Annotated in this window: 64 protein-coding genes, 1 tRNA gene and 3 pseudogenes (2 of these 68 running past the window's edge); 28 read left to right on the top strand and 40 right to left on the bottom strand. The window is 68.1% G+C overall.

Annotation, left to right across the window (positions count from 1 at the left end; translation table 11 throughout):
- Together ABZU76_RS38640 and ABZU76_RS38635 are read right to left on the bottom strand one after the other, a co-directional pair.
- Positions 1 to 6 (bottom strand) — tRNA-Met (locus ABZU76_RS38640); it reaches 68 nt to the left of the window's first position.
- A gap of 267 nt (positions 7 to 273) precedes the next feature.
- A complete protein-coding gene (locus tag ABZU76_RS38635; RefSeq protein WP_354879172.1) occupies positions 274 to 825 on the bottom strand; it encodes a hypothetical protein in 552 nt (183 codons plus the stop codon).
- Between the two features lie 458 nt (positions 826 to 1,283).
- Here ABZU76_RS38635 and ABZU76_RS38630 point away from each other — a divergent pair, with 458 nt between their 5' ends.
- Positions 1,284 to 2,336 (top strand): hypothetical protein, encoded by a 1,053-nt coding sequence (locus tag ABZU76_RS38630; RefSeq protein WP_354879169.1) that lies wholly within the window; start codon positions 1,284 to 1,286, stop codon positions 2,334 to 2,336.
- A gap of 376 nt (positions 2,337 to 2,712) precedes the next feature.
- Entirely contained in the window at positions 2,713 to 3,342 is a 630-nt protein-coding gene (locus ABZU76_RS38625; protein ID WP_354879166.1) for a hypothetical protein, read from the top strand.
- Between the two features lie 697 nt (positions 3,343 to 4,039).
- Here ABZU76_RS38625 and ABZU76_RS38620 read toward each other — a convergent pair.
- Entirely contained in the window at positions 4,040 to 4,228 is a 189-nt protein-coding gene (locus ABZU76_RS38620) for a hypothetical protein (protein ID WP_354879163.1), read from the bottom strand.
- A gap of 614 nt (positions 4,229 to 4,842) precedes the next feature.
- Between ABZU76_RS38620 and ABZU76_RS38615 the strand changes: the two genes are divergently transcribed.
- Complete coding sequence (locus tag ABZU76_RS38615; RefSeq protein ID WP_354879160.1) at positions 4,843 to 5,865, top strand: hypothetical protein; 1,023 nt, start codon at positions 4,843 to 4,845, stop codon at positions 5,863 to 5,865.
- Between the two features lie 207 nt (positions 5,866 to 6,072).
- Here ABZU76_RS38615 and ABZU76_RS38610 read toward each other — a convergent pair whose 3' ends face one another.
- Positions 6,073 to 6,234, bottom strand: coding sequence for a hypothetical protein (locus ABZU76_RS38610; RefSeq protein ID WP_354879157.1), 162 nt, complete (start codon positions 6,232 to 6,234; stop codon positions 6,073 to 6,075).
- Between the two features lie 246 nt (positions 6,235 to 6,480).
- Here ABZU76_RS38610 and ABZU76_RS38605 point away from each other — a divergent pair, with 246 nt between their 5' ends.
- Positions 6,481 to 6,651, top strand: coding sequence for a hypothetical protein (locus ABZU76_RS38605; RefSeq protein WP_354879154.1), 171 nt, complete (start codon positions 6,481 to 6,483; stop codon positions 6,649 to 6,651).
- Between the two features lie 56 nt (positions 6,652 to 6,707).
- Here the strand turns inward: ABZU76_RS38605 and ABZU76_RS38600 are convergent, their stop codons facing one another.
- The 3 genes from ABZU76_RS38600 to ABZU76_RS38590 form a co-directional block, all read right to left on the bottom strand.
- The gene (locus ABZU76_RS38600) at positions 6,708 to 6,893 is read right to left on the bottom strand and encodes a hypothetical protein (RefSeq protein WP_285967388.1); all 186 of its coding nucleotides are present in this window, start codon (positions 6,891 to 6,893) and stop codon (positions 6,708 to 6,710) included.
- Positions 6,894 to 7,071: 178 nt separating this feature from the next.
- The gene (locus ABZU76_RS38595; protein WP_354879151.1) at positions 7,072 to 7,386 is read right to left on the bottom strand and encodes a hypothetical protein; all 315 of its coding nucleotides are present in this window, start codon (positions 7,384 to 7,386) and stop codon (positions 7,072 to 7,074) included.
- Positions 7,387 to 7,472: 86 nt separating this feature from the next.
- Positions 7,473 to 7,880 carry a hypothetical protein gene (locus tag ABZU76_RS38590; RefSeq protein WP_354879148.1) on the bottom strand — a complete coding sequence of 136 codons (408 nt, stop codon included), beginning with the start codon at positions 7,878 to 7,880 and terminating at the stop codon, positions 7,473 to 7,475.
- A 652-nt stretch (positions 7,881 to 8,532) separates the two neighbouring features.
- Here ABZU76_RS38590 and ABZU76_RS38585 point away from each other — a divergent pair.
- The 4 genes from ABZU76_RS38585 (at position 8,533) to ABZU76_RS38570 (ending at position 11,039) form a co-directional block, all read left to right on the top strand.
- Positions 8,533 to 9,435 (top strand): site-specific integrase, encoded by a 903-nt coding sequence (locus ABZU76_RS38585; protein WP_354879145.1) that lies wholly within the window; start codon positions 8,533 to 8,535, stop codon positions 9,433 to 9,435.
- Entirely contained in the window at positions 9,341 to 9,817 is a 477-nt protein-coding gene (locus ABZU76_RS38580; protein WP_354879250.1) for a phosphotransferase, read from the top strand. The genes ABZU76_RS38585 and ABZU76_RS38580 overlap by 95 nt, the downstream gene beginning before the upstream one ends.
- Before the next feature lie 393 nt (positions 9,818 to 10,210).
- Positions 10,211 to 10,453 carry a lasso peptide biosynthesis B2 protein gene (locus tag ABZU76_RS38575; protein ID WP_354879247.1) on the top strand — a complete coding sequence of 81 codons (243 nt, stop codon included), beginning with the start codon at positions 10,211 to 10,213 and terminating at the stop codon, positions 10,451 to 10,453.
- A 19-nt stretch (positions 10,454 to 10,472) separates the two neighbouring features.
- Complete coding sequence (locus ABZU76_RS38570) at positions 10,473 to 11,039, top strand: GNAT family protein (protein ID WP_354879142.1); 567 nt, start codon at positions 10,473 to 10,475, stop codon at positions 11,037 to 11,039.
- A gap of 263 nt (positions 11,040 to 11,302) precedes the next feature.
- Here ABZU76_RS38570 and ABZU76_RS38565 read toward each other — a convergent pair whose 3' ends face one another.
- The 3 genes from ABZU76_RS38565 to ABZU76_RS38555 all read right to left on the bottom strand — a co-directional run bounded on the left by ABZU76_RS38565 (position 11,303) and on the right by ABZU76_RS38555 (position 12,774).
- The gene (locus ABZU76_RS38565) at positions 11,303 to 11,452 is read right to left on the bottom strand and encodes a hypothetical protein (protein WP_354879139.1); all 150 of its coding nucleotides are present in this window, start codon (positions 11,450 to 11,452) and stop codon (positions 11,303 to 11,305) included.
- A 117-nt stretch (positions 11,453 to 11,569) separates the two neighbouring features.
- On the bottom strand, positions 11,570 to 12,502 hold the full coding sequence (locus tag ABZU76_RS38560; RefSeq protein ID WP_354879136.1) for a hypothetical protein: 933 nt from the start codon (positions 12,500 to 12,502) through the stop codon (positions 11,570 to 11,572).
- A complete protein-coding gene (locus tag ABZU76_RS38555) occupies positions 12,499 to 12,774 on the bottom strand; it encodes a hypothetical protein (RefSeq protein WP_354879133.1) in 276 nt (91 codons plus the stop codon). Before ABZU76_RS38555 ends, ABZU76_RS38560 begins: the two co-directional genes overlap by 4 nt.
- 257 nt (positions 12,775 to 13,031) lie before the next feature.
- Here ABZU76_RS38555 and ABZU76_RS38550 point away from each other — a divergent pair.
- A protein-coding gene (locus ABZU76_RS38550; protein WP_354879130.1) for an IS3 family transposase occupies positions 13,032 to 14,266 on the top strand; the annotation gives its coding sequence in 2 pieces (ribosomal slippage) (positions 13,032 to 13,311 and positions 13,311 to 14,266; 1,236 coding nt in all).
- A gap of 170 nt (positions 14,267 to 14,436) precedes the next feature.
- Here ABZU76_RS38550 and ABZU76_RS38545 read toward each other — a convergent pair.
- The 5 genes and pseudogenes from ABZU76_RS38545 to ABZU76_RS38525 all read right to left on the bottom strand — a co-directional run bounded on the left by ABZU76_RS38545 (position 14,437) and on the right by ABZU76_RS38525 (position 19,375).
- A complete protein-coding gene (locus tag ABZU76_RS38545; RefSeq protein WP_354879127.1) occupies positions 14,437 to 15,759 on the bottom strand; it encodes a hypothetical protein in 1,323 nt (440 codons plus the stop codon).
- Positions 15,760 to 15,785: 26 nt separating this feature from the next.
- Complete coding sequence (locus tag ABZU76_RS38540; protein WP_354879124.1) at positions 15,786 to 16,100, bottom strand: hypothetical protein; 315 nt, start codon at positions 16,098 to 16,100, stop codon at positions 15,786 to 15,788.
- A gap of 336 nt (positions 16,101 to 16,436) precedes the next feature.
- Positions 16,437 to 17,950, bottom strand: a pseudogene (ligD, locus tag ABZU76_RS38535) (non-homologous end-joining DNA ligase).
- A 13-nt stretch (positions 17,951 to 17,963) separates the two neighbouring features.
- Positions 17,964 to 18,359: pseudogene (locus tag ABZU76_RS38530) on the bottom strand (DNA ligase); the annotation flags it as partial.
- A gap of 350 nt (positions 18,360 to 18,709) precedes the next feature.
- Positions 18,710 to 19,375 (bottom strand): TetR/AcrR family transcriptional regulator, encoded by a 666-nt coding sequence (locus ABZU76_RS38525; protein WP_354879121.1) that lies wholly within the window; start codon positions 19,373 to 19,375, stop codon positions 18,710 to 18,712.
- A gap of 125 nt (positions 19,376 to 19,500) precedes the next feature.
- Here ABZU76_RS38525 and ABZU76_RS38520 point away from each other — a divergent pair, with 125 nt between their 5' ends.
- Together ABZU76_RS38520 and ABZU76_RS38515 are read left to right on the top strand one after the other, a co-directional pair.
- Positions 19,501 to 19,845, top strand: coding sequence for an EthD domain-containing protein (locus ABZU76_RS38520; RefSeq protein ID WP_354879118.1), 345 nt, complete (start codon positions 19,501 to 19,503; stop codon positions 19,843 to 19,845).
- A 69-nt stretch (positions 19,846 to 19,914) separates the two neighbouring features.
- A complete protein-coding gene (locus tag ABZU76_RS38515; RefSeq protein ID WP_354879115.1) occupies positions 19,915 to 20,784 on the top strand; it encodes an MBL fold metallo-hydrolase in 870 nt (289 codons plus the stop codon).
- Between the two features lie 215 nt (positions 20,785 to 20,999).
- On the opposite strand, the gene ABZU76_RS38510 is transcribed toward ABZU76_RS38515, so the two are convergent.
- From ABZU76_RS38510 to ABZU76_RS38480, 7 genes are all read right to left on the bottom strand, one after another.
- On the bottom strand, positions 21,000 to 21,557 hold the full coding sequence (locus ABZU76_RS38510) for an AAA family ATPase (protein ID WP_354879112.1): 558 nt from the start codon (positions 21,555 to 21,557) through the stop codon (positions 21,000 to 21,002).
- A gap of 287 nt (positions 21,558 to 21,844) precedes the next feature.
- A complete protein-coding gene (locus ABZU76_RS38505) occupies positions 21,845 to 22,330 on the bottom strand; it encodes a hypothetical protein (protein WP_354879109.1) in 486 nt (161 codons plus the stop codon).
- A 436-nt stretch (positions 22,331 to 22,766) separates the two neighbouring features.
- Entirely contained in the window at positions 22,767 to 23,213 is a 447-nt protein-coding gene (locus ABZU76_RS38500; protein WP_354879106.1) for an RICIN domain-containing protein, read from the bottom strand.
- Between the two features lie 234 nt (positions 23,214 to 23,447).
- The gene (locus ABZU76_RS38495) at positions 23,448 to 23,636 is read right to left on the bottom strand and encodes a hypothetical protein (RefSeq protein ID WP_354879104.1); all 189 of its coding nucleotides are present in this window, start codon (positions 23,634 to 23,636) and stop codon (positions 23,448 to 23,450) included.
- Positions 23,637 to 23,718: 82 nt separating this feature from the next.
- A complete protein-coding gene (locus ABZU76_RS38490; protein ID WP_354879101.1) occupies positions 23,719 to 23,967 on the bottom strand; it encodes a leucine zipper domain-containing protein in 249 nt (82 codons plus the stop codon).
- 103 nt (positions 23,968 to 24,070) lie between these two features.
- Complete coding sequence (locus ABZU76_RS38485) at positions 24,071 to 25,693, bottom strand: alpha/beta fold hydrolase (protein WP_354879098.1); 1,623 nt, start codon at positions 25,691 to 25,693, stop codon at positions 24,071 to 24,073.
- A 283-nt stretch (positions 25,694 to 25,976) separates the two neighbouring features.
- A complete protein-coding gene (locus ABZU76_RS38480) occupies positions 25,977 to 26,939 on the bottom strand; it encodes a TNT domain-containing protein (protein WP_354879095.1) in 963 nt (320 codons plus the stop codon).
- A 251-nt stretch (positions 26,940 to 27,190) separates the two neighbouring features.
- Here ABZU76_RS38480 and ABZU76_RS38475 point away from each other — a divergent pair, with 251 nt between their 5' ends.
- Positions 27,191 to 27,373 (top strand): hypothetical protein, encoded by a 183-nt coding sequence (locus ABZU76_RS38475; RefSeq protein WP_354879093.1) that lies wholly within the window; start codon positions 27,191 to 27,193, stop codon positions 27,371 to 27,373.
- Between the two features lie 136 nt (positions 27,374 to 27,509).
- Positions 27,510 to 27,665, top strand: a complete 156-nt coding sequence (locus ABZU76_RS38470) for a hypothetical protein (protein WP_354879090.1) — start codon at positions 27,510 to 27,512, stop codon at positions 27,663 to 27,665.
- 154 nt (positions 27,666 to 27,819) lie between these two features.
- Here ABZU76_RS38470 and ABZU76_RS38465 read toward each other — a convergent pair whose 3' ends face one another.
- Both ABZU76_RS38465 and ABZU76_RS38460 read right to left on the bottom strand, forming a co-directional pair.
- Positions 27,820 to 28,488: a hypothetical protein gene (locus ABZU76_RS38465; RefSeq protein ID WP_354879087.1), complete on the bottom strand. Its 669-nt coding sequence runs from the start codon at positions 28,486 to 28,488 to the stop codon at positions 27,820 to 27,822.
- A 124-nt stretch (positions 28,489 to 28,612) separates the two neighbouring features.
- A complete protein-coding gene (locus ABZU76_RS38460) occupies positions 28,613 to 28,792 on the bottom strand; it encodes a hypothetical protein (protein WP_354879267.1) in 180 nt (59 codons plus the stop codon).
- Between the two features lie 327 nt (positions 28,793 to 29,119).
- Here ABZU76_RS38460 and ABZU76_RS38455 point away from each other — a divergent pair, with 327 nt between their 5' ends.
- Complete coding sequence (locus ABZU76_RS38455) at positions 29,120 to 29,488, top strand: metalloregulator ArsR/SmtB family transcription factor (protein ID WP_354879244.1); 369 nt, start codon at positions 29,120 to 29,122, stop codon at positions 29,486 to 29,488.
- 227 nt (positions 29,489 to 29,715) lie between these two features.
- Here the strand turns inward: ABZU76_RS38455 and ABZU76_RS38450 are convergent, their stop codons facing one another.
- Together ABZU76_RS38450 and ABZU76_RS38445 are read right to left on the bottom strand one after the other, a co-directional pair.
- Complete coding sequence (locus ABZU76_RS38450) at positions 29,716 to 29,901, bottom strand: hypothetical protein (protein WP_354879084.1); 186 nt, start codon at positions 29,899 to 29,901, stop codon at positions 29,716 to 29,718.
- Between the two features lie 1,031 nt (positions 29,902 to 30,932).
- Positions 30,933 to 31,559: a hypothetical protein gene (locus tag ABZU76_RS38445; protein WP_354879081.1), complete on the bottom strand. Its 627-nt coding sequence runs from the start codon at positions 31,557 to 31,559 to the stop codon at positions 30,933 to 30,935.
- A gap of 483 nt (positions 31,560 to 32,042) precedes the next feature.
- Between ABZU76_RS38445 and ABZU76_RS38440 the strand changes: the two genes are divergently transcribed.
- The 3 genes from ABZU76_RS38440 to ABZU76_RS38430 are packed head-to-tail and all read left to right on the top strand — an operon-like array spanning position 32,043 to position 33,297.
- Positions 32,043 to 32,231, top strand: coding sequence for a hypothetical protein (locus ABZU76_RS38440; protein WP_354879078.1), 189 nt, complete (start codon positions 32,043 to 32,045; stop codon positions 32,229 to 32,231).
- Positions 32,228 to 32,797 (top strand): sigma-70 family RNA polymerase sigma factor, encoded by a 570-nt coding sequence (locus ABZU76_RS38435; RefSeq protein WP_354879075.1) that lies wholly within the window; start codon positions 32,228 to 32,230, stop codon positions 32,795 to 32,797. The genes ABZU76_RS38440 and ABZU76_RS38435 overlap by 4 nt, the downstream gene beginning before the upstream one ends.
- Entirely contained in the window at positions 32,794 to 33,297 is a 504-nt protein-coding gene (locus tag ABZU76_RS38430) for a hypothetical protein (protein ID WP_354879072.1), read from the top strand. Before ABZU76_RS38435 ends, ABZU76_RS38430 begins: the two co-directional genes overlap by 4 nt.
- A gap of 466 nt (positions 33,298 to 33,763) precedes the next feature.
- On the opposite strand, the gene ABZU76_RS38425 is transcribed toward ABZU76_RS38430, so the two are convergent.
- Positions 33,764 to 33,943: a hypothetical protein gene (locus ABZU76_RS38425; protein ID WP_354879069.1), complete on the bottom strand. Its 180-nt coding sequence runs from the start codon at positions 33,941 to 33,943 to the stop codon at positions 33,764 to 33,766.
- Between the two features lie 731 nt (positions 33,944 to 34,674).
- Between ABZU76_RS38425 and ABZU76_RS38420 the strand changes: the two genes are divergently transcribed.
- Together ABZU76_RS38420 and ABZU76_RS38415 are read left to right on the top strand one after the other, a co-directional pair.
- On the top strand, positions 34,675 to 35,658 hold the full coding sequence (locus ABZU76_RS38420) for a LuxR C-terminal-related transcriptional regulator (RefSeq protein WP_354879066.1): 984 nt from the start codon (positions 34,675 to 34,677) through the stop codon (positions 35,656 to 35,658).
- Between the two features lie 95 nt (positions 35,659 to 35,753).
- Entirely contained in the window at positions 35,754 to 36,179 is a 426-nt protein-coding gene (locus tag ABZU76_RS38415) for a hypothetical protein (protein WP_354879063.1), read from the top strand.
- 616 nt (positions 36,180 to 36,795) lie between these two features.
- Here ABZU76_RS38415 and ABZU76_RS38410 read toward each other — a convergent pair.
- Together ABZU76_RS38410 and ABZU76_RS38405 are read right to left on the bottom strand one after the other, a co-directional pair.
- Positions 36,796 to 37,230 (bottom strand): hypothetical protein, encoded by a 435-nt coding sequence (locus ABZU76_RS38410; protein WP_354879060.1) that lies wholly within the window; start codon positions 37,228 to 37,230, stop codon positions 36,796 to 36,798.
- Positions 37,231 to 37,346: 116 nt separating this feature from the next.
- Entirely contained in the window at positions 37,347 to 37,820 is a 474-nt protein-coding gene (locus tag ABZU76_RS38405) for a nitroreductase family deazaflavin-dependent oxidoreductase (protein WP_354879057.1), read from the bottom strand.
- A 73-nt stretch (positions 37,821 to 37,893) separates the two neighbouring features.
- On the opposite strand from ABZU76_RS38405, the gene ABZU76_RS38400 reads away from it, so the two are divergent.
- The 4 genes from ABZU76_RS38400 (at position 37,894) to ABZU76_RS38385 (ending at position 42,012) form a co-directional block, all read left to right on the top strand.
- Positions 37,894 to 38,514, top strand: a complete 621-nt coding sequence (locus tag ABZU76_RS38400; protein WP_354879054.1) for a GNAT family N-acetyltransferase — start codon at positions 37,894 to 37,896, stop codon at positions 38,512 to 38,514.
- Positions 38,515 to 38,639: 125 nt separating this feature from the next.
- Entirely contained in the window at positions 38,640 to 39,947 is a 1,308-nt protein-coding gene (locus ABZU76_RS38395) for an MFS transporter (protein ID WP_354879051.1), read from the top strand.
- A gap of 14 nt (positions 39,948 to 39,961) precedes the next feature.
- Complete coding sequence (locus ABZU76_RS38390; RefSeq protein ID WP_354879048.1) at positions 39,962 to 40,804, top strand: fumarylacetoacetate hydrolase family protein; 843 nt, start codon at positions 39,962 to 39,964, stop codon at positions 40,802 to 40,804.
- Positions 40,801 to 42,012, top strand: a complete 1,212-nt coding sequence (locus tag ABZU76_RS38385) for an alpha-hydroxy acid oxidase (RefSeq protein ID WP_354879045.1) — start codon at positions 40,801 to 40,803, stop codon at positions 42,010 to 42,012. Before ABZU76_RS38390 ends, ABZU76_RS38385 begins: the two co-directional genes overlap by 4 nt.
- Before the next feature lie 64 nt (positions 42,013 to 42,076).
- Here ABZU76_RS38385 and ABZU76_RS38380 read toward each other — a convergent pair whose 3' ends face one another.
- The 8 genes and pseudogenes from ABZU76_RS38380 to ABZU76_RS38345 form a co-directional block, all read right to left on the bottom strand.
- A complete protein-coding gene (locus ABZU76_RS38380) occupies positions 42,077 to 42,760 on the bottom strand; it encodes a GntR family transcriptional regulator (protein WP_354879042.1) in 684 nt (227 codons plus the stop codon).
- Between the two features lie 36 nt (positions 42,761 to 42,796).
- A complete protein-coding gene (locus ABZU76_RS38375) occupies positions 42,797 to 43,507 on the bottom strand; it encodes an SDR family oxidoreductase (protein WP_354879039.1) in 711 nt (236 codons plus the stop codon).
- 12 nt (positions 43,508 to 43,519) lie between these two features.
- On the bottom strand, positions 43,520 to 44,245 hold the full coding sequence (locus ABZU76_RS38370) for an SDR family NAD(P)-dependent oxidoreductase (protein WP_354879036.1): 726 nt from the start codon (positions 44,243 to 44,245) through the stop codon (positions 43,520 to 43,522).
- Complete coding sequence (locus ABZU76_RS38365; protein WP_354879033.1) at positions 44,242 to 45,006, bottom strand: acetoacetate decarboxylase family protein; 765 nt, start codon at positions 45,004 to 45,006, stop codon at positions 44,242 to 44,244. The genes ABZU76_RS38370 and ABZU76_RS38365 overlap by 4 nt, the downstream gene beginning before the upstream one ends.
- Positions 45,007 to 45,143: 137 nt before the next feature.
- Entirely contained in the window at positions 45,144 to 45,326 is a 183-nt protein-coding gene (locus ABZU76_RS38360) for a hypothetical protein (protein WP_354879264.1), read from the bottom strand.
- A gap of 1 nt (position 45,327) precedes the next feature.
- A pseudogene (locus tag ABZU76_RS38355) lies at positions 45,328 to 45,671 on the bottom strand (transposase); the annotation flags it as partial.
- A complete protein-coding gene (locus ABZU76_RS38350; RefSeq protein ID WP_354879261.1) occupies positions 45,656 to 45,802 on the bottom strand; it encodes a hypothetical protein in 147 nt (48 codons plus the stop codon). The gene ABZU76_RS38350 and the pseudogene ABZU76_RS38355, both read right to left, overlap by 16 nt.
- Positions 45,803 to 47,041: 1,239 nt before the next feature.
- On the bottom strand, positions 47,042 to 47,620 hold the full coding sequence (locus ABZU76_RS38345; protein ID WP_354879030.1) for a YceI family protein: 579 nt from the start codon (positions 47,618 to 47,620) through the stop codon (positions 47,042 to 47,044).
- A gap of 903 nt (positions 47,621 to 48,523) precedes the next feature.
- Between ABZU76_RS38345 and ABZU76_RS38340 the strand changes: the two genes are divergently transcribed.
- Entirely contained in the window at positions 48,524 to 49,609 is a 1,086-nt protein-coding gene (locus ABZU76_RS38340) for a helix-turn-helix domain-containing protein (RefSeq protein ID WP_354879027.1), read from the top strand.
- Positions 49,610 to 50,023: 414 nt separating this feature from the next.
- Positions 50,024 to 50,359, top strand: a complete 336-nt coding sequence (locus ABZU76_RS38335) for a hypothetical protein (protein WP_354879024.1) — start codon at positions 50,024 to 50,026, stop codon at positions 50,357 to 50,359.
- Between the two features lie 148 nt (positions 50,360 to 50,507).
- On the opposite strand, the gene ABZU76_RS38330 is transcribed toward ABZU76_RS38335, so the two are convergent.
- Positions 50,508 to 50,927: a hypothetical protein gene (locus tag ABZU76_RS38330; RefSeq protein ID WP_354879259.1), complete on the bottom strand. Its 420-nt coding sequence runs from the start codon at positions 50,925 to 50,927 to the stop codon at positions 50,508 to 50,510.
- Here ABZU76_RS38330 and ABZU76_RS38325 point away from each other — a divergent pair.
- Both ABZU76_RS38325 and ABZU76_RS38320 read left to right on the top strand, forming a co-directional pair.
- Positions 50,879 to 51,205 carry an NAD-dependent epimerase/dehydratase family protein gene (locus tag ABZU76_RS38325; protein ID WP_354879021.1) on the top strand — a complete coding sequence of 109 codons (327 nt, stop codon included), beginning with the start codon at positions 50,879 to 50,881 and terminating at the stop codon, positions 51,203 to 51,205. The genes ABZU76_RS38330 and ABZU76_RS38325 overlap by 49 nt on opposite strands.
- An 80-nt stretch (positions 51,206 to 51,285) precedes the next feature.
- Positions 51,286 to 51,420, top strand: coding sequence for a hypothetical protein (locus ABZU76_RS38320; protein ID WP_354879018.1), 135 nt, complete (start codon positions 51,286 to 51,288; stop codon positions 51,418 to 51,420).
- Positions 51,421 to 51,474: 54 nt separating this feature from the next.
- Here ABZU76_RS38320 and ABZU76_RS38315 read toward each other — a convergent pair whose 3' ends face one another.
- Positions 51,475 to 51,903 carry a hypothetical protein gene (locus tag ABZU76_RS38315; protein ID WP_354879015.1) on the bottom strand — a complete coding sequence of 143 codons (429 nt, stop codon included), beginning with the start codon at positions 51,901 to 51,903 and terminating at the stop codon, positions 51,475 to 51,477.
- A gap of 1,244 nt (positions 51,904 to 53,147) precedes the next feature.
- On the opposite strand from ABZU76_RS38315, the gene ABZU76_RS38310 reads away from it, so the two are divergent.
- Positions 53,148 to 53,999 carry a helix-turn-helix transcriptional regulator gene (locus ABZU76_RS38310; protein ID WP_354879012.1) on the top strand — a complete coding sequence of 284 codons (852 nt, stop codon included), beginning with the start codon at positions 53,148 to 53,150 and terminating at the stop codon, positions 53,997 to 53,999.
- A gap of 96 nt (positions 54,000 to 54,095) precedes the next feature.
- Here the strand turns inward: ABZU76_RS38310 and ABZU76_RS38305 are convergent, their stop codons facing one another.
- Positions 54,096 to 55,056 carry the 3' end of an AAA family ATPase gene (locus ABZU76_RS38305; protein ID WP_354879241.1) on the bottom strand. It continues 1,811 nt past the right edge of the window, so 961 of the gene's 2,772 nt are visible here — the last part of the coding sequence; its start codon lies off the right edge, out of view; it ends in the stop codon at positions 54,096 to 54,098.

Here is a 55,056-nt window from a genome sequence, read left to right as displayed (position 1 = left end):
CCCGCGTCGTGTGTTGAAAGGCTACACGGGGGGCGTGGTGGCGGCGGACCCAGTCGTCCGGGTCGGCCGGACCATGGCACGACAGAGCGCGGCGTGTGGTTGGGAACCGCCTCGCGCGACGCTGACTGGTCGACGCAATCAAGCAGCAGCGCGCGCCACCTCGCGACCCGACTGATCGAAGCGGTCGAACACCCCGCTTCGGGTGGCAGCCGTCTCACCTCGCCCGGCCTAATGGTTCTCTAAAACGATCGTTTCTGAAACTCGCCCGTGACCTCAGCTCTGCCAGAGGAACGCGGCCTCGCCACAGGGCCGGCACGTGAAGAGGTAACCGAGGCCCCCACCGCCGAAGTTCGCGGAGGTGGCGAAGTCGTAGCCCTCCGCCAGCTCGGCTGTGAACGTCATGCGGGTGGCGCACACGGGACAGTCGGGGGTCTCGTCCCCCTGGATCCAGTCAGGCTCGCCGCCCAGCCGTCCGAGGACCGGCTCCTCCGTGTTTTCGCCGGCGGGATGGAGACGCAGAGCCGTCACGGCTCCCAACAGCGGCTCACCGTCGGCTGGGACAGCGGCGGGGGTGAGTTCACCGGTGAACAGGAAGGCGCGGTTGACGCCGGCAGTGGCGTCCCAGTCATCGCACATGCCGGGATCGTTCCGGCAGAAGAACGCCGCAACCACACCGATTTCCAGGGGTAGATGGGCGAGGAACTGCATGGCCCCGCCGCACTCGCGGCACCTCGGCCAGACGAAGTCGTCCGGGACGAGTGGGACTCCGCCGCTGCGTAGCGTGGGCGCGTCGGCAGTGGTTTGCCCGTCGTAGATCAGCAGCACGGACACAGCCTAAAGTCAGCTTCTGAGCGCTATGCCGGTGGGAATCGCCGAGACCAGGACGTCAGGCCATCAGGGCCTCCGGCTCAGCGGTCGTAGTAGCTCGGCGGCGATGGTTCGTGCCGCTGCCGGGCCGGCATGCCTGCGCGCGAGGCGTGCTTGCGCTGATACAGGGCCCGCGCCCCACCAGATCACCGACGCACTTCAGTACCTGTGCCGCCGCCCTGGTTGGACGAACGCCCGCAGCTACCCGCGGCTGCGGAGGTCCAGACCTCGCCTGACCATGTTCCTGCGTGTGGGCAGTTCGCCGCCGAGCCGGCCAGCACACGTGGCCGAGGTCGCGGGAGATCTGCCGGAGCGGGCCTCCCGGTAGCAGGCGCCGAAAAAACAAGTGGTGTGAGGTAACGCCGCTCGCCCAGGTACCGAAGATCGAGTGACCTTGTGCGCACAGTGGGAGAGAAATGACCGTTCGTCCGGAATCCGATCGCGTCCGGCTCTGGGAGCCGGACCCCGCCGTGCCGGCCGGTGCGCTACCGGTGTTCGGCGAGCTCCACGCGGGCGCGCGCCGCCGCGCGGCTACGAGTCTGTTTTTCCCGCTGCCGTTCGTGGTCGGCGGGATTGCCCTGTTCTTCGCCGGGGAGGGTGTCGTCGCGCCGCTGTTCCTCGTCGTGTTCTTCGGCGTCGTCCTGGTCGTGGCCATCGCCGTCCTCACGGCACTCCGGCGGGCGGTGCCGTTCCTCGGGGCCCGGTTCGAACCGGTCGACTGCGCGCCAGACGGGGTGATCGTCGCGGGCGGTGAGGTCGGCGTTCGCCTGCCCGACGGCCGATGGTTGCGCACCAGAATGCCTGCACCGCTGCGGGTGCAGCTGGCCGGCGAGCGCCGGCTGTGGTTACTGCGCGTGGGTGAGCGGGCGATGACCACGTTGCCGGGGTCCGGTGCGCTGGGGGCGGCGCGGATCACCGACGGTCCTCTGCCCGGTGGGCTGGTACTGCCGATCGGCTCCCGCGAGCCGACGTCGCCGCGGCTCGATCCGGTGCTCACAGCCTATCGGCGCTACCTCGCACGTGTGTGTTGGTACGCGGCAGCGGTCTACGGCATCGTCGCGGTCCTCGCGGGCTGGGCGGCGGCGGACCTGCCGGGCGACCAGGCCCTGCAGACGGCCAGAAGCGGGGCGGTGTTCCTCGCGGCGTTTGTCGGTGTTGTCGCTCTGATTGTGATGGTCCGCGCGTACCGGTTCCGCTCTCCGCTCGCGGCTGACACCTGGACCGAGCTGGCCGTGGTGCTCGACCGGCCGGTCCGGATCAACGGCCGTGGTCTCGTCCGCCTCCAGGGCCGGGCCGTCCTGCCCGACGGTCGCATGATCGGCTTCCGAATGCGGAACGTGGCCGTCGGCTTCGGCCTCGCGACGGCCACGACCGGGCAGTTGTGGATCGCCGGGGTGCCGCGTCCCGGCAAGTCCGCCACCGCCGGCATCCCCGGCCATGCGGTCATGGGCACGGTCCGGCTCACCTGAGCAGGCCGTAACACCGTGACCTAGACAGCGGTGACGCCCAGACACGGCCCGAGATCCCAGTACAGGTGTTCCACACCTTCATCCTGCCGCAGCCAGGTTCTCAATCACCTTCCGAGCCGCGCTGTCGGTAGGGCTGGCGCTGGTTAGCGCCAGAAGCGTGGTGCTCGTGCCGGCGGGGCCGCTTATCCCGCCGTTCCTCGGTTGCCGGGGACGGAGAGGTCCTCGCCGGCGGTGATGAGGTCGGCGAGGGTGGGGCCGGCATGCTCGGATGGTAGTGGTCGTACTGACCACTACCTGACTGGCAGGAGAAAGCCCCGGCCCGTCGTCTGGCCCGCAGTTCCGGTTACCACCAGCACACTTGCCAAGGGATTACGACTTGTCCAAGCGCTTCCTCCTGCTCACCGCCACGGCGGTTGCTGCGTTCGGCCTGACCGCATGCGGCACCAACGCGTCGCCCGCCACCCACGCGCCGCCCGTCGCCACGCGCCACGTCCATGCCGAGATCGTGCCCATCACACCGCCGGAGGCCGCACCGGCGCCTGGGGCGGCGGCCACCTACCTGGCGAAGAAGGTCGGGGAACGAGTCGGAATCAACAACAGGGACGGCAGCGAAGCGGTCGACTTCTGGATCACGAAGATCAGCGTGGACCCGAAGTGCGACCCCTCCGGGCGGCCCGCGGCGGGCGGCAGGCACACGGTCGTCCTGGACCTCACCGTGAAGACCTACACCGACAAGGTCGCGGGGCGGCGCTTGAGCCCGTTCAGGGTCCTGCCCGGCATGATCAATCCGTTCTCGTTATCTACCACTGGCACTGTCGGCACGAGACTGATCGAGACGGACAGGTGCGTGACGACGCTGAAAAAGCTGCCGTCGACGTACGTGCCTGGCCACGCCTACGCGGGGCAGATCGCGTTCGCCACGCCATACAACAGCGGCAAGCTCCAGGTGACCCAGAGCTCCGGTTACTTCCAGAACGGCACCCTCGGGTGGGAGTGGTCGTACTGATCACCGCCTGACAGGCAGGAACGCCCCGGATCGTCGTCGCGGCGGCCGGGGCTTCTCGCGTGTTCTCTCAGACGCTGATTCGGCCGCGTCCACGGGGCCGCGGCGCTGGTGATCAGGGTGGGCAGGGACCGGGGTGTCTGCAACTGGCAGTGCAGACACCCGGCCGCTACTTCACACGCCCCCTGATGATCATGCCGTGGTCGAGTGGTTGTGGGGTGCGGAACCGCCAGCACCTCACCAGCACTACCGACCGCCGGTCAACGCAAGAACCGCAGCTGTCCGCGTGGAGCTGGTGATCGAGATGCCGCGACTGATGTCGGCGGCGACGGTACCGGGGCAGCACGTTTGTGGCGACCAGACGAGAACGCCTGCCGGAGGGTGAATCGGTGGGGCTGGATGCCCCCGCTCCCGCCGCGGCACTGGGGAGCCTGGCGGCAGGAGCAGGAGGCAGATGGGCCCGCCCCGCGCTGCCGTGGGAGGGGGCGCAGCGGGGCGAGGTGGCTTGAGGCCGGCGCGGAGGTCGCCTCTCGGCGAGTGGCGCGACCCGGGGCCGAAGAATCGGCGGTCCGGGAAGGCAGTGGGTGGAGCCCGGGGACACCACCGCACCGGCAATCACTGCTGGTAACGCTGCCCAGCCGCGGATATCCCACAGTGAACGTGAGAGGTGCTCGCCCCGGCTCCGCCGTCAACAGGGGTTCTAGGCGGCACGCCGTGGCCCGGCAACCGCTTCCGCGTACACCCGGTCGAGCTGGTGCAGGCGGATGTGCCGGAGCGCTTCGCCGAACGTGGAGGCGTTGTACCAGAACCAGCCACATCCGTCGCACTGGCAGTGCCAGCGGTTGCATAGGCCGCAGTACTTGTTGCTGGCGTGGTGGTGGTTGTTCATGATGTCGCTTCTTCCGGGCTGAACGGGACTCGTTCAGTCTGGCGGGCGGAAGGTGGCCGCGTCGTCACGGCGAGCGGGCATTTCCCGGGCCCGGGTGCCGGGGGCCTGCTCTACCGGCTGGCCGGTATCAGCCGCGGTGTTGCTGGTCTGCTCCGCGAACGGGAAGGCCGCCTCGATCCTCGTGCCGTCCGCGGGCGGCCTGGTCAGGGGCTATTCGGCCGGACCCGGTGACGTCGTGCGGTGGCACGGCGACCAGTTCCAGCCCCGCTCCCCCTGCCTCGCCGGCGTCGCCCTGTTCGTGGCGGGGTCGATGACTGCCCAGGCGTGGTCGGTGTGGCCGTCGGTGCGGCACTGGTGGCAGATGAGCGCGTGCAGGTGCAGCGCCACGATCCACGAGGACGTGCCCAGTCGCGGACGGGGTGCTGGCGCGGGCAGTGCGCGGCGGGCGGATGGTGAGCGTCCCATAGGGGTTCAGCTCGTGTCGCAGCGCAGGCCGCACGGGAAGGTCCCTGTTGCCGAACTCGCCACTTGGTCGCTGAGCCTCGAACCTGAGTGCGAGTCTAACCACGGGGTTTGCGGCCGCGCCGCTGGTCAGCGGGGTTGACGATGGACAGGTGCCCGTGCCGTCACTGCCGTTGCGGCTCGCTGTCGCCGAGCCGGCCGCCGTGCGGCCCGAGGCCGGCCACGGGTACGAACCCAAGCTCGACGGCTGGAGGTGCCTGATCCACGTGCCTGCCAGGGCGGTGCAGTCCCGCACCGGTAGCGACCTGACCGGCCGGTTCCCCGGGGTCCTCGAGGCGGCGGCCACCCTGGGTCGGGTGGTGCTCGACGGCGAGATCGTCGCCTACCGGGAGGGGCGCCTGGACTTCGCGGCGCTGGGCTACGGGCCGGTGCGGCGCCGCGCCGAGGGCGTCACGGTGGTGTTCGTGGCGTTCGACCTGCTCGGCGCCCGCGGGCGTGACCTGCGGACGTCGCCGTACTCGCGCCGGCGGGAACGGCTTGAAGCGGTGATCGGCGCGGGCAACGCCGGCGTGCAGCTGATGCGCTCGACACTCGACGTCGAGCCGGCGCGCGCATGGATCAGCGCGGAGCAGGCCGCCGTCGGCGTCGAGGGAGCCCTCGCGAAGCCGCTGGGCAGCCGGTACCCGCTGCGCGGTGGCCGCGCGGGCTGGGTGAAGGTCCGCCACTTCGACGACGTCGACGCCCCCGTCCTCGGCGTGACCGGCTCCCCCACCCGACCCACAGCGCTGGTCCTCGGCCAGACCGACCGACGCGGGCAGGTGCGGGCGGTGGGACTCTCGACCACGCTGTCGCGGCCGGCGCTCGCGTCCCTCGCGGGCAGGCTCCAGCTCGCGCCCGGCGGCCCCGTGCGAGCCTCAGGGGTCGTGGCCGGCCTGCCCGGCAACGAGGCCTTCACGTACTGGCCGGTCGAACCCGGCGTGGTGGTCGAGGCACGCGCGGACTCCGCATTCGAGCTCGGCCGGTACCGACATCGGCTGACCGTGGTGAGGGCGAAACCCTTCACCACCAGGCCCGGAGCCCCAGGTCTGGGGTCGTCGTCGTGGTCGAGGTGCTCAACCTCGTGCGGCAGGGTGAGGATTGTGGCTGCGCACGACGGGGTGACGCTGGGGGCATGAGTGTGCGTCGCCGGCGGCGCGAGTGCGCATCGTGTTCAGGGTGGTCACCACCCGGCACTCCAGGCAGCGTCAACCCAGCTTGACGAGTCACCCCTACAAAGCATTCGCGTGCACACACATTCACCGAATCAATCGGGGCACTGTCAGATGTGACTGGGATATGAAGAACGCCCCGACCAGCGGTCGGGGCGTTCGATACCCGAAGGCTCAGCTATTGAACTGGCCCTCGACTGCAGCCTCAGCCGAATTGAAGCTGCCCCCCGCCTCCTCGGCCGCAATCACTACCTTCCGCGCCTGCTCAGCTGCCTGCTCGGCCGCCTGCTGCTGGCGCCGCTGCTGCTCGGCTGCCTGTTCCTGTTCTGGTGTCATTGTTCCTCCCCTTATTGATTTCCATTAGGCTCTGTGAGCATATTTGACGATGCTTCTGTTCGCGCGAAGCTATGTCCTTAATGGCCGATTCGCGCCGAAGCTTCGGCCCTAACAACCTCTACTTTTTGCACTTTCGCGAGGAGCGAGGTCAGACGGTGAACTCTTTTCGATCGATCTCCGTTTAAGGCCGCGATCGCCGGGAACCGCGTCGCGCCAGCAGCGTGTCGGGGAAGTAGCGACCCCTGCATGAGGCGACAGACGGGCCAAGGGCGAGTTCGCCTCAAGGGCCCGGAGCACGGGATCAGCCGCCAGGCCGCACACGAGCCCTGGGGACGTCTGGTGGCGCTTGACGAGGGCGGGCACCACAGCGAGCTGACCGCCTCGCTCTACCGCGCACTCGTCGACACCGACGCCTGACCAGGACCTACCCGACCACTTGGCAGGTTCCTCCCGTATCCCGACGGTCCCCCATGTCAGGGGTTCGTCGGTGCCTCACCGCGTTTCAGGGCGGCAATGGTGGCCCGGATTCTCTCTTCTTCCTCGTCAGCGGCTGAGCCCATGCCGGTGACCCGGTCCATGTGGACGACCAGGAGGGCTTCAAGCCGATTCAGCCATTGGGCGTTCGACTCGCCGGGTCTCTGCTGTACCTGGTCAGCCATGCCCTCAGAGTACGGCTTCGCCCTGACCCGCGAAGCCGCTGGGAAGCCGATCTCGGCTACGAAACACCCAGCCTGGGGCACGCCAGCTCGCTGCAGTCCCGTGTCGAACGGCCGCCGCGCACACCTCGGGCGCGCAAAACGCGGCCAGCGCCACGGCGTGTCGCCCCGTGCGCGGCGCTCAGCCCAGCTCGAACAGCACCGCCTGCTCCTGGCGGGCGACGTCCACACCGATGATGCGTCGGCACTTACGGCAGGTGACCTCGTGCGCGGTCGCCTGCAGCTCCCCCGCCGCCCCGAGCCCGGACCAGCCCTGCCGGCAGGCCGGCGCGGGCAGCGTCAGGCCGTTGATCCAGTCCCGCCAGATCACACCATGCACCGTCTCCGACGTGCCGATCCGCAGGTTCATCGCCGCGAACATGCGGTGCTGCGCCGCGGCGAACCCGGGCGGGTCCACCCGGTGCACCGGGAATAACGGGATCGGCTCAGCGCTCACCAGACCAGTATGCGGCGACCACCGACGTTCTCGAGCGGCGCGAGCACCGCGGCCAGGTCATTGGCCATGGGATCGACGCGGCGAGATCACTGGTTTAGAGCGGGCGGGTCGATGTCGAGGATGACGGGTGCGTGGTCGGTGCACTGGCCGACCGCGCCGTGGTCGACGACGTGAACGCTGCGCACGGCTGTGTCGGGCGCGTGGTGGGTGGCGTTGTAAGGGTCGTGGTTGTAGAAGGTCTCCCCGCCGTCGAGCGGCTGCTCCTTCGTCGCGCCGACGCCGTTGAAGTCTCCGCCGATGAACCCGGGTACGTCGTCGCGGTGCATGGCGCGCAGGATCTGCGCGGCGTCCGACCATCCCCAGGCCTGGTCGAACGGGGGCAGCTGCACCGACCCCACGCGCAGTCGTGGGCCGCCGCAGTCGAACACGCAGGTGACCATCGAGTGCCACATCCCGGCGCCGTCACGTTCGAACCGGCCGATGGTGCCGGGCACCGGAGTGATGCCTTCGCCGGCTGCTCGCCCAACACCTGATCGAGCTCGCGCCCGCGGCACACGGCGATCCGGAGAAGACCCTCGCCGAGCTCTTCCGCGGCCCGCTCGCCGGGTTCGGGCCACGCGAGTGGGCCGACACCACGAAGATCTTCGCCGCGATCGCACACCTGCTCACCGGCGAGCCCGCGCCCGCCGACACACTCCTCGACACCGCCACCGAACCCGGCAGCACCCTGCTGCCCCAGCTGATCCGCCTCACCGCGCTCCTGCTGACCAGCATCGACCCCGACCCCCTCCGGTGACCGGCGAACCAGCCGCCAGACGTTGGCACGCGAGTTATCCACAACCCGCGCGAAACACCTGATCACGAGCCGCAACGTGTGCGACGGTCGTGATCATGACTCATACCTTCACCCTGCACCCCTCCCCGAGTGCGAGCCACCGGCACAGGCGCATCCCAACCCGGAAACAGTTTCCTGGCGTCGGCGATGGCGACGTCGTAGTCCGGCTTGGCAGTGGAGATCTCCTGCTTGCAGCCGGGGCACAGAACCGTTGACCGGACTACGAGGCGACACGCCGAAACAGTCCTGCGCCGCGGTCACGCTTAGCCAGTAGTCCTCGCTCCAACGCTGATCGAGCAAGTGGAGTGAAGGTGTTCAACGAGGCAGAGCGGGACGTCACCACGATCCGACTTCCACTATGGGGACGAGTGGTGCCGGGTCGGGGCGCGGTGCCGTGGTGGGTTGTTGACGAGGAAATGGTGCCGATCGAGCCGATACGTCGGTTCCTGGCCGATTTCGCCGCCCGAGACACGAGCGCCGCCTCGCTGAGGTCGTACGCCTACGACCTGTTGCGCTGGTGGAGGTGGCTACGCGCGGTCGAGGTGCAGTGGGACCGAGCGACTCCGGCCGAGGCTCGGGACCTGGTGCTGTGGCTCAAGCACGCCACCAAACCGCGCCGGCACCCGCGGACGACGTCCGCGGAGACTGCAGGGTCGGTCAATCCGGTCACCAGGAAGCGTTACCTCGGTGACCGGTACGAACCGCGCACCATCCGGCATTCCAACGCGGTGGTGCGCAGCTTCTACGAGTTCTGGATCGAGGACCAGGCCGCGGGTCCTTTGATCAACCCGGTTCAGCTCGCCGGCCGCCACAGGACCGGGCGGCCACATGCACACCACAACCCGCTGGAGCCGTTCCGAGCCGACGGGAAGATCCGCTACAACCCAAAGCTGCCAAAGCAACGACCGCGTGAAATCCCCAGCGAACAGTGGTGCGACCTATTCGGCAAACTCCACACGAACCGAGACCGGGCCATCCTGGCAACCGCCGTCAGCAACGGCGCCCGCGCAGCCGAAATCCTCGGGATTCGCAGCGTCGACGTCGACTGGGGCGACCAGCTGGTCCGCGTGACCCGGAAGGGCTCCGGAGCGCAACAGTGGCTCCCGGCTAGCGCCGCGACTGCGCGCGGCCGATCAGATCTCCGAAACCGACCGACCCTGGCTCCTGCAGCACCTCCACGACCTGCGCGCCGCAATGTCGGAGCTCGAAGGTGACCGGCCGCGCACGGTGATCCACGGCGACGCCTGGCAGGGCAACGTCGCGGTCCCCCTCGCGAATACCGCTACGCCGGTCCTGCTGGATCTGGAGCACGTCTCCGTCGGCGACCCAGCGTGGGACTTGATCCCCCTTGGGGTCGACCACACCGACTTCACCAGAGTCTCGGCCACCGCCTATCGCTCGTTCGTCGAGGCCTACGGCGGTTACGACGTGACCGCCGCCCCGGCATTCCGAACCATGGCCGACATCCAAGAACTGCGCTGGGTCGCCTTCGTCCTCGGCAAGACCCGCGAGGCCGCTGCGATCGCCGAGGCACGACACCGCATCGCGTGCCTACGCGGCACGATCCCCCGCCCGTGGACCTGGTCAGCATGGTGACCAGGTCCACGGGCGCGAGCCGCCGGCCAGACCAACCCCCCTCGTCCGGTGTCGAGCCGCAACTCAATCCCGGTGTTCACCGCGGCTGGTTCGTTCTGCTGGGCGCCAGCGTTCGAGCGCGGGGCCTCCGGCCATCGATCGTCGCCGTGCACGGCGTCACCGATGTCGCCGACGCGTTGGAACTGCCCACCGGCGACCTGCCGGCGGTGTGCGCTGTGAACCGCACTGCCGTGCTCGCGCCAGACCCCGCGTGCACGCCCAATTGCGGTGCCGCCGAATGCGGCGCCGCCGGCCCCCGGCATGGGCGGCTGGCCCGTCTGGCCCGGCTGCTGAACAAGGCCGCTCGCCGAGCACGGCGACCGACCAGTGTCGAGCGCGCCCGGCGGGCCGTCCATGCCGTCCGACGGGCGGGCTGCTCGCGCCGGGCCGGGTGGCGTGCCTGGAAGAGTCGGCGGCTGTTCTGGTACGTCGCGCCAAGGGGTGACGTGGTGCCACGGCGCGGCGGCCGACCCCGTGCGGCTGCACGCGTGGCTGGAGACTGACGATCGAGAGCCGGTAGCAGAACCGCCGTCCACGGCGCGGTTCGCGGTGCTGCGCACCATCCCGGTCCGTGACGATGGAGGCGAGACCGATTAGCGACACGAGCGCACCGATCATGTGGATCAAGGGAGAACGGGCCGGGCTCGGCCCGTTCTCCGAAGACCTCGTCGACCAGTACTGGAAGTGGGAACAGGACCCCGGCGTGTTGGTCGGCTACGGCCGCCAGACCCCCGACTCGCTCAACAACCGACGGGAAGGCTTCCAGCACCAGGCCCGCGGCACCGACGACCAGCTCCGCTTCACCGTCTACGACGTCACCACGACGCCGCCGACCCCGGTCGGCACGACAGCGGTGCTGATCGATCACCACGTCCGGACCGGCGAGTTCGTCATCCAGCTCGGTCCGGACTCCCGCAGAAAAGGCCTGGGTATCGAGGCCACCCGGCTGACGCTGGACTACGCGTTCCACATCACCGCGCTACGTTGCGTCTACCTCTCGGTGCTCTCACCGAACAAGGGCGCCATCGCCGCCTACGAGCGCGCCGGGTTCCGGGTAATCGGGGAGAAGCGCAACTCCGGGTACTGGCTCGGAAAGCCCGCGAACGAGACGCTGATGGACGCTGTGCCGGAAGACTTCACCGGCGTGTCTGCGGTGCGGCAGCTCATCGATCCGACTCAGTAGCCCGCGGCGGGCGAGCTGCATGGGTGGGCGGCCAACTTCAGGTGGTGTACGTGTTCCGGGCAGTCAACAGCCAGGCGGGTGATCGCGCCGGCGTCACCAATATCCACATAGGACTCCCGCGTCAGATCCCCTGGCTCGCAGCCAAGGGCGCCGCCGTTGCGGAGCCGGGGTGCCGTAGGTGTGGCGTAGCCGGTGCGGACGCAGGTTCCTGATCCCGGCGGCTTCGCCGACCGTGAGGACGACCTGGGCGATGACGGAGGCGGTCAGCCGCTCGCGCTGTTGTCCTTGCCGAATGCCGCGAGCCGGATCTCGCGCGGCACCGGATTTTTCATCGCGCCCGTGACCGTCTCGACCGGTCCGTGGCATCCGTCGCGGACGATCGGCTGGCCACTGGGCGTCGTCGCGAGCGCCATGGCCTCATACTCATCCACATGGGTCGCAGTGTCAGTGTCCGAAGTAGACTGCACAGATGCGTGGAGTCGTGTGCACGTGGTGGCAAAAGGTCGCGCGCTTGCACTTCTGGAGCCTGATCACCGTTTCCACACGTGGACCTTGTCGCCGCTGAGGAGAGGCGCGTCAGAAGGGCCTTTCACGTGGGGCTCGATCCACACGGGCCGGTGTACTTGCCGGGAGGGATACCACTGCTGACGCCAGTGGCCTCGAACGATCCACCGGTGACGATATTCCTGGGCAGCAGCGGACGACTCGGCGTCTCGAGGTGATGGTGGGCGCCGAAGCTGAATGAGTCGGACCGGGGATGGTTCGTGGCCCGCTCGTTGAAGGCGGCGGCGAGCGGGCCGAGGCACTGACACGTTCGAGAGGTCGGTGACGGGCTGTTGCATGAGCAGCCAGGCAGCCTTGAGCCGCGGTGCGAGGGTGGCCATGAAGTGCGTCGCTTCAGGTGCGTGCCCTTCGTTGTCGCCGAATGCCCAGCCGAATTCGCCGCCGTGCGCGTACACCAGCTTCGGTTCGTTGTTGCCCACCTGCCGGTTCGGCGCAGCGCGGTCGAAGAAGGGCGCTGCTTCGGCCCGGTCTAGGTAGGTCGACGCCAACAGCATGTGCTCGCGTCCCGGCATGGGTGCCCAGCTGACCGCGGATATCCCCAATTCCGTGTCTCCTGCCGGCATCGCGGCGATGGGTCGTTCGAACAGCATGAAGCCCGCCGGCGCGGGCAGGTCCTGAGGCGCGAGCTGGAAGTCGGGAATGGAATGAGCTGCCACCTCGACGAGTTCGACCATCTCGGCTGCGACGTAGAACAGCTCCGCCTCGCGCAGTCGCGTGATCTCGGTCCCGCGAAGGATGCTCTGGTAGGTGGCGGGGTCGGTGCTCGCCTGGAAAGGCAGCCAGTCGTAGCTGCCGAGTGTTGTGTGCTTGAACCACAACTGGGCGGCGGTGGGGCCGTTGATCCAGTCGATGATCTCGGCGCGCACCTCGGGCAGCTCGGATGGGCTGATGTCGGTCACGATGTCGGCCCGGGCGTGGCAGCGCGCTCGTCGTGGTCGCGTTGCAGCCGAAGCACGGTGGCGGTGACCTGCCCGGCATTCGGGGTGGCGCTGGGTGTGTAGCCGGGGAAGTCGGTTGGGGACTGCTTGGTGTGGCCGGCGGGAACGTTGATCCACCACCTGTACGGGTCAGCCGCGGACCCCGAGCCGAGATCCCGCTCCCCCACGGATCTCGCACGATCCTCGGAGACCCGGTTGTAGACCACAGCGAAGCCGCCGATGAGGATGACCACGAGAAACAGCGGCGGCCCTAGCTTCAACCAGGGCCTCCGCTTCTTCGGCTTGGGTGGCTCTGCCTGGAATTGAGGCTGCTGGAACTGAAAGGTGGGGTTCCCGGGCCTCTGCCCCTGGGGCCAGGGGAACCCCGGTCCAGGAGCAGCGGGCATCCCCTGCTGGGGCGGCGGCCCAGGTAGCTGGGGGTAACCGCCCGGCAAGGGTTGTTCCGCCCCGGGTTTGATGGAGACATCGAACACCCGGAGGATTCACGGTCATGGCGGCACCACGGAAGTACCCGCAGGAGTTGCGTGAGCGGGCGACACGGCTGGTGGTCGAGGCCAGACGAGACGCCGCGTCGGCGGGCGGGGCGATCAAACGGATCGCGGACCAGCTCGGCGTGCACCCGGAAGCGTTGCGCACGTGGGTGAAACAGGCCGAGACCGACGACGGCGTCCGCCCGGGCACGACGACGGTGGAGACGGCCAGGGTCGCGGAGCTGGAACGCGAGGTGCGTGAGCTGCGCCGGGCGAACCAGATCCTGAAGTCAGCAGCGTCTTTCTTCGCCGCGGAGCTGGACCGTCCGTCGCGATGAAAGTCGAGTTCGTCGACTCCCAACGGGAGGAACACGGTGTCCAGCCGGTCCTGGAGGCGCTCACGCAGACGCCAGCACAGATCGCGCCGTCGACGTATTACGCGGCCAAATCCCGACCGGAATCGGCTCGCGCGGCCCGGGACCGGGAGCTGACCGAGAAGATCGAGCAGGTGCACGAGGACAACTACGGTGTCTACGGGGCCCGCAAGGTCTGGGCCGAGCTGAACCGCCGGGGCGTGCGGGTGGCCCGGTGCACGGTCGAGCGGCTCATGCGCGAGGCCGGCCTGCGGGGTCTGCTGCGGGATAAGGCCCCGCGCACGACACGGCCGGCAGCGGAGACCAACAGGCCGGCTGACCTGGTGAAACGAGACTTCACAGCGACGCGCTCGAACGAGTTATGGGTGGCGGACATTACGTATGTCCGGACCGCGGCCGGCTGGGTGTATGCGGCGTTCGTGGTGGACGTGTTCTCCCGCATGATCGTCGGCTGGCAGGTTTCTACCTCGCTGTATACGGATCTGGCGCTGGACGCGCTGCAGATGGCGATCTGGCGCCGGCAGGCGACCGGTGCGGATCTGACCGGGCTGGTGCATCACAGCGACCGCGGAGTTCAGTACCGGGCGGTGCGCTACACCCAGCGTCTCGCCGAGGCTGAAGTGGTCGGATCCGTTGGTAGCAAAGGAGATTCCTATGATAACGCGATGGCTGAGGCGTTCAACTCGTTGTATAAGGCCGAACTCGTCCGCAACTGCGGACCGTGGCGCGGGCTCGATGATGTCGAGATCGCGACCGTCGAGTACATCGACTGGTACAACAACCGGCGCCTGCACGGCGAACTCGGGCATGTCCCACCGGCCGAGTACGAGGCGCTACACGCGATGACCCGTCCGGTCACCACAACCCTGAAAACCAGCTAATTCAGTCTCCACGAAACCCGGGGCTTGACAGATTTGTCATGTTGACCTCGCCTTTCATGGATCTGAAACGGAGAAAATTCCTGCACTTCAGCCTTACTCATGGTGCTTGCCAACCCGCGAAGCCCTGCCCTTTTTTCTTTCGGTACAGGTTGAGGACTTGTTGAACGGCTCTACGGAATCTTCTTCAAACGGTCGACGATCGTGTTCGTAACCTTGCCGAAAACCGCGTTGAGTGCGGGCTGCTGGTAGTCTTCACGCTTGAAAGCCCACATTTCGACCACGTGACGGCCGACCTTGAACAGCAGGTGGTCGTTTCCGCCGGTGGGGATCCAGCACACGTCGCCGTCGCCCAGTTTGGCTTTGGTTTCCGGCGAGGGCGGTCCACCTGGACCGTTGGCGTGAGGGTGGCACTGTACATGGTTGGAGTAGATTGCACCGTCGACGTTGTTGTATGTGTCGATCTGAACGGTCAATCCATCCTGGTTGACCAGGTTTCCCGTGTTGGCGTGATTCATGCGGTAGCAGCTGCTCCACACGTATTGCCATGGCCCCTTGCCCGGGTCCTGAGGGTCGGCAGTGAACCGCACCGGTCCGATCGATGAATCTTCGTGTACTCGTGCGGATCCGCTGTCGTTGGTGAACGACAGCGCCCAGTCTTCCGGCTTGTACACGTCACACGCGGTCGGCATGTTCCAGGGAGCCGCGTACTTGTATTTGGACAGGCCCACCTTGTCGGGACCAGCAGCCAGCCTGCCGGCAACCTGATCGACGAGGAACTTGAGGGCATCGGCGGGTTCCTTGGTGATACCGGGGCTGTCCTCGCGGGTGCCGTAGTCGCTGGCGTGCATGGTCAACGTGGCCCAGTACTGGTCACCACCCCAGAAGAAGTACACCTGGTACTCATCCGGGTAGACGAGAGTCCCCATCGTCACATAGATCTGCATGTCGCCGCGAGTCTCGTGACTGACGGTGTGGGACTGGACGCTCTGTTGCGCCTCGGAGTTGGTGGCGAGACGCCAGACGGTATCCCGCTCGCTCGACATGTCGCTGCTCTCGTACTGCTTCTGGTCGATGCTCAGCGAGAGGTTGTACTTGATGTCCTTGCCCGCCAGCAGGCACTCGGACGCGGGTTCCGGCGATTCGTGGCTCGCATCGGGATCGTAGGTGACAGTGCCAGGGGCCGGTGGGCCGTCATCGCCGGTGAACTTCATCTGCTGGAAGGTTTGCTCAGGGTTGATGACGAATCCTGCTTGTTGCATCAGGAACGGGTTCATGATCGCGCAGGCGTCGTAGACGGGCTGGCCGGCGTACGTATTCGCCTTGGCCGGGGCCGTGGTCAGGTTCTGAAGAGCAATCCCCGTCTCCACCTGTTTCGCCTCAGGCGAGGTGGCCGGGTGAGCCTGGCCAACAACCGACGACCTGCACCCGGTTACTGCCAGCACACTCGACACGACGAAGAAGCCCCACACCCCGGCCCTCTTGGAAGCCTTCACCGAAGACCCACTCCCCTTACAGTTCATCAGATGCTGTTAAACGTCGAAATCGCTCGTGACGAGGGCAATCTGCGCGCGTACGCGGTGAGGATCTGCGTGAAGACACGCAGACGCAGCCTCGGGAGCGCTTCTCCCTCGTGTCCCGAGCGCGCGTAGGTCGTCGGCTGCGCGAAGGGCTGCTTGAAGTCGAAGAAGCCTCGCTCGTCGTCCAGCACCATCGCGACACGGCCGGCGTGCGTGCCTGCGTCGATCAGCGCGTCCCACACCCGCGGCCAATCCGGAGCGTCCCCATCTGAGGTGCGCTCCGGAGGAACGCCGGTGACGGTGTCGAGATTGTGCACTTTCGCCCAGCTCAAGACCGATCGTCTCGCGTTCGCCCTCCGGGACCAGGCGGGCCAAAGCCCGCACGGGCGCCCCGAGCGCGCTCACGAGGCGGCCAGCACGGTGCCGGCCCCGGTGATCCGCCGCGGCCGATGCCCGTTCGCCGGATCGGGGAATCGCTACGTCGCTGACCGGGTCGCTGTACCAGCAGAACGGGCCCATAGATTCGATCTTGCCGGATCCCGCCGACAGAATGTGTCAGGAACACGACTTCAGCGTCGCTGTGGTGTGCTTCCAGACCGACTTGTGGCGTGCACATCGCGACGTCCGTTCGATGATCCGCTGGATCTCGTGCGCTAGGTAGGTCCTCTCCCGTCGAAGCGTGCGGAGTCCTGGAACCCCGTGCTGCCCGGCCCCGGCCAGCGCAGTCTGAAGTACGTGGATTCCGTCGTACCCGTGCCGGACCGGTCGGCGTTGTGAGCCATGCTGGCAGCGATGAGGCGATCACCGGTCTGCCGGCAAGGGGGCGCGGGCCGCCATCGCTTCCGTGAGCAGGTCGCCGTGCTGCTCGATGCGGGCGAGGACGGCGTCGGAGGAGAACGCCAGTTGGGTGGCGCGGCGGCAGCCGCGGATCTCGTCCCAGGTGAGGGGGTTGCCACGGTCGGGTGTTGACGGCCGCGCAGGGAGTAGGGCGAGATGGTGGTCTTTCCGGGGTGGTTCTGGCTCCAATCGACGAACACTCGGCCGGCACGAGCGGCTTTCGCCATCGTCGCGGTCACCAGCGCCGGGGTCTCGGTGGCGAACTGCTCGGCCACCGCCTTGGCGTAGGCGGAGGGGGCGTCGGCGCGGCGGGTGCGGATCCCGGCGTATACCTGCAGCCCCTTGGAGCCGACGTGGTCGCCACTGGTGTGAGCCCGTCGGCGATCAGCAGGTCGTGCAGCTGCTCGGCGACCCGACAGCAGGCCACGACCGTGGCTCGCGGGCCCGGGTCCAAGTCAAACACGAGCCGATCCGGGACCCGGCGCTTTCCGTCCCGTGTGACTGTCCACTGTGGGACGTGCAGCTCGAGCGCGGCCAGGTTCGCCGCCCACACCAGTCCCGCGAGTTCGTCGAGGAGCGGGTAGGTGATCGCTTCACGCTCGCCGCGCGACCCGGCGCGCGGCAGCGTCACCGTGCGAACCCAGTCCGGCGCGCCGGCGGTGACGTTCTTCGCGAAGACCTGTGGGCCCGAGCCGACCCCGTCGGGGTAGCGGACGAACGTCACCGGCCGGTCGCGCAGAAGTGGCAGCAAGACCTCGGCCATGCGGCTGTAGTACTCGAGTACCTGGCCCTTGGTGAACCCGTCGGGGTAGAGCGGCTTATCCAGGTTGGACAGTGTCAGCGTCCGTTTCCCGGCGCTCACCGTGACCCGCGTCCCCGGAGTCGCGGCCGGTGCGCGCCGATTACGTCCGCCGGGCGCCGGGCCGGGCAGGATCACCTCGAGCGGTTCCCGATCGTCACGGACGCGGCGCCAGCTCGTGTGCCGCAGCAGCCGGCCATCGGTGAACTGCCGGTACTTGACCTCCCCTACAAGCGGCGGCTCGACCCACACCACCCCGCGCCCGCCCGCGCGCGAGCGGGCTCCGGTGAACGGGCTGGTGTCGCGGTGCAGCCCGTCGAGGCGCTGCTGCAGCTGCGCTCTTTCGCGTTCGCTCCAGCCCGTTCCCACGTCTCCGATGTAGACCAGGTCGCCATGGGCGGCGTCGTAGGCGCCGAGCAGCAACGACCCGAAGCGGCCCCCGTGTCCCGGCCACCACCGCCTCCATGGCCTGTACCGCGGCGTGCTTGAGCCACGCTCGGTCCCGACGGCCCGGCCGGTACGGGGCGTCACGTCTCTTGGCCACCAGACCCTCGTGGCCGATCGCGACAGACTCGGCGAGCAGGTCGTCCGGCGTTTTGCCGTCGTCGGCAAACTCGTCGAACGTCACGCTCGGCGCGGCCTCGACCAGCCCCTCCGCCGGGAACGGCAGCTTCTCCAGCAGCCGTCGCCGCGTCTCGAAGGGCTCGTCCAGCAGCACCGCGCCGTTGAGCCGCAGCAGGTCGAACACCATGTACCGGACCGCACCCGGATGCGTGCGACGATTCTGCAACAGCCCGAACTCCGGCACAGCATCCTGACCGAGCGCGACAATCTCCCCGTCGAACACCGCCGCCAACCCGCTGACCGCCTCCCCCAGCGCGCCGACCAACGTCGGGAACCGCTCGGTGAAGTCGTTACCGTTGCGGCTGGTCAGGACCATCGTTCCGTCGGCGGCCACCCGGGCGGCCGCCCGGTAGCCGTCCCCATTTTGTCTCGAACCGCCACTGCGACCCGCCCGGCAATCGGCCCCCGCCATCCGCTGCCAGCATCGGCTTCACCCACGCCGGCACAAGGGACGGGTCCTCACGTGCCGCGCGCACCATGCAGGACCTCCCGTCCACCGCCGGCGTCCGCCCTCACAACCAATCACTCTGGCCCGGCGGACACGCACCGTCATCGTCACTGACTCGAACAGTAGCCCAAACGGCGCAGTCGTACCTTGTTTATGCAGGTAGGGGATCCTTTAAGGGTTTTTCCTCCCGTGCCGAGGCACGTGGTGGCACGAGCGGCCTAACGGGGCCTGACCCCCTCGAAGACCACCGCCAGCAGGTTCCTCGCCTGATCCTCGGTGCTCGATTCGGTGACGATGGCGATCGCGTTGGCCAACGTGAGCAGGTCGTCGAGGCGGAGATCGATGCGGACGGTCCCGAGCTGCTGTGCGTCCCGCAGCAGGGCCGAGCCGACCTCGCTGACCGCGGTTCGGCAGGTGCTGACGAAGCGGGAGTCCTGGTTGTCTCCGGACGCGAACGCGGCGCCGAGGCCGCTTCGCGTCCGGACGTGGTCGATGTAGGCGCCCAGCCACGACTCCAGCGCATCGCCCGAACGCCCTCTGGACCGAAGATCATCTCCGATGACGCAGAGCTTTTCGACCTCGTCGACGCACACTGCGATGAGCAGGTCACGGCGGTTGGGGAAGTGGCGGTAGAGGGTCGCGTTGCCCACGCCGGCCCGGCGGGCGATCTCGTCCAGTGACGCCTCCGGCCCGCCTGCCGCGAACACGTCCGCGGCAGCGGCCAGCATCGCCCCGTAGTTGCGCCGCGCATCCGCCCGCAGCGGAGGACTGACCAGCCGTGCCAGCTCCGCACGGGCCGAGCCGGCCTCAGCACGTGTCGAGCCGTCCTCTGCACCGGTCGAGCCGGCCTCCGTACCGGCCGGGCCGGCGTTCGGCTGTGACACGGGCGCCACCCTCTGCTCCCTCCGCGTCCCCGCCTTGCTAAGCGGGGACATCCTCGGTTAGCCTACCCTGGATGTAATCGGGGGAGTCCCCGGTTATGGATTACGGGTGCAAGGGAGAGCGGCGGATGTACAAGAAGATCTCGTTCCTCACGAAACGCGACGGGATGACGACGAAGGACTTCATCGACTACTACGAGAACCACCACGTGCCGCTGATCCTCCGCCTGGCGCCGGCACCGGACGTCTACAAGCGGCACTACGTCGTGCGCGGCGACGAGCTGAACCTCCGCGAGGACGACATCGAGTTCGACGTGGTGTGCGAGGTGGCGTTCGCCGACTCCGCGGCGTTCCACCGGTGGCTGGACGCGCTGAGCGCGGCGGGAAGCCAGGTCCCCGACGACGAGGCGAAGTTCCTCGACAGGTCGCGCCACATGTCCTTCACCGACGACGAGCGCGTGACGTCCGCATGAGGCGCATGACGTCCGAATGAGGCGGGAGCGATCCCGCCGGCACACCTCGATCAGTAAGGACCTACCAGCATGACCATCACCGGCACCGTCACGCGCTTCACCCGGGGCGAGACGACCTTCCACACGTACACCGCGCCGGAACTGGGCGGCCGGGTCAACACGCACATCGTCGAGACGCGGACCGAACTCACCCTCATCGACGCTCAGCTCCTCCTGCCCATGGCGCGGGAAGTCGTCGAGGTCGTCAAGGGCCTCGGCAAGCCCCTCGGCCGGATCTTCATCACCCACGGCCACCAGGACCACTACTCCGGCTTGCAGGTGCTGGACGAGGAGTTCCCCGGCACCACGATCTGGGCAGTGGAGTCCGTCCGGAACTACATGACGCAGTGGAGCCAGCAGGTACTGGACGCCCGCCGGGCCGTCGTCGGCGACGTCATCGCCGAGCGGGCCGTCCACCCCGACCGCACCCTCGCGCTCGGCGAGACCATGTTCCCCGGGTTCCGGATCAACGTCGAGGAGGTCACCGAGACCGAGGCGCACTCAAGCGCGCTGATCACCTTCCCCGAAGAGCGCGTGCTGTCGGCCAACGACAACTTCTCCGGCCCCGGATACAACCTGTTCTTCGGTTCCGTGAGGAACGGCAACGCCGAGAACTGGATCGCCCTGCTTGAGAAGATCAAGGCCCGGACCGACATCGACATCGTGCTGAGCGGCCACGGTCCGAACACGGACCCGCGGTCCGGTGCCGAGGTCTGCATCGAATGGCTGCGCACCGCGATCAGGGCCCGTGGCGAGTCCGCCGACGCGGCCGCCTACGCCGCTGCCATGAAGGCCCGCTACCCCGACAACCTCGACCCGATCTGGATCGACTTCGGTGCCGAGATGCTCTACGGAGTGGACGGGGCGCTCAATCCCGCCCACGGGCTGCTTGATCCCTGAGCCCGGTCGAAGCCCCGTGTCGCGCCTGAAGGACGCCGGGCGTGATCCGGCGGAAGACCCCTCGGTCCTGCCGAAGCAAGTTACCGAGGTGCTCGAGCAGTGGCACGAGCTCGGCCTTGTCCGGTACGCCGCCTGAGCCGCAGGCGTGGCCGGACGGACGCGCACGCAACCTTGAATCCAGACCGCACGAGCATGAGCACACCGTGCGGTGTGCGTCAGGGCGACAGCTCGGCGTCCGAGGGTGAGGCCGGCGATCCCGTCGGCAAGTGACGTCGCAGGTGCTGCAGGGTGTCCGCGAGGCTGAAGCTGGCGGGGATGGTGGTTTCGCCGGGAACGCCGAGCTGGTCGCCGGCGACGTACCGGCTGCGCATGTCCTCAGAGGTGAATTCCTGCGCCTGGGGACGGGTGGCGTGGCGGGCGACGGTGTCCTCGAACGGCACGTCGAAGTAGATGACGTGGGTCTGGCCGCGGTGGTCGGCGACTAAGCGGCGCAGCATGGTGCCGTAGCGGTCGGCGTGCAGGATTCCTTCGAGGACGACGTGGAACCCGCTGTCGAGGGCGTGGCGGGCGACGAGGTCGATGAGCCTGATGTTCGCGGCGCCGGGACGGTCGTGCTCGCGCAGCACGTGCCGGCGCAGGAGGTCCTGTTGCACGAGGGCCAGGCCGTGCCCGTAGGCGGAACGCACGGCCTCGGCCACCGTCGTCTTACCCGAGCCCGAGGGGCCGCGCAGCACGAGAAGCGTGGTGTTCTCGTGCCCCGTCGGAGGGCTCACGGGGTGGATCCTTGGTCTGCAGCGCCGCACCGACCTCGACCAGCCAGCTGCGAGCCGGCCCGTCCGGCACCGGCAGCCGCCGTGTCGCACGCCGCCGGGCCGAAGGCAAAAACGGACGTTTTCGCAGCACCCGGCGCGGGGCGACAGTGATGGGTGCTCACGCCTCGCGCTCGGAGGTGGTCTCGACGTCGGGGTTCTCGTCGTGGTGGGCGCCCGTCACCGAGGCCTGCCGGGCGGCGGCCGCGGATCCCTCGTCCAGCGTCGTCGTCCGGCGCCGCGCTGGTGTGCTACGCCTCGTCAAGCCCGAGTCGGCGGGCCAGCGGATCGTCGTCGCTTTGGAAGTAGTCGATTTCGGCAAAAGTCGCGGCGGACTTGCCTTGTGCCTGCCTGATGACGCGCTCAGGGTGGGCGTCGATGGCCTCTAGCGCCTGGACATCACGGCGCACGCGGGCTCGGTGACCGTCCTTGGTGACGAGAACTTCGACCGCCCGGACATCGCAGTCCTTGTTGGTGCAGTACAGCTGGACGCGTCCGGTGTCGGAGGACAGGTCATGGCCGGAGACCGTTGCGGTCTCGGCGCCGCAGAAGTAGCACAACACCTTCGCCTCATTGGGCTGGTGCCGGATCCAAGGCTGAGTACCGCTCTCCCATTCCACCCGGCTGATGATCTCACGGGGGCCTGCGGTGGCCGCGTGTTCGTCAGCGGCAGAAACCGCTGACCCCCACACCACCTCAACATGGAAGGACATCGCCGCCATGGTCCACGTCGCCATCCCTGACCCGACCGACCTGCCCGACCTCGACATCGAGCTGGCTAACGCCATCGCCGACGGCGACGAACAGGCAGTCCGCGCCCTGGTGCCGACGTTCCGGGCACACCGGCTCCAGCTCTGGGGCGACGTCCGTCCAGCCGGACCAGATGAACAAGTAGCCGGGCCGGTCCCGCCCCGATCGGCGAACTGCCAGGCCACGGCCGCGACGGCATCTCGACCGACCGCCACTGATCACCCGTTGACCCACCGCCAAGGGCCGGTGGGCCACAACATCACGGTGTGGCCCACCGGCCCTTTGTCGTTTCAGGCCCCGGATCCTCTGCCTATCGGGGCGATCCGCCGCCGGTGGTCAGCGGACGGTGAACGTGGGTCGCCACTCCACCGCTTGGCCACCGGTGCGCCCGTGGAGCCAATCCCGCAGCGTGGTCTCTGCACGTCACTGCCACTGCTGTGAGGGGCCGCCGGTGCACGTCACGAGCTTCACGCGGCGGTCAGGACCCTCCCCTACGCAGTTGAGGGGGTTCACATAGCTGACGAGTTGGTAGAACGGACCCGTCGTGGGCACCGGCCTCCACAGTGCCGCCTGGTCGGCGGCCAGACACGGCTTCATCGTCAATACGGTGTTGCGCACCGTGAGGCAGAGCCGGGTAGCCACTTGCCGCATCGCCGTCGGATCATCCCCGGGGGTCATGATCCAGAGCTGGTAGTTGCCGTTGTTGCAATCGGTGGCGTAGGGGCCAACGTCGGCCCGGAAATCCAGACAATGGTCTGTGGCCTGATTCCGCCAAGTCCACTCCACCGCTGTAGCACTCGCTGGCGCGGCGCTCAGTCCGAGCGCCAGCACAGCAGCCGCGCACACGGCAGCCAGCTTCTTGACGATCATGAATCCCCCATTCGACTTGGCCTCTCGCATCGAGGCACCGCCGCGCAGTAAACCAGCCAAATCACCCCACAACGCCTGCTTTGCGGGAAGTTCACCCCGACCGCGCAGACCCTGGACCGAACAGCTGCCAGGGCTGTCCGCGCGGCTCTGTGGGCGGCGTCGTGGTTCGTCGACCTGGGTGTTCCGCGCAGGCTGGCCGCGCACCTCTCGAGGGGCCGGCATCCACAGCCGTCGTCATCTCGCCGCAGCTGACGACCAGCGGACGGTGAGCATGGTGGCCGCGCCCAGCGCCTGCCACCGATGCGCCAGCTCGGGCCCGAACAGCAGGTAGTCCCCGGTCTCGCGCAGCACCACGCTCTCCTCGCCGACGTCCACACGGAACGCGCCCCCGGCCACGAGAATCGTGAGCGTGCGCGCTGCCACCGGCGGGCTCCACACGTCCCGCGCCTCGCCAGCAGGGTGGTTGGCCCACTTCACCTCGACCTCGTCGGCGTGCCGGCCGCTCTCATGGGGGGGCGAAATGCCCGACCAGCCAGCCCCGCACACCAGCGTCCGCAGACGCGTTGCCCGTGACGATCCGCGGCCCGGCTCCCGGCTCGCGCGCGCCGGCAGCGACACACCGGGCCAGCCAGGTTTTCACGCATTTACGAGAGATCCCCATCGCGGACGCGATATGCGCCTGCGGCCACCCCGCCCGGTGACGTTGGACGATCAGCAACCTGCCCACGAATGTCCGGGCATTACGGTGAGACACGAGAGCCTCCGACTGGAGTGGGTCCTAGACAAACCACACCCCACCCGGAGGCTCTCCCCACGTCAACCAGGCCGCTCGCCACCAACGTCCTGGCCAAATACACCTAGGACACGTACTGCTTCTCGGCGAGGAACTGCCGCACGGAGTCGGTCAGGCTCAGCTGCCGCGTGGCCTGCCGGTGCGCCGTCCCTGCGCTGTCCGGCGGCACGTCCGGACGCTGGCCGCCCGCACAGGTGGCCCGGGTGGCGGGCACCACGCCCCCGACCAGGTACCGGTCGACGAGATCGGACACACAGTCGTTGTTGCCGTATTGGCCGTGTCCGCCGTCGTCGGTCACGGTGATCAGCGAGTCCCGCAACCGGTCGGCCATCGCGGGACCGCCGGGGTAAGCGGTCTGCGTGTCGCCCTCGGCCTGGATGACCACGCCAGTCGGGTAGCCGGCCCGCTTGAGGTCGGTCACCTTGTCCGTCGGGGTGAAGCTGCGGAAGGTGCAGTTGCTCGGCGCGGCCTTGCGGACGCCGTCCCAGTACGGGTAGTTCTCCCGGGCGTCCTTCATGTCCCGGTAGTAGACCGACAGGTCACGCGGCCAGTCGGCCTCGCACGTGATGGTGTCGTACGTGCCGTTCGTGGCGTAGTCCCCGGGAACCCCGTTCTTCATCAGCTTCACGGCCGTGCCCGCGTCGACGAGGGCGGGAGAACCCAGGGCGAGCTTGCCGTCGGCCGCGTCGGACAGGGCCTTCATCTCCTCGCCCACGCTGTCCCACGCCCCGCGTGCCCGGGACAGGTACCCGAGGACGAAGTAGTCGTAGTCGGTCTGGGTCACCGTGCCGAACCGGGGGTCGGTGATCGGGGCGGTGCCGAGCTTGGCCGCGAGGGCTTCCGAAGTGGCGTGGACCTCGTCGTGCGACTTGCCCAGCCCGTACACGGAGTTGCGCTCGCCCAGCCAGGTGAACAGCTCGTCGACGTTGGCGCGCGCCGCCACCGCCTGCTGCCGCCAGACGTCGCGCCAGACCCAGTCCGGGTTGATCGACGAGTCGAGGACGCTGCGGTTCAGCTTGCCGGGGAACAGGCTGCCGTACACCGCCCCCAGGTAGGTCCCGTACGAGACGCCGAGGTAGTTGATCTTCTTCTCGCCGAGCACACCGCGGATCACGTCCATGTCGCGCGCGGTGTTCGGGGTGTTGACGAAGGGCCGCAACCCGTCGTCGTCCTGCCGGCAGCCGGCTTCGGCTGTACGCGCCTGCTGGGTGTAGAGCGCGAACTGGTCGTCCGTCGGTCGCGAAGGCAGAGTCACCGCGTTCGGGTCGGCCTCGCAGAACACCTCTGCGGAGCCGCCGCCGGTACCCCGCGGGTTGAAGCCGATCATGTCGAAGTCCTGCGCGATCGGGCGGTCGCTGTAGGTCATCGGGAGGTCTTGTCCCCAATCGCCTGGGCCGCCCGGGTTGACCAGCAGCACGCCCTGGCGGTGCGCGGGATCCTTTGCAGGCAGTTTGCTGATCGCCAGGGGGATCCGGCGTCCGGCGGGGTGCCGGTAGTCCATCGGGACCTCGATGGTGGCGCACAGGAGCCCCGGGGTCGGCGGGCCGCCCAACTCACACGGCGCCCACTGGGGTTTCTGGTCGTAGAAGGCGGACAGGTCGGTGGCTCCGGCTGTGGCGGCCGGCGCGGCGAGCACCCCCATGGTGCTCATCAGGACCGCCGCGCTCAGCCATCTGGACGCTCGCACACAAGCTCCCTCCGTGCCGGCGAGCTCTTCGCCGATTTTTGTCGTCGAAGGGGAATTGCTTGCCGGTGCCGGAAGTGTTCACGCCGCTACAGAACTCGAGCGAGAGCAGTTACGAAGCCGTCGGTGACTTCGCGTGAAACGACGCGACCGACGGTTCGGCCTCGACTTCCACGACAACCTCAGGCTGCACCGGCATGTACTGCGTCATCCCACGGCGCCGAACCCGCCGGCTGAGGTGAACGCCGCAGGCTCGCCGGTGACGGTTCTGGCTCAAACTCCGGATTCATGTTGTGGAAGGTCCTGGCCACCGCTTGTCCGCGTCGATCGGAGGCTCGCCCGGCTCGACCTCGACCAACTGGTGGGTGTCCAGCAATTCCTGGATCGACTTCTCCAGCACGAACGCCTGCCCACCACCCGGCTGGTCGAACCACGGAACTGCGGCACCGGTGAGCACATTCAACCGATTCGTCGCGCGGTACACGTGGTACGGGCGGTCCGCCCATTCTGGTGGCAGCGAACGTTTCTCGAACATCGTGCCGGCGGCGTAGGTCACGTTGCCGCTCGGGTCGCCGAAGCGGTCCAACCTAGTGCCGGGCGCCAAGATGCGCCACCTCTTGTCTTCGAATAGCGTGAGCGGCGGATCAATCGGTCGCGGCTGAGTTTCCGGCCCCGGGACCGTCTCCCTGTCGTTCCGCTGGTGGTGACCAGAGCCGGTGTGGTTCAGGGGAAACATCAGCTCGAGGTCCGCAGCGCTGTCGGTCGAATTCGCCGTGTCGTCGTCGGATTCGTCACGCCGGTCAACCTCGGCCGTGTGCAGGGCGATGTGCTCGATTTCGGCGCTCGGCGTGGGTTCGTCGGCGTCGATGTCCGGCGCAAGGTTGTCGACGACGCGGTCCTCGACGGCGTTTTTTCTGGCGTGCCGCTGGTGCTCATAGGCCGCTTCCCAGAGCGCGTCGACCTTAGCCACGACGTCCGGACCATGGCGAATGCGCCCGAGGGCGACGAAGGCCTCAACGATGTTGATCATGATTGGGCGATTGGGCAGCTCGGGTTTGCTCAGAATGTGATGGACCCGCGTGTGCGAGGGCTTACTCCACTCGCCGGGATTGGCCTCGGCGCGCGCCTTCAACCAGTCGGCGATCTCTTTGGTGCTGCGATGGCCAGAGAACTCGTGCAGCCGGTGCAGCTCGTCGTTCAGCTCCCGCAGTGGCCCGTCTGGCAACTCGGGCTGCCGCCATCTCGGCATCGCGCTCTCCCCAGATGCTCATCACTCAGCAGCGAATGGCACTCACTATAAACAGATGTAAACGATCAAGCTCTCAGTTCGTTTGGCTCGCAGGCACCCGGGCACCAAACATCGGACAAAAGTCGTCTATCGGGGCGTTGCTCGCCATAAACTGACATCAAATATCGCTCTGACCTGCGTAAACATTGATAGATCGGTTCGCGTCGATCACGACGCGAAGAGGCGTTTTCGGTAGGTCGGAGGCAGCAGGGATGACCTGGGTGTGGATCGGGCCCGTGGTCGCGGCGGTGGCGACCGCGGTGACGCGGTGTGTGGTGGCGAAGATCCGCGCGGCGAGCCAGCGGCGTGTCCTTGAGGTCACCCTCAAGGACACGAGCCCGCAGGAGCGGGTGGCGATCCTGCAGGCGCTGCACGACTGGGCGAAGTCCGAGTAGGCGTGGCCCGCCCGCACGGGAGCCTCGGTTCACCTGGCCCTGTGCCAGGCGGCCACGGCTGGTGCATCCCGGCGATTCCTTCGGCCGGATCGTGGCGTGGCTGTGGAGCCACGATCGGGACGAGACCATGCTCAGCATGAGCACCTACGCGGACCTGAGCACCACAGCGCTCGACCGTCTCATCACCGAGGCCGGCCGCGGCTGGCCCCACGCGCTGGCCTGGATGGACGCCCTCGCCGACACCACCGTCCCCGGCGTCGTCGACTTCCCCGTCCGCGCGAAGCCGGAGTAGCCGGCGCGCTGACGCGCTCCGGCGTTGGTCGCCACCGCCGGGCTCCGAACGGCCGAGGCTGGTGTTTGCGTGCGGGAAGCTCGACGGTGACACGTCGTGAAGTCGAGTTGGAGCCGCTGCTGCGGCAGTGACGGCGGTGGCTACAGGGACAAAATCAATGGGCCTGCGGATAGCCGATTTCGGAGATGTCTTGGGCCAGGTCTGCCAGGGTGACCTCTACATTCAACGCCGACACGAGTTCCTGGGTCAGCGGCCGCGAGGCATACAGGGCACTCACCGCTTCGAGATCCACAGAGACCTCGTAGTAGTCCTCGGCGAAGCTCTGGAACGCTTCAGGTGATCGGTCGACCAGTAGTTGGAACAGACCGGTCGCCCCATCAGGGTCAGCACGGTTCGAGGGAAAGTCGATCGTGCCGTGGCGCCACCGATCGTCCTTCGCCTCCCGCCACAAGCAGGCCGTCACGACGGGCACGCCGTCCTCGTCGGTGAACGCCGGCTCCTCGACGAAGGGCTTGAAGACCTCGGGAACGCCGTCGATCACTCCCGGCCAGGGCTCGCCATCGTGGCCATATGGGCTCATCGGCGATTCGTGGCCGAAGCCGCGAACATAGACCCCGGCCGCCGAGAACACGATGGAGTACTCGTCTCCTGACCCGTTGCGCATCGAGGCCATCTCCTCGCCTTCCGCCCAAGTGGCGTTGAAGGAGTAGTACCGACTCTCCCAGTCCGGGCTCAGAATCGCGTTGAGCATCGCAAGCGAGCGGCACAGGTCCCGCAGGTCGGCGATGGCGGGAAGCTGGCGGGCTACGTCATAGACAGTCACGGGTTCATCCAACCGGGCCCCTCTGACATCGGCCCCGCCCACGCCGGCCGGGCAGCGCTGGCGCGAGTGGTGAGCCCAGTGCGCGCCGGCGGCGTGCGGTGGTGGTAGTGGTGCAGACCGTGGGTCAGCCGACGACCTTGTGGAGGAACACGATCGACCCGCCTGTGGCGGTGAGGCCTGCCAGGATGGCGGCGGGGATGTTCGTGCCGGCGAAGAAGGTCAAGGTGCCGACAGCGCCGCCGCATATGAAGGCGAGCAGCAGGATCACGGCGGTGCGGCCGAGGCGGTCCACACGGTCTCCCACGGCCGACCCTTCCTGTCGGACGAACTGGTCACGACCGTCCTCGACAACCACCTGCTGCCGCGACCGCTCGACATCGCCCTGCACGAGTACAGCCGAAGCACCGACACGACTTCGGCCGAGTACGGCGACCTCCACGCGGCCGTCATCGAGACCTTGCGCGCGCTGGCCAGGACACGGGACACCTCGCCCACCCGGGCAACAGACACACTGCGCCGCCCCAGCGGCGGAGTCGCCACCCTCACCGGCAGCCCTGAACCGGCACCGAACCGACTGGAGTACGAGCACGGGAGGCGCTGGGATCGCCATCCTGAGCTCAGCGCCGATCCTCTGCCGGGCGGGTCCGCGGTGGCGGAACCCCGATTCCCCACGTTCACCGAAGCGGGCCACCTGCTGGGCGCACTCGCCGCGCCCATCCGGATGGCAATCGTGCTGCAGCTGCGCGAAGCCGAGCGGTCCGTCCACGAGCTGGTAGACGCTCTCGACATCGCGCAGCCACTGATCAGCCAGCACCTGCGGGTCCTCAAGACCGCCGGGGTGGTGCAGGGCGAACGCCGCGGCCGCGAGGTCGTCTACCGGCTCATCGACGACCACCTCGCCCACATCGTCGCTAACGCTGTAGACCACGTTTCCGAACATCCTGGCCGCAGCGAAGAACCCGACGAACTGCGAGCCAGATATCTCCGCCGGCGCGGGTGACAACCCGCACCGGCGGCCGGGTTGACCGTTGACCGTTCCGGCGGGAAACGGGCCCACCGCGCCGGCTGCCAATGTTGTCGGTGGCTCTGGCTACGATGCGGCGCCGGCCGGACGGAGATCGTGAGGGACTCGCGGCCATGGGGGGTGGGTGTGAGATGGTCCCCCGCATCGGGGCCGGGGACTGGATTGAATCCGTGTCCCCGCCCCCCAACCAATCGACGCCTGGTTTACGGCTCGAAGTGGACGTCGAAGGTGATGTCGTCGGGGTTGAGGTCGAGGCTGACGGCGATGGATTCGCGGGCCACGCGACATGCTTTGCGGATGTGGCGTGTCTGGGTGAGCCCGTCGATCTCGGGGGTATGCACCATCCACCATCTGGCCTTGCGGGTAACGGTGATTTGGTAGCTATTCACTGCCGGGCCTCCTCGTTCGCTCGCCGCATCAGCAGTGAACTTCGTACTCGATCTCCGCCTTCGCCGCGTCGCTGTCGGATGCCGTGTCGTCGTAGTAGGCAGTGAGCCGGAGGCCTTGGCACTCGACGGCCGAGTACGTCCCATCTGGGCCGCTGCTCTTGCGTTCGTCGTCGTCACAGCCTGCGGCGGCCATCACAGCGACAGCCAGGAGCGCGATCAGTGCTGGTCGGCGCGAGGTTGGGCGCGTTTTCACGATCGGAAGTCGCCTCAACACGGGTAGACGTTTCGACGCGACAGGCGGTTACGCCCTCTACCAGTACCAAGGCACCGGCGTGTATGCCGGCCGCGGACCGATCCGGCCACGCAACGGCCAGTTCCTGGTGTTCAAGCCGAAGGACATGGGCCCGTCCTCGCCGACGGCCGCGGCTCCCGCGGCGGCTACGTGTTCGCGAAGCAGGTCAAAGGCCCCCCGGGAACCCGTTCCTGCTCCGCGCCCTCGAGTCGAACTCGCCCTGGCCCGTCCGCCGGCTCATGTACGACGCGGCCGCCGCCACTGACACTTACCCAGCGCAATTGAATGATTACAGCGTGCTTGAGATGCCTTCCGAAAAAGCGTTGGAAGCTTTCCGCAAAAGTTAGCCAGTACCTGGCAGTTAGGCTTTCTCCCGAGGCCTCCGGAGTTGCCCCAGATGCGATCCATCGGCAGCTCCGCCAGCCGGACGCGGCTTGGACGTACTAACGACTCGCACGCACCGCGTGCGTGACATGACGGGAGACCAGATGCCCGAAGGAGGGGCTCACGAAAGCGACTGCTTCTGCGGTCGGATGCGGCGCCTGGGGAGGAGCGCGACAGTTCGCGCTATCGCGCTCCTTAGCGCCCTGACGCTGTGCCTGCACGAGCTGAACCAACTCAAGGGCTAAGGGTTGCGGACCCCTGAGGGGGGTTGGGCCGGAAGTCCGGCCGCCCTCGCTCTTCGACTTCCGAGGCGAGCCCGGCGGCGACCGGAGTATTACACGCCTACCGCCTCCCCTCAGCGGGGCAGGCACTTCTCCGGCCCCGGGGAGTGTCCCGTGATGAGCCACTGTCCTTTGTCGACCTGCGTCAGCTGGAAGACCCCGAGCGCCGGACCGCCCTCGACGTCGAACATGCAAGAGTCGATGGTCACGACACCGGCCGGTGCCGGCCCAGACACATAGGAGGGCAAGGACTCGGCGTAGTCGTTCAGACTCGTGACCTGCTCGTGCAGCGCTTCGACCGCAGCGCGACAGTCCGCCTGGCCGACATCCTGGGCGAACTTGTCCTGGACGTCCTCGCGGAACCGGCCGCAGGCGTCGTCGACGGAGCCCTGCGCGATGTTTTGGTACACGGACCGGACGGCCTCGTTGGGGTTCACCGAGAAGATGTGTTTCGTGTGGAATGGCTGCACAGGCGTGGTCTGGGCAGCTGACGTCGGGGAGGGGCTGGGGAACACGCGGGACTCGAAGTGGCGTACCGCATCAGCGGTGCCGCTGTCATTGCCGGCAGTGAAGCTCACTGCGGCGGTGATGCTCAGGGCCGCCAAGACCACGACCGCGCCGACGACGATTCCACCGGTCCCGTTACGCAGTTGCCGTTTGTCCCCCATAGCCCTGTCTTCCCCCTCATTGAGCGGCGACACGCAACACGGAACGCACGGAGCGCGAGGCTAGCGCGCGGGGGCTCGAATGTGGTCATCGGAGCCGACCTCGTGTCCGCCTCACCGCGCTCCTGCTGACCGCCATCGACGCGGACCCCATGAGGTGACTGACCCAGTGAGCTACGCCGCTCGAGATGCGCGAGGCGCTTATCGCGGACCGCTCACCGACAACCAGCCGTGAGTTGGCTGGCTTGCCGTGCCGCAGCGGAGGTCACCGGTGGACGCAGGTGTCGACGTCGGCGGTGGATTCCTGGTCATGGTGACCGGAAAAAGCGTTGAGTTCTCCCGGGGGTGGTCGGCGTGCACGGCGGGGTAGGCCGTCGGCGCGCGTGACGATCGAACCTTTGTTCGTATGACTGAGGCGTCTGGCGGCGGCTACAGACCCGAATGGGTGAAGCTTTGTCAGCTTTGGCCGTGCCGGAGCCCTTACAGACCGAGCGAGTTCCCCAAGAAGGAGGCCGGCTGGTGGTTGGCTGGACAGACAAGATCATCGGTATCACTGAGAACACTCGCACGGAGGTGGAGCGCCGCAAGACCTACGTGCAGGTACTCGATCACCTGCCCGAAGGCGGTGTCGTCGACGACCTTCGTGCGGATGGATCGCACCTGAAGATCTATATCCAGCCAGACGTGCGGAGCGCGGAGGCTCAGTGAAGATCGACGATTCCAGCAGCAAGGGCGCGCTCGAACAGCGGGCCCTCGCACTGCGCAGGCACTACTACACGCGGCTGGCCAGCTACGCGGTCACGCTAGGCGGTTCGGTGCACGAGGCTCGCGCGGCCGCCGACGACGCTGTGATGGAACTGGCGATCCGCGAACGGCGCAGCGACCTTGATTCGGTCATCGACGAGGAGAACTGGCTGTTCGCCGTCGTGCGCAACGCAATCCGGAAGACCAAGAGCCCCCGCAGCGCCTATGCCTTGGCCGATGCGCTGGAGATCGCCGACCACCTTGAGCAGGTGGCCTGGTTATCACCTGAGGGGCATCTCGAGGTAATGGAGGTTATGCGCGCGCTGCAGGCCATGGACGACAAGTACAAGGTCCCCATGCTGCTGGCCGCTCAGGGCATTCCGATGCACGAGGTCGCCAACAGCCTCAAGATCTCGCTCCACGCGGCGACTAAACGGGTCTCCCGTGGCAGGGCGCTGCTGAGGAAACGGACCGGCTACGCGCGGCCGGAACGCACGCTGAGCAGGATCGAGGAGGGCAGGCCGGAATGATCGACCCCACGCAGGACGCCGACAACATCGAGCTGGACCGGCGTCTGGACAACCTCAACCACCACCTCATCGAGATGTTCGCGGCCGACCTCGACGACCCGCAGTGCGTCGAAGCCTTCCGGTTCGGACTTGCCCTCCGCGCGGGCACCTTCTCCACCGATGCCAGCGCTGCCTCTCATCGAGCGGTGGCGCAAGCTGGTCTGGTTCACGCCCGGCGGGCTGCCAAGGGCGAGCGAGCGAAGTGTGGACGATCCGTGCTCAATTGGCTGCGTTACTGGCCAAACGCTGTGTTGGTGCTGCTGACCATCTGCGCCGTTGGCATCGTGGTCGTGCTGATCAAGGGTGCTGCCGTGCTGGTCATCCTGCCAGCGGTGGCACCGCTCTTCGCCGCGGTGCAAGTTTTTTCCCGCCTTTGCCGCGTGATCGCCCAGCACAAGCCCAAGCGCCAGCAGCGGATCCACGTCAAGATTGAGCACGAGGACCGACGCACCAGGACTTAGGATGCGAGGTTTGGTTCTGGTCTTGGCAGCAGACCTTGCTGGGCTTCGGCACCCGCAAGTGCTGCCATGGCTACCGAAAGGTGGCTTCGGGACCCACTGAATCCAGCCGTCCGCGTGGCCTGGACCCTTTGGCCCAGGCCACGCGGACGTATCCAGGAGCTTCGGTTCAGGGGTCTGTGGTCCAGATCAATTGCCGGATCCGGCCCGCACGCGCACTCCCCCGCATCCACCCCTCCCCGCGTGGGCCGGAGCTTCCAACCACACGACGCGGCTGCGGGCCGTCCGGGCCTGTGGCCGGGCACTCGCAGGAAAGAGGGACACCGTAGTTCGACGGCTCGGCGTGCCGGGTCGCTCCGCTCGCCGGCCGGCTCCCCGCGCGGACTCAGGCTTCCAACAGGCCGCACCCCTCAGCGTTTCGAAGCTTCTATCCCCAGCGGCAGCCCGCCGTGCGTCACCGCCGGGGCGCCTACCGTGCCGCCGTGCCGTCGCTGTTCGACGGCAGGTGGCGGTACCGGCGCCAGTACGAGAACGCGGCGGCGGCCAGCGTCGCGAGCGCCAGGACGATGTAGCCGACCCGCAGCGGGAACCACGGCGGCACGGACGGCCAGGTTGTGGCGAAGTCGATCCAGGCGAGGAGCGTGAACACCGCGGGTTGCGCGAAGAGCAGGGGACTGGGCGCGCAAGGCCGCGTCGACGCCGAGCGATGTCTCGTCCTCGGCGATCACGGGGGCACGCAGCGCCGGAACGAGGACCAGCGCCACGCTGCTGGGCGAGCACCAATGCCGCCGCCCAGCCCGCGCCGGCCTCCGGGCTGGAGAGGAACCTTGCGGCGCACAGCACCGCGCCGCCGCCGAACGTGATCACCACCGACGCCAGGTACCACCAGCCCACCTGGGCGGCCGCTGCCCGCAACGACGGCGGGGATCCTGCGGGTGCCAGCCGGGCGGCGATGCGTTCGCGCGGGCGGACCCGGGCCCACTGCAGCACCGGAAAGGCGGCGTAGACCGCGCCGACCACCACGAACCGGGCCGGCACCGGAACCGGTGGCAGGATGACGACGACCCAGACCGTGCCCAGGAGCAGGCCGTAAAAGGGGTACGACCGTCGGGCCTGCAAACGGGACCCGATGCGCAGCGCCAGCAGCCGCGTCAGCCGGTTCACCGCGACGCGGCGCCGCGCCAGCCACGGCCGCGCCGCCTGTACTTCGGCGACCGTCGGCTGCTCCGGCGTCACCGGTCTGGTCGGTCCTTCTGCCACCGTCGAACCTCCACTGTCTCGCCGTACACGCCCGGAGCGCCAAAAAGGTTTACCGGGTGGGTCGCGACCACCGGGGGTGCCCGGGAGGATGTCCCTCCACGCGCGACGGGAGGGTCCATGATGGCGAGGGTGCTGGCGGGGTTGGTGTCGGACGGCGCCGCGGACGCCTACGACCGGTTGCACGCCGCGGGAGCACTCCCGGCGGGCACCGGGCCGGGCGAATTCGACCTCGAAGGGCATCCGGGCCGCGAGCTGTTCGACGCGGGCCTGGTGACCATGGCCGGTTCCGGCGACCGGCAACGGTTCGTGCGTGTGGTCCACCCGGCGATCGCGCTGCGGCGGCTGCTCGACCGCCAGCACCGGCAGCTGGCCGCCCTCCAGGGCGGCCTCGCCGACTCGTGGGAACGGTTCGCCACCCTCGTCGCGCCCAGCACCGGCCTGACCCCGGGCGAACTGGACGGCGAGGGCGTGGAGGCCGTGCGGGACCCCGGCGAGATGGCACGCCTTGCCGCCGGGCTCTACCGGTCACCGCGGCGGCTGCTGCGCGCGACGTTCAACGCCCGCTCCGGCCACAACCCGACTACCGAGGGCCTGCTCCTGCCACCGCCGGATGCGATCGCCGCAGGCGTCGAGTTCCGCATGCTTTACGACACCGACCACGCCTCCGACGCGTGGGGCTCGCACGGCATCGAGGAGTCGGTGCTGGCCGGGGAGCAGGCCCGGATCCGCCGGTCGGTGCCGGTGAAGATGATGCACGTCGACGACAGCGTCGCACTGGTGACGATCGACCGCACCGGCGCCGACGGCGCGCTGCACATCCGCTCCCCCGCCCTGCTCGCGGTGCTCGCCGAGTGGTTCGACGCGCTGTGGGCCGCGCCCGACACCAGCGCCATCGGCGAGGCCGCCCCCGCCGAGCTGACGCCCGCGCGGCACAAGGTCCTGCGCCTGCTGGCCGCGGGCCTGACCGACGAGTCCATCGCGCGCCAGACCGGCACCGCGGTCCGCACGGTCCGTCGCCACGTGGGCGCGATCCTGGAGATCCTCGGCGTCGACAGCCGCTTCGCCGCCGGGGTCGCCGCGGTCCGCCGGGGCTGGCTGGGGTGACCGAAACCGGACATTGTCCGGAATGGACCTGGTGACACCTCACGCCGGGACGTCACACTCTCTGCCGTCCGAGGAGAGCGACTGGAGGGGGAGCAATGCTGCGGATAACGGGGAGGGCCGTCACGCTGGCCGGGACGCTGGCGCTGTTCGCCGGGCTGGCAGTGAGCCCGGCGAACGCCGCCACTAACCCCTACACCCCGGAGGAGGTGTGCGGGGCGGGCTACCAGGTGATCGACTCGAGGCCGGCGACGTGGAACGGCAAGGCCTACGCGGGTGTGTACCTGCTGTACAAATCGGGCGGCTACAACTGCGTCGCCACGATCAAGTGGACCGCGATCGGGACCCCGACCGACACCATGGCCGGGCTCTACCGCGACTCCGAGGATTCCAGCCGGAACCTCATCGACCAGGGCGACTACAAGTACTACGCCGCGGTGAGCGGGTATGCGCCGGACTGCATCAGCTACGCGGGCTGGTCCGGCGCCGCAGTCGCGACGAGTGGATGGGGATGGTGTTCGTGAGCGGCGCGCTCTGCTCGCGTTCGACAGCCGTCCAGGGACGCTGAGGTGGTCACACGACCGGCACGACGCCGCCGGTGAGGCCACCCGGCTCGGATGGTGCGTTCAAGCACGCCGGTGCCCTCCTCCCTGCACGGCGTCGCTGACATGATCCACGCATAAGCTACGACTTGGCGGTGTGGGAGGGCGACCGTCCGTCCGGGGACCAGGCGGCCGGTGATGTATTTCGTTCGCTGTACGAGCGCCACATCGAGTCCGACGGTCACGAACCACCGTCGGACCGAATCCGTGCTTTCGCTTTGGCTCTGCTCGATCGCTACCCAGATATCAGCGAGCAAGACGGCGAAGACAGCCCTTGGTCGACCTCGCCGCTGCTGACCTAGGCGGTCGGACCGTTGATGTACTTCCCGATGGTGTGGAGCAGGAGCGAGGAGGTCTCTGCCTGGGCCGCGCGACTTGCCGCGGACCACGGACTGGTCTGCTACGACCCTCAGCTCGACCAGCTCCGACCGTAGCGTTGTGCAAATGGTCGGCCTTCTCGCCGTTCTTGACGCTGTCGCCGGATCGCCCGGACCGAGCAAAGCGACGCCGCTGACACCGGTCTGCCTGCCCGTCAGGTTCAACCGCTGCTGGACCGCGCCTGGGCAGCGCTCTCCGCCGGGAACGCTCTCCGCTGAGCCATGAAACCAGCGGTTAGGCTGCCAAGCTCTCCGTCGACGCCCTTGGTCGCTTCGTAACGGGCGATCGTCTCGCCCAGGTAATACGCGGGATCACCCTCGTCGTTGCGCGATACGGCGTGAACGCCGAAGCCGAGCTTCGCGTCGGACGGCAGGATCCCCGCACAGGGAGTGGCGATCGAGAACGAGCTGTTCCCCCCGCGGGTCACGGAATTCGGCGCCTCGCCCGTCGGGAAGCCCAGCCGCTTCAACTCGCCGGCCGTGAGCAGCGCGCCGAGCAAGGGTTGCTCGGCGGCCGGGGCCAACCGAACGGCGACGACGTGCGAGCAGCCGGTCAGCAGTACGAGCGTGGCGACGACGAGCACCGTCCGGCGCACGTGATCCTCCCCTGGGTCCGGACTCAAGATCGCCCGACCGGGGGCCTGCGTTACGCCGAAGGCAAGACGGGCACGGACCCCACCATCCGTGCCACCCGGTACGCGCTTGCGCCAGGTCAGTGCCGTGCGGGCGCGAACGCCACCCCGTGCACCCGTTCCACCGACTTCATCCACAGTGGATCTACCGGATCGGCCGGGAAGCCCAGCCGCGGCCCGATCTTGCTCCACGCCCGCGGATTCCGGTCCCGGTAGCCTTTCAGCACCTCGTCGAGCGCAGTGTTGTCCAGGAACCGGGCCTCCGGCGCCGGCCACCGATACTTCCCGCACCGCACCTCGATCGGCGGGGCAGCCTCGACGTTCCGGTCCCACTGCGGCACCCCACCCCACGCCGCGATGACCGTCAACTCCGCCGGGTTCTGGCGATGCCGGACGACCTCGACCACGACTTCACGTTTCGTCCCGGACTTGCGCCTCCGGTGCGCGAGGTGCAGCAGCCGGTGCCCGAACAGCCGGCCGTACCCGCCGCGATACAACGGAATCGGCGTCCTGAGCAACCACCGCGGCACCCCCGTCTGCGGACGATCGGTCACCGGCATGTCCACCTCCAGGGCTCGGTTCTTCGCGGCCCAGACCATACTGACGCCCTGACCTGGTATCCGCGCCGTGTTCTCCGGGTTTGGTGAGCCTTGTGCCGGTCCACAACCTCATTACACCGAACGCCTCAGCCTGATCCCCATCGGCCCGGAGCTCGCCGACGAGCTCTTCCGGCTCCACCAGGATCCCGGCATCACCCACTGGTACGGCCCGTGGACCGTCGACGACGCGTGCGAGAGGGTCGCTGCGATGGGGCGGGCCTGGCAGGTCGACGGCGTGCACAAGTGGCTGGCCTACGACCGCGCCACCGACACCCTCGTGGGGCGCGGCGGCCTCTCCTACACCGCCGAACACCGGCTCGAAATCGGCTGGGCTGTGCGCGAATCGTTGTGGGGGCGGGGTTATGCCACGGAAATCGGCCGAGCCGGACTGGATTTCGCGTTCGGCGAGCTGGGCGCGAGCGAGGTCATCTCCTTCACGGAAACCCACAACCGCCGCTCCCGCGCCGTCATGGAGCGGCTGGGTTCCGGTACGACCGGGACATCACGCACCGCGGTGAGCCGTTCGTGCTCTACGTCAAGCGAGCCCACCAGTAGCCGAGCCCGGTACTGCCGCGGCCGTCGAGAAGCACCACGATTGCGCCGTCGCGCACCCGCCGCGCCAGCCGCCACCACCTGCATGCAGCACTAAATCCGCACGTCGGCCGGCAATAACCACGTCACAGGCCATCTCAAGCCGCGGGACGCGTGATTGACACACCTGCATCCTGCATGCAGGATATCCGCAACCCAGCGCGACAACCAATGGAGGTTGCCATGACCGTGCGCGCCCCCGCGGGGGAGACCGAGCTCGAGGCCACGCAGCGGCGGAAGGCGATCACCGCCGCCTGCATCGGCAACTTCATCGAGTACTACGACTTCGTCGTGTACGGCTACTTCGCCAGCGTCATCGCGAAGTTGTTCTTCCCCAGCAGCAACGCGGCGGCCAGCCTGCTGCTCACGTTCGCCGCCTTCGCGGTGAGCTACGCGGCGCGCCCGTTGGGCGCGTTGATCTTCTCCCACCTCGGCGACAAACACGGCCGCCGGACGCCGCTTGCGGTCTCGGTGATCCTGATCGCCGTGTCGACGACCGTGATCGGGCTGCTGCCCACGTACGCGCAGATCGGCGTGGCCGCGCCGCTGGTCCTGACGTTCGCGCGGATGGTGCAGGGCATCTCCGTCGGCGGCGAGTACGGCGGCGCGACCAGCTTCATCTCCGAGTACTCGGCCCGCCGCAATCGCGGCTACTACACCGGCTGGCAGACATTCACGATCGGGCTCGCCCTGTTCACCGGCGGCGCCGTCGCGACGATCCTCAGCGCGAGCCTGTCCGACGCGGCACTGAGTTCGTGGGGCTGGCGCCTGCCGTTCCTGGTGGGCGTGCCGCTCGGGCTCGTCGGCCTCTACCTGCGGTTGCGGCTCGACGAGACGCCGCACTTCACCGCCGCGCGAGCGAACGCCGACGTCGTGCGCGCGCCCGTGCTCGCGGGCATCAAGCAGGAGTGGCGCTCGCTGGTGATCGGTATGGGCGTGGTCGTCACGCCCGCGATCTGCGTGTACGTCCTGTTCGTCTACACACCCACCTACCTCGGCCAGGTCCTGGGCCACAGCCGGTTCGAAGCCCAGGCCGCGAACCTCGTCGCGCTCGCCTTCTACTGCGCGCTCATCCCCTTCTTCGCCCGGCTGAGCGACCGCGTCGGCCGCAAGCCGCTGATGGTCGCCGGTACCGTCGCGCTCTTGGCAGTGACGTACCCGGCGTTCCTGATGCTCGGCAGCGGCGACATCCTTGTCGTCGTGCTCGGGTTGTGCCTGCTGGGCCTGGCGTTCGCGCCGCATTCCGCGGTGATGCTGGCGGTGGTCGCCGAACTGTTCCCCACCACCGTCCGCTACACCGGGCTCTCGCTGTCCCTCAACATCCCGGTGACGCTGCTCGGCGGTACCGCGCCGCTCCTCGCGACGGCCCTGATCTCGTGGTCCGGCACCGCCGCCGCACCCGCGTTCTTCGTGATCGGCGGGGCGGTCGTCTCGCTCGTCGCCGCGTTGGCGGCCCCCGAGACCGCCCATTCCGATCTCCGCACCGCCTAGCAGAAAGGTTCTCCATGCGACTGCTCAACGTGGCCGGCCGCGCCGTGCTCGAAACCCCGGACGGCCGGACGGACGTCGCCAAGGCCAGCGCGGGCCGGTTCGGCCCCGATCCCCAGTCCCTGTACGGGAGATGGGCGGAGTTCCGCGCGTGGACGGACACCGCGCAGCCGACCGGTGACCAGCCCGGCGGCCCGCTCCTCTCGCCGGTTCCACGCCCGCCGCAGGTGTTCGCGGTCGGGTTGAACTACGTGAGCCACGCCGAGGAGACGGGGCTGGCCGCGGCGACCGGGCGACCGTTGACGTTCACGAAGTTCCCCAGCAGCATCGCGGGCCCCGACGGTGAGCTCGCGCTCTCGGGCGACGAGGTCGACTGGGAGGTCGAACTGGTCGCGGTGATCGGCTCGCCGGCGCACCACGTGTCCCCCGACCAGGCGTGGGACCACATCGCGGGACTCACCGCCGGCCAGGACTTCTCCGACCGCGCCGTGCAGATGGAGGGCGCGCCGCCGCAGTTCTCGCTGGGCAAGTCGTTCCCCGGCTACGGCCCGCTCGGGCCCGCGCTCGTCACGCCCGACGAACTCCTCGACCGTGACGACCTGCTGCTCACGTGCCGGGTCAACGACGATACGGTGCAGGAAGGCCGCACCAGCTTGATGATCCACTCGGTCGCGAAGCTGGTGTCCGAACTGTCGCGGATCTGCCCGCTCGGCCCCGGCGACGTGATCTTCACCGGCACCCCGGACGGCGTGGGCATGGGCCGCAAACCGCCGCGGTACCTCAAGCCCGGCGACACGGTGGTGACGACGATCGAGGGCATCGGGACGATGACCCACCGGTGCGTCGGGGGGACGGCATGACCACGCGACGGGTGCCTCGCTGGGCCGAGCTCGCGCCCCTCTTGCGGCCGAAGCCCGTGGTGCTCAACGGATCCCGGCGCCGGCTCGGTGGCGCGGCGACGGTCGACGACCTGCGGCGCGTCGCCCGGCGGCGCACGCCGCGCGCGGTGTTCGACTACACCGACGGCGGTGCCGGATCCGAGTTGTCCATGGCGCGCAACCGGGCGGCGTTCGACCGCGTGGAGTTCCGGCCCGGCGTGCTGCGTGACGTGTCCGAGGTGGACACTTCGGCGACGATCCTGGGTTCTTCCGCGGCGTTGCCACTCGCGTTGGCGCCGACCGGGTTCACGCGCATGATGCACCACGAGGGTGAGCTCGCCGTCGCCCGCGCCGCAGCGGCAGCCAGTGTGCCGTATGCCTTGTCCACCATGGGGACGACGTCGGCGACCGACCTGGCGGCCGCCGTGCCGCAGGTGCGCCGGTGGTTCCAGCTGTACCTGTGGCGCGACCGCGAACGCAGCCGGGAACTGGTGCGCGCCGCAGAAGCAGCCGGGTACGAAGCTCTCGTGCTGACCGTCGACACCCCCGTCGCCGGGACTCGGTTGCGTGATGTCCACAACGGAATGACGATCCCGCCTTCCTTGACGGCGCGGACGTTCCTCGACGGCGCGCTGCGCCCCCATTGGTGGTTCAACCTGCTGACGACGGAACCGCTGCAGTTCGCGTCGTTCAGCAACTGGGAGGGCACCGTCGCGGACCTGGCGAACCACATGTTCGACCCGTCGGCCACGATCGCCGACGTCGCCTGGCTGCGCGAAACGTGGCCGGGCAAGCTGATCGTGAAGGGCGTGCAGCAGGCCGACGACGCGATCGCCGCGGTCGATGCCGGCGCCGACGCCGTCGTCGTCAGCAACCATGGCGGCCGGCAGCTCGACCGCGCCCCGGTGCCGCTTGAGGAACTGCCGTCGGTCCTGGCGGCCGTCGGCGACCGCGCCGAGGTCTACCTCGACGGCGGCATCCGGTCCGGCGCCGACGTGGTCGCGGCGGTGGGCCTCGGCGCCACCGCGGTCCTCATCGGCCGCGCCTACCTCTACGGCCTCATGGCCGGCGGCGAACCCGGCGTCCGGCGGGTGCTGGACCTCCTCACGGCCGAAGCGCGGCAGACGATGCAGCTGCTGGGAGTCGCCTCGGTGAAGGAACTGACGCCGGACCGCGTCCGGTTGCGCTGAGCTCGAGCCGGCGGTGCGCTCCCCAGACCCGGGGGTTCGCACCGCCGGCTCGTTGGCCGGTGGCTCAAGCGGAGCGGGACTCCTCACGATCACGTCGCCGCCATTCGCGACGGACGCGTTCGGCCAAGTTGTCCAGGTGGATCGTCGCGGCACGGCCTGCAGCTTCGCCGTCGCGGGCGGAGAGGGCGGCGAGGATGTGGGCGTGTTCGGGCACGGCCTGGACCTGGTTGGAGCTCCACGCGGTCGAGTAGGTGGCGAGGATGACCCGCGCCTGCACGCGTTCCAGGTGTTCGACGAGGCACGCGTTGTCGCAGTGCGCCTGGACTTCCTGGTGGAACTGGAAATCCGCCTTCTGCGCCGCGCGAGTGTCTCCGCGTTCCACGGCGGCCTCGAACTCGGTGTGGATTTCGCCGAGAGCGGCGACGTCGGCGTCTGCGAGCTGCGGGGCGGCCAGCCGTGCGGCCAGGCCCTCGAGCGGGGCGCGGACGGCGAGCGCGTCGAGCAGGTCGCCGCGGCCGGGCGTCGGCACGAGAGCGCCGCCGGCGGTGAGGATCATCAGGCCGTCGGTGGCGAGGCGCTCGATCGCCGCGCGCACCGGACTGCGGCTCATCCCCATCTCGGCGGCGAGCGACACCACGCTCACGCGCCGGCCCGACGGGAACCCGCCCTCCAGGATGCCGTCGCGCAGCTGCTGGTAGGCCAGCTCCGTCAGCGACTTCGGCCTCGGCACGCGTTCGACCACGTCCACCCTCCCTGTTCCTTGCATGCAGCATACGCCGCCGGCTCACGTCAGGATCCCGGCTCCCGCGAACCCGCCGTCGACGGCGAACACGCTGCCGGTGACGTACGCGGCTTCGGGCGAACACAGGTACGCGACAGCGCTCGCCACGTCTTCCGCACGGCCGTAGCGCCGCATCGGCACGACCTGCTCCCACGCCTGGCGGACGTCCGGGCTGTGCTGCGTGGCCGCCAGCGGCGTCTCGATCGGGCCCGGCGCCACGACGTTCACGCGGATCCCGTGCGCCGCGAGCTCGACGGCCATCACCTGGCTCAGCGTCACCACGCCGCCCTTCGCCGCGCCATACGCGGCGCGTCCCGCGTTGCCGCGCACGCCCGAAGCGCTGCCGATGTTCACGATCACGCCCCCGCCCCGCGCAGCCATCACCCGGGCGCACGCGCGGCCGACCAGGAACGTGCCGCGGAGATTGGTGCCCACCACTAGGTCGAACAACTCGGCCGACGTCTCGAGGAACGGCGCCACCCGCCCGATTCCCGCGGCGTGCACGAGACAGTCGATGCCGCCGTGCGTGCGCACGACGGCATCGACGAGCGCGTCCACTTCGGATTCGTCGGTGACGTCGACCCGCTCGTGGTGGATACCAGGGCGCGGCGGCACGAGGTCGGCGGCCACGACCGTCATCCCGTCGGCGGTGAGCCGTTCGGCCACCGCGGCGCCGATCCCGGACGCGCCACCCGTGACGATCGCGACGGTCATCTCACGTCCTCCTCACGCGACGGTGCTGCCACCGTCGACGACGTACTCCGCACCGTTGAGGTGGCGCGCATCCGGCGAGACGAGGTGGGCGACAGCCGCCGCGACGTCTTCGACCCGGCCATACGGCACAGTCGCGGCGCGTGCCACCTCAGCGCCGGCCAGTGCGTGCGTGCCGTCGTTGATGGCACGGATCATGCGGGTTTCGATGGGTCCGGGCAGCACCGCGTTGACGCGGACGCCGGTGCCCGCGACCTCCAGCGCCGCCACCTTCGTGAGCCCGACGACGGCGTGTTTGCTCGCCACGTAGCCCGCGAGGTTCGCGCGGCCGCGGATACCGGACGTCGACGCGACGTTGACGATCACGCCGGAACCCCGCTCCATCAAGTGGGGCAAGGCGGCGCGCAGGCCGAGGAAGACACTGTGGACGTTCGTGCGCATGACGCCTTCGAACACGTCCTCGGGGTAGTCGCCGAGCGGCCGCACGGCGCCCTCGATGCCGGCGTTGTTGACCAGCGCGCCGAGCCCGTGCCGGTCGACGACGTCGCGGACGAGAGCCTCGACCTGCTCGCGGTCGGTCGTGTCCACTTGGCGCGCCTCACCCCCGATCTCGGTAGCGACGCGGGCGGCGACGTCGCCGGCGCGGTCCACGACGACGACCGTCCAGCCGTCACGGGCGAGGCGCCGGCCGACCGCGGCTCCGATCTCGCCGGCGCCGCCCGTGACGATGGCCGCGGTCACGGGATGCGGCGCTCGATCAGCCGCCGGTCTTCGACGGCGAACCCGCCGCCGTAGACCGGGGTTTTCATCGACTGCGCGCTGAGGACCTCCGGTTCCAGCTCCGTCAGCGGGTCGAACCGCGACGGCAGCAGCTTCAGGTCGACACGTCCCCGGATCGGCTCGGAGTTCTCGATCGGGGTGCGGCGGTAGACGACGTCGGCGTAGGAAACCCCGACGCCGGACGGGTCGGGCAGGCGTCTGACGTGCAGCTCTCCGCCGGGCTGCTCCTCGTCGTCGGTGAGCCGCACGAGCGGCGCGGCCGGATCGGGCGTGAACGCGAACGCGGCCAGCGGGATCGAGCGGCGTGTGACGGACCCGGTGACGCTGCCGTCCTCGGCCTCGAAGAACTCGAAGTCACAGTCCTTCTTGGTGTACCCGAACAGCTCCCGCCCGGCGGCGAGGCCCATCGGGTCGCTGCAGTACATGTAGAGGTGAGTCTGGGTGTAGAGGTCGCGGTAGCGCACCGGGACGGTCACCATCAGGTCGAACATCCGCCCCCGGTGCAGCGACAGTGTGTGCCCGGGCGAGAGCATGAACCGGAACGCTACGCGGTCGTTGACCACTTCGAACCCGGTATCCGCGAGCAGCTTCGCGACCTTCCCGCGGTCGACGCGCGTGACCACCTCGACGGTGTGGATCCCCGTCTCCCACTCCAGCGGATACGCCGGCGAGTAAGGCGGGTTCACGCCGCCACCGGGATGCATGTCGAACCGACCGAACATCGATGTGCCTCCTCGTCGAAACAATTCGGGTCATCCTGCATGCAGCATGCATCAAGTGTCAAGACGAGTGGTTTGTGATTGTTGCTGCTCAGTAGTGGATGGCCAGCGTTCCGCCGCGACAGCTCACTGCATGCAGGTCAGTCGGCGAACTCGGAGCGGAAGTACGAGACACGGGTGTCGGCGAAGGGCAGAGTGTCGGTGGGTTCGGCCGCGTGGTGGCGGGCCTTCTTCACCTGAGCGAGGGTCAGCGGATAGCTGGCCGGGATGGAGATGTCGTCGAGGCCCGGGAACTTTCTCAGCTCTTCGCGGTCGATCGGCACGGGTGCGACGAGACTTGTGGAGCGGGTCATCAGTGCGGCCGCGGTGGCCGTGGATCGCGAGCTGGACCCGGCGTCGGCAGCGGTCCAGCGCGTCGCCGGCCAGCCGGACCACGTGGAAGGGATCCATCACAGCCGTCGCGTCGGGAACCCCTCGGCTGCGGCGGTCTTGAAGCCGGTGAACCCGTCCATCGCCACCACCTCTACGGCGTCACGCCAACCGCCGTCGTGTTCGGCCAGCCAGGTCTTGAAGGCCTGTTTGGAACGTCCCTCGACCATGTCCAGCAGCCGTGCCGGACCGGTGCTCTCGCGTACCGGGGTGAGGTCGATGATCACGGTGACGTACTGACCCGCGTGACCAGTGGCGTGCGCTCCACTTCTCCCAGAGCAACCCGGAGGGGCCAGGACAAGGCGACGTCGCATGGCTGCTGCGACGAGTCGCCGACACAGTCGAAGACCTCGGCGACGTCCAAGTCCACGACATCACCTTCACCTCGGAAGTCACCAGCGGCGAGGACAACCTCACCATGACCGTGTACTACGACCGCGAGCCTCGGCGGCGATAACCGCCGACCCGGCCACTCCGTCGGCCGGGTCGGCGCCCCGCTCCGGCGCTGCCGCCCGCGGCACCCCTGCAGTCGTCTATCACGTGTTCCGGTACATGGACGAGTGCTCCGTCTCTATCCAAGTCACCGACGAGCAAATGCTCACCTCCGACATCCAAGGCAGGAACCTGCGCGCCAGCTACTGGGACAACGACCGCTGCGGCGGACTCGCGAAAATAGCCGAATTCGTTTTCGGCAACCTCCGGCAAATCTGAGACGCCCAGCAGCAAGACGTCGTCCCTATTGAGAAGGCTGCGCACTCCGCCACGGGCGCGGCCGTTCGAGTGCAGATCGGCTGGTCTCGCGTCATGGGGTGCAGGACGGTCGCGTTCCCGCCTTGCCCGGTGATGATCGACGGCGAGGAGCAGTATGGCTGGCGTTGCCAAGATCGCGACACGTCGCTGCGCTGGCAGCGAGAGGTCACGGAGGAGACGATCCGGCTCTATGGGGTAATTGAGTGTCCGAGGGGGGACTTGAACCCCCTCGCATGGGAGATCTCCCAAGTTTCGGGAGATCATGCCATAAGTGTAGCGCAGAGTCACCGGCGGTAGCCTGCGCCGCCCAGGCCTTGGACTCCGCGCCAGTACCCTCACGCAAGCTGCCTTTGTCCGCTGCCGTTGCCGTTAGCGTTGCCGTCAAGCGCCCGCGAGGCCCTGCCGGACCGTGCCGGCTGGGCTTCAGATTTGCATTGGCGCACACATGACCGCCGAGAAATCGCGTGGACCAACCCACCAGAGCCGGACCCGCGGATCGCCACTATTCACGGGTTCTTTTATCACCTACGCGAATGCATGAAGCCACGGAAGATAGATCTTCGCTCACCCACACCATGTAACCGAATCCGAAGCTTCGGAGCATGATAAGTGCCAGGGCTTCACCTTCGTAACTAGACAACTCCTCGACAACCCTCCGGAGCTCGTCGGCCATCCCAGTGTCTAGCGCCGACGCAGTCTCCTGCCTGGCGCTGTACAGATCAATCCAGTAGACCTTCGCCTCGAGGTCCCCCGTGAGCGCTTTCGTACTCGGGAAGGAGTACACCGCCGACCACGTCTGCGAATTCTTCGTTTAAGAGGAGTGCGAGGCGATCACCGTCGTCGTCCACGGCCTCTGGGATCAGCGGACGCGGGACGTCAGGGCAGCCTCGATCTCCACCGTGATCTGCACCTTCTCGGAAAGGGCGACGCCACCCCCAGGGATGGGGCTGTTGAAAGAGACATCAAAATCTGATCGATTGAGCTCGGTGGTCGCGCTGAATCCGGCACGCGCGCCCGCCATGGGGTCCTTCCGGTGAGCGTCGGGCGCGAACCCGTCTACCTCCAGCTTGAACGTGACGGGGCGAGTCACGGCCTTGATTGTCAACTCGCCGTCAAGGAAGAAATCCTCGCCGTCGCGACGGACGGCGGTCGAACGGAATGTCGAAGTCGGGTACTTCTCGACCTCGAAGAAGTCAGCGGACCTGATGTGCTCGTCACGCTGCCGGTTGTTGGTGTTGATCAACGTCATGTCGATGGCCGCGGTCACGCTGGAATCCAGGGGATCCACCCCGGTGACGATCTCGCCCTCAAGAGACCCAAAACCGCCGCGCACCTTACTTACCATCAGATGCCTGATAATGAACGAGACGGTAGAGTGTACCGGGTCGATAGCCCAGGCGCCTGCCACGTATCCCGGAATCTCGACAACTTCAGCCATAAAACAGACTCCTAATAAGTAAGGCTCATACTTCTATTCTTCTACGTCCCGTTGGAAGAACTTCACTCTGCACTGCGAGCCGCAGGAGGCGCAAGTAGGCACTTTTTCGTTCCCCGATTACCTGGAGGGAACCATGGGCCGAACAGGGAGGGTCTAACGCGGGCGTGGGTGTTCGCGGGCGTGGGTGCACCCGCGAACACCCATTCGAAAAACGACACCCTCCGGCCCCGGCACGGTTCAGCGATGGCCGGGCGATTGAGGGAAACGCTGGGCAAATCGTTGAATGTAAAAGCATCGGAAGCGCACCGATTCTGAATTTAAGTCAACACCCGACCGGAAGACATGTTCAATATTCTCGTCAAGTGAATCCAGCAGTAGAAAACGAAAGGAGGGAGGGATCATCTCAACCGCGGATGACTCAAGAGTTTCTCCTTAGCGTGAAAGAAATCGACGGCGTCAATTCGCTCGACTGCGCGTCGACTGGAGAAAGGTCGGCGCCGGCCGCTCAATAGGCTGCGCCATCCCGAGCTCGTGCTCCACCTTGTGGATCACCGCACCGGAACAGGGGACGCGCTCATCGCTTAGGTCTGCAAGGACGTCAAGGGCTAGCGATCCCCACCGTACTATAGCCGGGCTCAGCGAACATCGTCTGCAGCCGGCGGCGCCGGCCTCGACAGCACCCGCCCGGACGTGCTCGCGTTCACCGGCTTTCCCAGAACGATTTCCACGAACCGTGGAGTGGCAACTGCACAAGGTCTTCAGCGAGCTCGACATCAGTTCCGCGCGGCTCTGAGGAGCACCTGCTCCTGGCCCCCGCACGGGTCGCGTGATCTCGACAGCTCGTTTTGTCTCCCGGACGACGACGACCGCCTCGCGCGGCTGGTGGTGCCACTACTAGCGGCGATGCTGTCTTCGCAGCCCGTCATGCGTAATGGATCGTTGGGTGCATGGCAAGGCAAAGAGCACGAGCGGATTTCGATGAACAGAGGAGGGGCCCGAGTGCAATGTGTTGCCGCGACCGCGCCCGCGGCGGAGCGTGAACCTTCGGTCGGCTTCGATGCCTGGCGGCACGCGGTATCGTCGGCGTTCGTGCCGGGCGACGCGCGCGTCGACGTCGCGGGCGGCTTCGCCGGTCGGCTGAGCGCCCACCGGTTCGGCGACGTGTCGCTCGCGTGCGTGGCCGGCTCCCCCGTGACGGTCAGCCGGACGCCCCGCATGATCCGTCGTGAGGACCGCGGCCTGGTCAAGATGAGCATGCAGGTCCACGGGCACGGCCTCGTCGCCCAGGACGGGCGCGAGGCCGTTCTGGCACCTGGCGACATGGTTCTCAACGACGCGTCGCGGCCCTACACCCTGCGCTTCATCGACGACTTCCTGGTGCTGGTCGTGATGCTGCCCCGCGACTCGCTGAACACCCGGACATTCGAGTTCAGCCGACTCACCGCGCGCACGATCTCCGGTCGGAGCGGCACCGGTGCGGTCCTGGCGTCGATGACCACCTCGCTCGTCGGCCAATCGGCGGCGGGTGAACTCGAGCCGTCGGTCTATCTGGCCGACGCTGTCGTGAACCTCGTCGATGCGATCTGTGCCGAGACGGCAGGTTCGCCTCGCCCGCCGGCCAATGCGCACCGGACGGCCATGCTGTTTCGGGTGCAACGCTTCATCGACAACCATCTCGGCGAGAGTGACCTGTCCACGGCCCGCGTCGCCGCGGAGCACCACGTGTCGGTGCGCTACGTACAGAAGTTGTTCGAGAGCACGGGTACGACCGTCAGGGAGTGGATCCGGATGCGCCGCATCGACCGATGCCGGCACGACCTGCTCGACGAGCGACTCAGCTCCGTCCCGGTCGGCGCGATCGGCTCGAGGTGGGGCTTCACGGACCCGGCGCACTTCTCGAGAGTGATCAGACAGCATCTCGGATTGCCACCGTCGGAGCTTCGGCTGGCAGGCGAGGTCGGCCGACCGCCGGCATTCCGCCGGGCGTGAGAGTGTAGAGCGATGAGTTCCGCCCGCGGACCCGGTCAACTTTCCGCCCTTTCTCCGAAGGGACCTGACGAGGAGCAATCGGCGCACGTCATCGTCAGCGATTCATGAGCATCGACGGTGTCGTGCAGGTGCCCGGCCGGCAGCACGAGGACACCGCCCGCGGGGTCGACGGCGGCTGGGCGGTACCTGCGAATCTGGTGTCAGAGACCCGTCCACGATGTCTCGAAGTGTCGAGCAGGCGGTTGCGCCGCGCGTGCGCCGCCCGCTCTACGTCGGCGAAGGCGCCGGCAAGGGCCAGGGCCAGGGCCAGGGCCAGGGCCAGGGCGATGGTGAGCCCGAGCGGGAGAGCGATCGGAGAGGTGAAGGTCCCGAAGATCGGGGCGATTCGGCCCGGATGGTGAGGAACTCGAGGGCTTGAGGGACGGCCGGGACGAGGTTGATGGCCAGGGTCGCGATCGGCAGGCACCCGATGCGCTGGCTCAGCCGGGGATGGTCCTCGAGGGTGCCAGCCACGGGCGCGAGACGCGGTTCCGCGCCGTCGTCACCGACCAGGTGGATGCGCTGCATTCCGTGCAGACCGACGGAGAGCTCGATCACCCCGCCGGGGACGTGAAAGGAGCCCGGCACGTCGATCGTCGCCTGCTCCCATCCGTCCACGTAGAGCGCGGCACGCGCGTCCTCGCGGCTGGCGTCGATCTCAACGGTGTGGTCGAGCAGATCACCCGGGGGCCGGGAAGCTTGATGGTGTAGAGGGATCGGTGTAGTGCGTCGCGACGCCGGACGGGTCGCCGCCAGTGTCCTTCCCCGGTCCCGGTCATCACACTGCACCACGGCCGGAAAGCTCGTGCACGGGCGTTCCGTGCTTGTGGACAGTAGAGTCCACGATTCCGCCTCGGCGCTACTGGTACATGGGCGCAGTGAGGACGGGTCGTCGATGACCGGCGGTCGACCGTTCGACGCGGTGTTGTGTCACGGCGTATTGATGTATCTGTCCGATCCGGCACCGAGGGTCGAAGCTCTGTGCGCCTGCGCCGCCCCGAACGGGCGTGGTGTCGGTGCTCGCGCTCAATGCTGCGACGCAGGCCGTCCGCCCCGCTCTGGACGCCGTTGGCAGGACGAGCGGGCAGCCTTCGACGCCCATGGCGAACGCGGTGTGCTCGGGCTGGAGATGCGCGCCGACACGCTCGACGATCTGTCCCGAATGCTCACGGAGCCAGGCGTGGTACGGCGTCTTGCTGTTCACCGACTGGATGTCACTCGACGCGACCGATGGCAGCTGACCCGGATCGCCGACGCGGAACTCGAAGCGAGCCGCCACAATCCCTACCTAGGCCTCAGTCGGGCGATTCATCTGCTCGACCGCAAATCCGCGCACATCCGGCGGTGTTCGGTGACCGGGTCGGGCAGTACGTGTTCATAAGCTCCGTCTCGGTGTACACCCGGCCGGTGCCGCAGTTGCTAGTCACCGAGTCGACGCCACGCCGGAAACCGGTCGACCGCTACGCCCGGGACAAGGTCGCCTGCGAGGTGTTGCTGGAGGAGGCGTTCCGCGTCAGCGGTTTCCCGCTCACGATCGTCCGGCCGGGACACACCTAGCCGAATTGGGATGACCATCGTCTCCCCGGCCGTATCGCCCCGTCTCTGTTCGTGTGTATGAGATCAAGGAGAAACTGTCGGTGAAAATCGGAATCGGACTTCCGAACCAGGTCCGCAACCTCGACCCAGCCAGCATCCCGCAGTGGGCGGCCAGGGCTGGGGAGGCCGGGTTCTCCACGCTCGGCACCGTCGGCCGGTACGCCTACCCGGTGTGAGCGACACCGTCGCGCTCGCATCCACCGCCGGCGCGACGAGCCGGATCGGGCTGCTCAGCCACGTCCTGCTCGCCCCGACCTGGCCCGCGCACGGTCGTGGTGGTCGATCAGCTCCTGCGCGCACTGGGCGAAGGACGCTGCGGGCGCGAACCCCGGCACCAGAGTGCGCAGCTTGCCGGTGTCGAAGCACACGGAGTGCCAGAAGTCGTCCTCCAGGATGTCCCGCCAGGGCGGCAGGACCTCGGCGATGGACTCGCTCGACCGGTGCCGCAGCACCGGCTTCCGCACGCCGGCGGCATTGGCCAGGATGAGGCGGATCTGGTCCCAGGTCAGGATGTTGCCGGAGTCCACGTTCACGCTCTCGCCGACCGCGTGCCCGTTGCCCAGCAGCGGCACGAACGCCCGTGCGAAGTCCCGCGTGTGCATCAGCGTCCACAGCGAGGTGCCGTCCTCGTGCACCACCACGGGTCTGCCGGGGCGCATCCGGTCGATCGCGGTCCAGCCGGCGAGCAGCTGGACCCTGGTCCGGTCGTAAAGCCGTCATCGACCGCCACGAACCCATTCCGTTGCCCGACCGCGACCACGTGCAGGTCGTCGAGACGCTTATCAGCGCAGGAGTCCTTGCCCACGGGTCGGTGACCCGAGCGAGGTCGCCGACCGGCTCATCGCCCTCCACCGCGTACTCGGTTACAGCCGGCAGATCCCGTAGCTGGACACCGCGGGGGGGGATCCCCCAGCAGGAAGTGCTGCGCTCCATCAAGCTCCTGGGCACCGAGGTCGCCCCGAAGGTACGAGCCCGTACCGCAGCCACCGCGCTCGGCGCGCCTCAACTGCCAGCGGACCGGCTCACCCTAGCCACAGCCACGCTCAAGCACAGTCAGGCCAGGTCGTCACAGCGCTGCGATACCGCCCTCAACTTCCAGCCATCGGGCCGACGGTAGATCCCGGCGGCGATCACACAACGCTCGGCGGTGAGCCCGTCGAACGTGCGGCCGAACGTGCTGGCACAGCAGCACCCTCTACGTTTCAACACGTCGCGTCGCCGAATCCCGGCGAAACGCCGGGCTAGCCACCGGCACGGACCCTCTGTTGCCCGGCCAAGCGCCCGATTGCGCCAGCGGAAGTCCCCGGTCACCTCCTTGGGACGCGGGGCCAGAGCACCCTGGAGCTACGGCACTGTGAGGTGTACTGATGATCTTGGACAGTTTGACGATCTAGAGTGAGTGGGCCAATGCAACGTCGTAGCCGGTCGAGCCCGCATTCAAGTTCGATACCGGCACCGGCGATCTTGCGTGTGAGGACGCGGAGCCTTGTTGCTGCCTCGATGCGACTGCCGCGATCACAGCGCCACTGAGGATGTGCCTTTGCCGTGCCTCCCACGTCTGTGTCCCTGGTCGCGTTCCCCAGGGATGTGACCAGGGTCTTCCACGGGCGCGGTCGGCGCTTGTGTGAACAAGGGTCAACCGCGTTGCCGGGGCTGGATGGGCGGCGGCTGAAGAACTGAGAGCGAAGTTCGACCCGCTCCGTGATCAGGAGGTGCTGAGTGTGGAGGACCGGGCGGAGATCCGAAGGCTGCACCGGGCTGAACTGGCTCAAGCAGTTCCGAGAGCTGGCAACCCGCTACGCGGCATGAGCCGCCCACGACCAAGCCGAGAGCCTGATCCCCGCCACTGTCCTGAGGCTCCGGGGACATCCACAGGCACGGCCTGGTGGGGGAGGCGTGAGTGGTGACGCGCAACATCGCCATGATCGGCGACTTTTTCAGGGTCCGGCGCGGACAGCTGGTGCGCGCCGAACTAGGCCTGCCCCCGGCCGGGCGGAGAAGGACATCGGGGCTGCGCCGCGAGGAGGTCTCCCACCTGTCGGGGGTGAGCATCACCTGGTACACCTGGCTCGAACAGGGCCGCGACATCACACCCTCTCGGCAGGTGCTCGATGCGCTCGCGCGGACCATGCGACTGTCCGCCGCCGAGCATACGTACGTCCTGTCGCTGGCCGGGTATGCCGCCCCCCAACTCGCTGCCGAGCCGATCCACCACGCCGTCCCGGCCCACGTGCAGCAGTTTCTCGACGCGCTCGCTGGCTACCCGGCGTACGCGATCACCTCGGATTGGTGGATATCTGCATGGAACACCGCCTGCTTGGCGCTGTACCCGGACGTGGCGACCGTCGCGGCGGCGGACCGGAACCTGCTGTGGCTGCTGTTCACCGACCCGTACCTGCGCGAGCTGCTGCCCGACTGGGAATTCATCAGCCGCCACAACGTCGCCGCATTCCGGGCCGAGGCCGGATCCCGGCTCGCCGACCCGCCCTTCTCCCACCTCGTCGGACGACTCCTCAATGCCAGCGAAACGTTCCGCGCCGCCTGGGAAAGCCACGGCATCGAAGCACTGACCTCCCGGGAGCGCTTGTTCCGCCACCCCGTCATCGGCGACCTGCACCTGGAACAACACAGCCTGGTTCCCTCAGGTCATTCCGACCTGCACCTGGTGATCTACACACCCGTACGGACCAAAAACGCCCCCGCGCGGTTGCGTCAGCTGGTCGACACCCGAGCAACCACCACCTCGCCGAGATGATAAGCGTGTCTCTCTGAATAAAAGACGGGAGCCGACGCAAGGGGTCTGATGGGCCGCTTCTTCACTTCGTGGCAGCACCGCGGTTGGAGGGCCGGGCTACACCGGAAAGGCAACCGACCCTTCTGGGTCGGGGAGTGCCTGTCGGAGCTCTTTTCGGGAGCTTATGTCGAGCTTGGTGAACACTTTGCGTAGGTGCCACTCCACGGTGCGGGGGCTGAGGAACAGCTGGGCGCCGATCTCGGGGTTGGTGTGTCCGGCGCGGGCAAGCCGGGCGATCTGCGCTTCTTGTGCGGTGAGTGCGATTACCGTGTCGGCCGCGGGTTTGTGTACCGTCTCGCCGGTCGCGAGGAGCTCGCGGCGAGCGCGCTCGGCGAACGCCCCGGCACCGAAGCGGCTGAACGCGGCGTGGGCGCGATGAAGTTGCTCGCGGGCGTCCAGAATCCGGTTCTCCCGGCGCAGCCATTCGCCGTAGATCAGGTGGGCTCGCGCCAGATGCATCGCGACGCGGGTGCGAGCCAGCCGGTCGATGGCCTCCTGGTACAAGTCCTCGGCGGCCGGCCCCTCGCTGAGCATGGCCCTGGAGCAGGCCTCGATCCCGAGGGCCCAGTCGGTGCCGCTGGCTTGGGTGCGTTCGCCGAGCAGTCGCAGGGCGTCGGCGGCAATGTCGGGGCGGCCGCTGCGTGCAGCCGCCTCGACCAACTCGACCAGCGCCCACCCGAACAGGCTCAGATCGTCATGAGCGCATGCGCGTTGGGCGGCGTCTAGCGCAGCCGCGTAGTGGCCGAGACCGTTGTTCAGCACCGCGGTCGCGTAGTCCGCCAACGTGATGGCGATGCCCTCACCCCTGGCGGTCGCGTTCTGAACCGAGGCCTCGCTCAGTGCCACCGCCTCGGCCTGCCGGCCGCACCAGGCTGCGAGCATCAGCGAGAGAAGGTGAGGCGCGTTCCCAACAACGTGGGTGATCGCCTCCGCCTCGTCGATCAGTTCCGACGCGGGGGCGAGCTCGCCGGCGCGCATGTGCACGTTGACACGGTGGGCGAGCACGATGTCAAGGACG

The sequence above is a fragment of the Amycolatopsis sp. NPDC005232 genome (assembly GCF_040607795.1).
Classification (GTDB): Bacteria; Actinomycetota; Actinomycetes; order Mycobacteriales; family Pseudonocardiaceae; genus Amycolatopsis.
Note: the sequence above shows the minus strand (reverse complement) of the source record. Positions and strands in the feature narration are given on the sequence as shown.

Bases quoted from the DNA above. Each gene is read 5' to 3' on its own strand.
- ABZU76_RS38630 (WP_354879169.1), top strand. From the start codon at position 1,284: ATGACCGTTCGTCCGGAATCCGATCGCGTCCGGCTCTGGGAGCCGGAC.
- ABZU76_RS38620 (WP_354879163.1), bottom strand. From the start codon at position 4,228: ATGAACAACCACCACCACGCCAGCAACAAGTACTGCGGCCTATGCAAC.
- ABZU76_RS38610 (WP_354879157.1), bottom strand. From the start codon at position 6,234: ATGACACCAGAACAGGAACAGGCAGCCGAGCAGCAGCGGCGCCAGCAG.
- ABZU76_RS38605 (WP_354879154.1), top strand. From the start codon at position 6,481: ATGAGGCGACAGACGGGCCAAGGGCGAGTTCGCCTCAAGGGCCCGGAG.
- ABZU76_RS38600 (WP_285967388.1), bottom strand. From the start codon at position 6,893: ATGGCTGACCAGGTACAGCAGAGACCCGGCGAGTCGAACGCCCAATGG.
- ABZU76_RS38575 (WP_354879247.1), top strand. From the start codon at position 10,211: ATGCCGTCCGACGGGCGGGCTGCTCGCGCCGGGCCGGGTGGCGTGCCT.
- ABZU76_RS38570 (WP_354879142.1), top strand. From the start codon at position 10,473: ATGTGGATCAAGGGAGAACGGGCCGGGCTCGGCCCGTTCTCCGAAGAC.
- ABZU76_RS38565 (WP_354879139.1), bottom strand. From the start codon at position 11,452: ATGGCGCTCGCGACGACGCCCAGTGGCCAGCCGATCGTCCGCGACGGA.
- ABZU76_RS38520 (WP_354879118.1), top strand. From the start codon at position 19,501: ATGTACAAGAAGATCTCGTTCCTCACGAAACGCGACGGGATGACGACG.
- ABZU76_RS38515 (WP_354879115.1), top strand. From the start codon at position 19,915: ATGACCATCACCGGCACCGTCACGCGCTTCACCCGGGGCGAGACGACC.
- ABZU76_RS38505 (WP_354879109.1), bottom strand. From the start codon at position 22,330: ATGGCGACGTGGACCATGGCGGCGATGTCCTTCCATGTTGAGGTGGTG.
- ABZU76_RS38500 (WP_354879106.1), bottom strand. From the start codon at position 23,213: ATGATCGTCAAGAAGCTGGCTGCCGTGTGCGCGGCTGCTGTGCTGGCG.
- ABZU76_RS38480 (WP_354879095.1), bottom strand. From the start codon at position 26,939: ATGCCGAGATGGCGGCAGCCCGAGTTGCCAGACGGGCCACTGCGGGAG.
- ABZU76_RS38475 (WP_354879093.1), top strand. From the start codon at position 27,191: ATGACCTGGGTGTGGATCGGGCCCGTGGTCGCGGCGGTGGCGACCGCG.
- ABZU76_RS38470 (WP_354879090.1), top strand. From the start codon at position 27,510: ATGAGCACCTACGCGGACCTGAGCACCACAGCGCTCGACCGTCTCATC.
- ABZU76_RS38430 (WP_354879072.1), top strand. From the start codon at position 32,794: ATGATCGACCCCACGCAGGACGCCGACAACATCGAGCTGGACCGGCGT.
- ABZU76_RS38420 (WP_354879066.1), top strand. From the start codon at position 34,675: ATGGCGAGGGTGCTGGCGGGGTTGGTGTCGGACGGCGCCGCGGACGCC.
- ABZU76_RS38415 (WP_354879063.1), top strand. From the start codon at position 35,754: ATGCTGCGGATAACGGGGAGGGCCGTCACGCTGGCCGGGACGCTGGCG.
- ABZU76_RS38395 (WP_354879051.1), top strand. From the start codon at position 38,640: ATGACCGTGCGCGCCCCCGCGGGGGAGACCGAGCTCGAGGCCACGCAG.
- ABZU76_RS38390 (WP_354879048.1), top strand. From the start codon at position 39,962: ATGCGACTGCTCAACGTGGCCGGCCGCGCCGTGCTCGAAACCCCGGAC.
- ABZU76_RS38385 (WP_354879045.1), top strand. From the start codon at position 40,801: ATGACCACGCGACGGGTGCCTCGCTGGGCCGAGCTCGCGCCCCTCTTG.
- ABZU76_RS38375 (WP_354879039.1), bottom strand. From the start codon at position 43,507: ATGACCGTCGCGATCGTCACGGGTGGCGCGTCCGGGATCGGCGCCGCG.
- ABZU76_RS38365 (WP_354879033.1), bottom strand. From the start codon at position 45,006: ATGTTCGGTCGGTTCGACATGCATCCCGGTGGCGGCGTGAACCCGCCT.
- ABZU76_RS38345 (WP_354879030.1), bottom strand. From the start codon at position 47,620: ATGGCTGAAGTTGTCGAGATTCCGGGATACGTGGCAGGCGCCTGGGCT.
- ABZU76_RS38340 (WP_354879027.1), top strand. From the start codon at position 48,524: ATGCTGTCTTCGCAGCCCGTCATGCGTAATGGATCGTTGGGTGCATGG.
- ABZU76_RS38325 (WP_354879021.1), top strand. From the start codon at position 50,879: ATGGCAGCTGACCCGGATCGCCGACGCGGAACTCGAAGCGAGCCGCCA.
- ABZU76_RS38315 (WP_354879015.1), bottom strand. From the start codon at position 51,903: ATGCGCCCCGGCAGACCCGTGGTGGTGCACGAGGACGGCACCTCGCTG.